We start from the raw sequence: 57,671 nt of genomic DNA on the forward strand, positions 1-57,671 counted from the left end.
GCTGAATCGATTCTTCTTCATGTTCCTTTCCTTTTATGAAAATATAATCGGAAAGCTCCATTTATTCAACGATCACTTTTAGGGGAAGCTTACAGTCGCCAAAAGCTTACGGCATAATGGCGACCTTTTCCTATTTAGCAAGCCGAAAGATGAAGGCGGCCACTCAGGACTAATTCCCTTTCCGTTTGGCTAAATACGAGCATCTTGATCCGTGGTTCCGAATTCTCCACCTAGGTGAAAGCAACAGTAATTTCTTAATCTATGACTCGGTCTACAAATTAGGATTCTTTTATACATCATCATTGTTACTGCACGTTTTACCTATCTTGCTCTTAACTACCAGTAAGATATCTAAATGCTTTCCTCTTTATAGCTCGATGAACTTTTTCCAATTCATTTATAAAATTTTTGTGTTGAGCTTCCGGATAGTTCATCGATTCTCACCTATTTTCAAGCAAATCGATCTGCGGAAAATGACTAGAAAAACAATTGCAGTTCGGGATGCTTGCTAATTTACCCTATATGAGGTAGTATCAAATTCACCCAGCCTAAAATATCCCAATACTTCTTCGTTAGAATCATTGACATTAGTACAATTTCCTTTTAACTGTACGGGAATAATTGGAAAAGGCCCACCTTCATCACTTCCGGATTGCTGAATCAATATGTTTAAATAGTCATAATATCGTTGTGAAATACCATACACATTAATTCCTACAGTTACTCCAGCAACATTGTTTTCATTATCGTTCTCAATATAATTTTCATTGCCATCGGAAAATTTATCGCTGATAACTGCAAGAGACGGCAGTGGTGGATTAGACGGAGTAAATTCTCCTAAATAATAATTTTTAACAGCGCCGGGGTCGTCAAAAAATACCTGAAGCACAATTTCCTCGTCACCATCAGAACCTTCAATGGTTTGCTCAACCCGATTAATAACAGGTGCTGCAATTAGGGCTTCGGTTGCTGTGTAGGAGTTGCCGTTGTAAAGGATTTTCAAAGTGTACGATGCGTTTAATTCCGGAACAAAATCGGTTGCTGTGTAACTGCCATTATTCTGGTCGGCAAACACAAATATTGACCCGTCGTTTTCTTTGGTTACTGTTACTGAAGCACCCGTAACAGGAACATCTGGACTCCTATCAAAAAATGCCGTTGATTTTCTTAGATTGATGGTTTGTGCTTTTCCCGTAGTACCTTTTTGCCACTTAATAGACGCATCAACCACCAATCGTGCCCTGCCATTTGGGACATTGACATCTATGACCTCCGTACAAGAGTTTAAAAGTCCTATTAATAAAAGGAGTGCACCTAATTTGCTGTATATATTTCTGTTTTTCATTGTTTTAAAAATTAAAATTGTATGTTACTGAGGGGACAATACCAAATATGGAAGTACGAGTGGCTTCAGATACACCTGTCTGGTGATTTTGACCAAAAGAAATAGAGGCTGCATTACTTCGGTTGTAAGCGTTGTATATGCCAAATACCCATTCTCCCTGCCATCTTCTATCTTTATTTTTTCGAGGTGTTAAGGTTGCAGAAAGGTCTAGTCTGTGGTAGGCCGGCAATCGGTCTGCATTCCTTTCGGAATAAGTCGCAACGGATAATCCGTTGTATATAAACTGTCCGTTGGGATAGGTAACAGGTCGTCCTGTTTGGAATACCATATTAGCCCCAAATCGCCATTTTTCGTTGAGTTTGTAACTTCCGGTAAACTCAAAGTCGTGGGTTCTGTCCCAGTTAGAGTTATACCATTTCCCGTTGTTAATACCTAATCCGCCAGCTGCTCCTCCGGGTGTGCGCTGTTGCGACTTTGACAACGTATACGCCACCCAGCCTGTAAAATCGCCTTGGTTTTTTCGCAGTAGAAACTCTAATCCATAAGCCCGTGCTTCACCAGTCAATATTTCGGTTTCAATGGTGTTTTGTGCTATAAGTTCTGCGCCGTTGATATAATCTATCCTGTTGTCGATCGTTTTGTAATAGGCTTCGGCTTCGATCGAAAACATATTTTCATTTAAATTTCTGAAATAGCCCACAGTATATTGGTCTGCCATTTGCGGCTCAATAAACTTTCCGCTAGGCGCCCAAACATCTAATGGCGTGGCTGATGAGGTATTGGAGATCAGATGCAGGTATTGAGCAACTCGGTTATAACTTGCTTTAAAAGAAGACTTCTCGTTGAGCTGATATGAAAGTGCAAACCGAGGTTCTAAATTACTGAATGTAGCTATGCTTTTTCCCCTACCGTAATTTGTCTCAGAAATGGATTCGGCACGCTCATAAATGCCTAATTCTTCGTTGTAAATCACAGGTAAATTATTGGCGTAATTGTTTAATGTTTGTTTTCCAAGTCGATTAAAGTAACTAAGACGCAACCCATATTCAGCGGTAATTTTTTCGGAAATTTTATGTTCTAAACTTGTATAAACCCCAGCTTCAAAAGCGAATTTGTCGTCTAATTTCTCCGGATTAACACCCGAAGTTGCATTTAATGGGTTGAGTGTACCTGGATTAAAGTTGTAATAAATGCCATTTATCCCAAAGTCGAATTTTAATTTATCGCTTGCATAATACCCAAAGTCATATCGCATGTTATAATTGCTTATATCTGAAGTCCAATCAATTCCCTCAATAGGAATTTCCAGATTATAATTATATCGACTGTATATTAAGGATGCATTGGAGAATAACTTGTTGTTAAAAATATGATTCCATCGCAAGTTTCCTGAGAGGTTTCCGTATGAATTAGTGAATAATCCTGCCAAGTTAAAGTTATCATTGCCTAAATAGCCAGATAGATATAGTTTGTTCTTCTCATCAATCTCATAATTTGTTTTCAGATTCAAATCGTAAAACCCGGCCCTACTGTTTTGGTTAGCTAAGGCTAAAAATATATTTACATAAGAAGCTCTGCCGGCTATTAAAAACGAACCTTTGTCTTTAAACATAGGCCCTTCCGCCGCCAAGCGACTGGAAATAGCCCCAATACCGCCAGTGAGTTCAAATTCTTTACTATTTCCGTCTTTTTGACGTATATCCAATACCGAAGAAGCCCGCCCTCCAAAACGTGCAGGAATGCCTCCTTTATAAAGTTTAACATCCTTAATAGCATCAGCATTAAATACTGAGAAGAAACCAAACAAATGGGAGGCATTGTAAATAATTGCTTCGTCCAAAAGAATTAGATTTTGATCTTCTGCACCACCACGCACATTGAAGCCCGATGCACCTTCGCCGGCGTTGGTAACACCTGGTAGCAATTGAATGGACTTGATCAAGTCTACCTCACCTAAAACAACAGGCATCTGTTTGATATCCTTAGTTGAGAGCCTTGCCACACTCATTTGTGGTGTCCGAATGTCTACTTGCTTTGATTCATCAGCTGTGATGACTACTTCATCTAATTGAGCGTCATCCCCTTTAAGCTCAATGTTGAGCTTTTGATTAGAGCTAAGGTTTATTGCCCTCTCAAAAGTTGTAAATCCTAAATAGGAAATGGTTACGGTATAATTACCCTCAGGTGCTGTGATAGAATAAAAACCATATTCATTGGTCGTGCTTCCAATAGAAGTACCTTTTAAAAGGACAGTTGCCCCCGAGAGTGTCTCACCGTTGCCAACATCCTTGACTACACCACTAATTGTATATTTGGTTTGTGCAAAAAGGAATACTGGACACAACATCATCACTACAAATAACGCCTGCCTTTTCCTTGACCTAAATGATTTTAATTGACTTGTTTTTTTCATAATATTTTCAAAGATTATTTATGTTTTGTTTAAAATTTTCCATTAATTTTTGTTTGCTAAATCTGATATACCTTTCGTCCTTTTATTTAAATTGATCTTACTTCGGGCGATCGCCCATTTCAGAGACGAGACGGTTCATGAATTTGTAGATTCCCTGAAAAAGGAAGGAGGATACGAACTAACGTAATTGGCTATACGCTTATTAAGATACCAGTCGTCGTTAATATGAAGCGCGGCTTGGATTGCATTCTGCCGATGAATACTGTTCAGAGGAAATGCCGGAATCTTGCCGATTTTGGGTATCCGGTAACACGAGTTGATCATTGTCTACTAATTAAGATGAGCATATACAGGAAGCATAAACTTTGTGCGAAGAAAGTTTTGCCAGACTGGTTCAGATCGCGAATTGAAATATTCGTTACTTATTTCAACTTCAACCGTACGGATCATCATGTGGATCACCAGATCGAAGATATCGGTGAGATAAAACGTGGCATCGCTTGGAAAGATAATTCCGGTTTGTCCGTGGACGAAACCGAGCATCCGTTTAATCTGGTTATCAGACATTTTCAGATCAGCCTTGAAATTAGTTTCGAGGTTAACACGTTCGGGAGGAATTCCTTGCTGAATAAACAGGTGATATTTAAGAATATCAAAATTGAATTTCATACAGGTTAATCGTTTAGCATAAGTACGGGCAATCGTGGTGCCTGCGTCAGCAACTGGTGTATGATCCTTTACTTTGCTGCCACCCTAGCGGGCAATTCTGTGCCATTTTCAGGGATAATGTTGTCTTGGGCAAATGTGATGTACTGCCAACTAACGACATAAGGGTGCGGCCGACATGACCTTTTTAAAAATGCAAACCATCGTAGAGAACAAAACAGGGATACACTGTTTTCAAAGGCCATTACGGGTTGTCCGAAAAAATAGTGGGGTCAATGCTAAAAAATCTTTCCTATCCCAAAAAAAATATAGAATCACACCCCACCTTTGCATGTTACCTTCCGTAAGGAGAAGAAGATGATGTCTAATCCTAATTAACATTGCTATTTAGAAGGAAAACTCTCTTTGATGAACAGGATCTGTCAAGCATTTTGGATGCCTGTAAGGATGGCAATGCTCAGGCACAACGATGTCTGATCCGACAGTTTGCGGGATATGCCAAAAGCATCTCGCTTCGATATGCAGCTACCTTTGAGGAAGCGGAAGAGATTGTAAATGATTGCTTTTTAAAAGTGTTTATGAATTTACATAGCTATGACAAAGCTCAACCTTTCAAGGCATGGTTTCGAACAATTGCTATCAATACGGCCATTGACTATTACCGGAAGAATCTTAAATGGCAGGGGCAGCTTAGTCTGGATGATCTGGAAGTAGCGGACTGGAGTAATGACATTTTAAGCGAAATATCTGCTCATGAAATATTAATAATGGTTCAACGCCTTCCACCGGCTTATAGAATGGTTTTCACACTGTTTGTAATTGATGGATATTCACATAAAGAAATAGCTAACATGCTTGGTATCCAGGAAGGAACATCAAAATCTAACCTGAGGGATGCCAGACGAAAGTTGCAGACCATGATAAAACTAAACTTTCCGCATTTGTATCAACTTTATAACTGGCCTAATAAGGGAATTAATGAAAACTGAGCAATTTGACGATGAATTCCGGAAAAAGTTATTGGGTCTGGATCCAAGCGATGAAGAAGTCGATCGGATATATAATTATGTCTCTTCGAGTGGTAATATTACGCCCCATTTTTCATGGACTAAAATCCTGATTTATGGGTTGGTCGCTTCGTTGTTGGTCGGCTCTATAACATTCAATTACGTTCAAAATCTTACCAATAAAAAACTCTTATCCTCCCTAGATTCTTTAAAAAGCAGAATCACTTCTATTGAACTAAATTCTACTCAAAAGACAAGTCTACGTGTCGACACGGTATACATTGACCGATATATTGAAAAAACCATTGCAGCTCAGGATCGTCAGGAGTTGCTTTATACAAGGCAGAGTCCTCATAACGAAATTCAGCAGCCAATTAATAATCCGATTACGGATAAATCAGTAAAGAATCCAAATTTCAGAAGAGCAGATTCACCTGACATCGCACCGGATCAAACGGCTGGTACGGTTGCGAAATCCATTGCTCAGAATAATGCTTCCGGCGCAGAATTAAATACGGGCAGATCAGATAATACCGTAGTTAAGAGAGGATCTTCCGAAATAACCGGCAACGACAATAATCCGGCAAACAAGGCAGCGTATACAAATAAAGACGATTTTCCCAAAGCTGGTAAGACAATAGAAAGTTACTCATCCAATACTGCCGACAACTCAAATAATGCGGCCCAAGCGAAGGAAAGCAAAAACTGGCTACTGTCGGAGCTAAGCCGTATTGGCAACATTCATCTTTCATTTACGCGGTTAAAACTACCGGTTTTAAAGACGCCGGAAAAATTATCTTCTGCTAGCAAAGACAAACCCAAATATTACTCCGAATCAATGAAGTCGGTTCTTAAAAGGATGGATTATTATGTGGGTGGAAGCCTTGAGGCAGGTAACAGACAGGTGGCGGGCTCACTTCTTGGAGAGCTGCGGATCACTCCCAAATGGAGTTTTCAAACCGGTGCCCGCTGGAAAGAGATCACCGGCGACAGTTACGACACTGCCGAGCAGTTTGGTCAAAATACTGGCCAGGATTTTAGGGCTCTGTATGCACCTTACGTAGCTCAAAACGTTGATTTGTTAAATATTGAACAAAATTACCAGCTCGTTCAAATTCCCTTAACAATTGCATATCATTACGAAATACGTCCGAATTGGGCCCTACGTTTCGGGATAGGAACCGATCTTACAGTTTACTCCCTAAAAGACATCCATTTCAATTATAAGAAAGACAGTCAATCCTTTGATAAAGGAGAATACAATGCAAAATTAAGCGTAAATCCTTTTAACGATATTACAATAAACCTGGGTCTGGAGCGTCGCTCGAACAAGTTCCTGTTTAGGTTAAGTCCGTACGTTAGTCCTCAATTACGTAAAACAGAATTTTCCAACAAAGATCTTTTGTGGGGGGCCAGTGTGCAGGTTTTGTATAAATTCAATAGATGACTTGAGGGCTAGTTCATAGTATTGTTGTCTTTACTTGTTAAAGTTTATACAACCCGCCCATTTGTTAGCTGCGAGCGCTCCCGCTTTTTTCAATTAACTCGGTTGGTGTAAGGCCAAATGTTTTTTTAAAGGTGAATGAGAAGTGCGACAGGTTTTCAAAACCAACTTCTAGATAAACTTCCGAAGGCCGCATCCCCCTTTTTGAGATCAGATAATGTGCTTGCTCTAAACGCTTTTGTTGTAACCACTTTTCGGGCGTTGTTTCAAAAACCTTTGTAAAATCCCGCTTGAATGTTGACAGGCTGCGTCCTGTGAGTTTGGCAAATGTGGGGAGGGGAATGTTGTAGATGAAATTGTGGTTCATGTACATTTCCAAATCGATCTTATGAGGCTGCTGAAAATCAAATAGAAGCTTTTTGTAAACATCACCGCTTTGAAGCAGTAGTTCAATGGCTTCACGGGTTTTGAGCTCCGCTATTTTTGCCGTCAGTTTTTCCGGACGCTGGGCGTAGGGCACTAATGAGTCAAAAAATCCTTTCAAAAGCATATCGCCTGTCAGCTCCATCATCGCTTTTCCTTTGTATGGACCTTGTTTGGCAACATCGTTCTCAGTTGCGTATTGATGCAGCGTTTTTTGATCCAGGAATATGCTGATCAATGCAGGCGGATCACCATTTGGACCCGCCTTTTTCAGCTTTTTGAACAATTCATTCCGGCGCATCAGACAGATCGTGCCTTCCTTCATCACAAATGTTCCTTCGTTCGAATAATAGTAGGACTCACCTGAAAGCATGATACCCAAGGCATGTTCAGGAAAGTAGTGTTCGCTACTTTGCGTTTTTTGATGACCTTGTGCATACAGGATATTATGTTGAAGGACGACGTTTTCCATTTGGCTCAATTCCATTGCGGCAATTCCATTGTGGTTATTTTATTTGGCTCATGATCAATCGATCCATCTGCTTGTCGGATAGAATCCTTCTCAAAAATAGCAAAAGCGAGGAAGCCATTTGCGAAGTTGTGTAGCGGGTTTTTGGACTTTTAGCTTCGATTCCGCTCCTGACCAGTTTGGCGATCACTTCTGGCTCTGCTATATCTTTATTTAACCGGGTAAATACATTGTGTGTTTTTGCCGCCAGGTCTTTGTAAGCTGTATGGCCAGATACTTTCATGAGAATGTCAGTGGCAACATTGCCCCATTCAGATCTGGTGGCACCTGGCTCGACAACGATCACGTCAATGCCAAACTGCTTGACTTCACTGCGCATACTATCACTCAATGCTTCCAGTGCAAATTTGCTTGCATGGTACCAACCACCCAGTGGAAAAGCGATCTTGCCGCCAACAGAAGAAATGTTGACAATCTTGCCATACTTGTTTTCCCGCATTTTGGGCAAAACCAGTTGCGCCAAACGCATAGCGCCAAATACGTTTACTTCCAATTGATAACGTGCGTCTTCCATCGAAATGTCCTCAATTGCCCCTTCTAAACCAAAACCCGCATTGTTGACTAAAATATCGATACTTCCAGCTTCCTGCAAAATTTGATTGACGCACGCCGTCACGCTATCATCTTTTGTTACATCAAGTGCGATCGGTTTGATGCCGAAGGATTTCAAGTCTTCCATTTTGTCGGTCCTGCGCGCAGCACCATACACATTATAACCATTTTGAGCGAGATAAATGGCAGTCGCTTTGCCGATTCCGGCCGAAGCCCCTGTTACTAATGCGGTCTTTTTCATTTTGTCTAAGTTTTCTTTGGTTAAAATTTATATGACAAAGGTAACTTAGGGCCATAGGTGCGGGTTTGTTGAAAGGTCCAAGTTTGTGTGCTGACAAGTTCAAATGCAGGATGCTTTGACCACGGATGCTTTCTGCAACAATCTTGCAAGCGGATAATTAAAGTGTTTAGGTCAATAGCATGAGAACTGTGATGGTCTTGAATGACGGTTAAGCTTTCTTTCTTAACCTGCCTAAATGTTGCGGGTCAGGCCCAAGTAGGATGCTATGTAGTATTGCAGGACTTGCTGGACTATTTGCGGGTAGGTAGCGACAAAATTTCGGTGTTGCTCTCCATCCTGCGCTTAGTTTAAATTCACTATGCAGTAAACTGCCTGACCTTACTTACAGATTAATTTTGTAACCGCTATGGACGTTTCGCTAATTCGGTCGTATATCTGTACGCTTCAACCTGCCTTCCCAACGATCGCTTTTGTGAAGTTCAACGTAACCTTGCCTCGAAATTGCTGAATAACATTGCATTCCTTCGGTTAACCTATTAATGGATGTATTCGCCCTTTTACCGCCGCTTCTCTCATTCATCTGGAAATCGCGTAACCTTAGTTAGGATAGGTAATCCGCCTCCGTGATAACCGGAATCAGGGTAGCTTTTAATCCATTTTGTTCCATCAGAATCCAAATAGTAGACATTAACGCTAACAGAGATTGATCTCATCGACGACTCAGTGATAGTAGACTTTCGGGCGATAATAAGTACTCAGTTTGCTGGTGGCAATGTCCCAGAAAAGTTCGAGGACTTAATGGAAATTCTTCACCTGGGAAAGTTTTCTTCGGCACCCAATGGAGGATTTATCAATTTTTACTCCGTGCACAGCCGTAATCGTGAGAACTACATTTTATTTTCGGGTGTCAATGAGGTTAGTAACTCTCACTATGTCGTGACAGTTCATAAAGTACTTCACATAAGGTAGCGTAGGCTATACTACCGGCGTATGAAGAGGGACCAGGTAAAAGCAAGAATGTCCGCTATACAACTGTTAGTTATATCTTCCGGTTTCAGATTTATTAGGTGGTAAAAACATAATTTGTCCAAAGTGCGTATTCACCTTTCATGAATAAGAAAGTTTGGGAGTAACCATAAAAATATTGATCAAATAAAAACAGACTTGTTTGTTTTTATTTGATGACTTGAGTAACTTTCCCTTTTATCTACGGCTTTGATGGAAAACAAACTTATTTTAACTGGTTTTTTCTTCAATCCCCAGGGGGATAACCGAATGTCATGGCGGTATCCTTCTGCACCTGAACGTGAGATTTTTACACTTGACTACTACCAGAAGCTTGTGCTGGCCGCCGAGCGAGCTGGCCTGGATGCTATTTTTTTGGCCGACCATGTTGGGATATGGGACAGCTACCCCAGCAACATCGTCAGTTACGCCAACGCACGGCTGGAACCGATAACCTTGTTGAGCGCGCTGGCAGCGACAACACAGCGGATTGGCTTGTTCTCGACAATTTCAGCGTCATACAGTGAGCCGTACAATGTGGCGCGCATGCTTGCTTCGCTGGATCATATCAGTAAAGGACGGGCGGGGTGGAATGTAGTTACGTCCGGGATGAATGAAGAAGCCATGAACTACGGCAGAGATGCCCGCATCGAGCATAGCTCACGCTATAAACGCGCCGAAGAGTATGTAACACTTGTCAAGGAGCTGTGGGATAGCTGGGAGGATGACGCGATCAAAATCAACAAGCAGTCGGGTGACTTTGCAGATCCCAGTAAAGTCCACAGGGTTGACCATCGTGGTGAGTATTTTAAAGTGAGGGGGCCACTAAATGTGCCCAGGCCCCTTCAAGGACATCCGGTCATTATTCAGGCGGGTTCTTCCAGTGATGGGAGGAACCTTGCCGCAAAGCACGCAGATCTTAATTTTGCGCTTCTCCGCTCGATTGAAGAAGGACAGCAATACCGGGCTGACTTCAACAACCGGCTTGCCAGTTTTGGCAGGAAGCCTGAATCATTGAAAATCCTGCCTGGGATATTACCGATCATTGCAGGCTCTGCCGCTGAACTTGAAGAAAAAAAGCGTCTGCTGGAAAGCCTGGTACCCGACCAGGTAGCCATTGATCTGGTTTCCAGTTGGGTCGGGATGGATTTGTCGGGACTAGACCTGGATGCCCCGTTGCCGAAATTACCGGATGAATCGACTTTCGACGGACAACGTACCAACCTGGTCAAGGTTAAACAATACCAGAGCGAAGGCCTGACATTTCGTCAAATCTCGACGATTGTTGCTAGCGCCGGAAGCGCGCCCATTGTAGGGGGAACACCAAAGGAGATAGCCGATGAGCTGGAAGCCTGGTTCAGGGCCGGGGCAGCTGATGGTTTCGCTCTAATGTTTCCCACTATCCCCGAAGACTGGGACCGGTTTCTTGAAGAAGTAATGCCTGAGCTCAAAAGGAGAGGGCTGGTTTCTGATGACGGTGGCGGAGGTACGATTCGTGACAGGCTTAGGTTGCCCAAGCCTGAAAATACTTTTTCGAGACGAAGCGCCAAATAACGCTTTGATGCATCATACAGACTTGTCTGTTCGATCGGTTTGTTTAACTTTGCCTTATGCGCAAGGATAGAAAAAATGCAGTCAGGCAAGCAGTCGTAGAAACGGCTTCCCGGTTGTTTTACAAGCAAGGGTACAGTAACACCGGCATAAACCAGATCATTGAGGAATCCGGGGTAGTTAAATCATCCTTGTACACAACGTTCCGTTCGAAAGAGGACATTCTGATGGCTTATCTGGAAACTTCCGGTGCTGCTACCGACCAGGCGTTGAAAGATGCAGCAGACCGCTTTGAAGATCCTGTCAAAAGAGCATTGGCAATATTTGACTATCTGATCGAGTTGGTGCAGCAGAAGGAATATTACGGCTGTAACTTTTTGAATATTATCTCAGAAATCCCCAAGGAGGACGAACGCGTCCGGGCACAGATTAAAAAGCAAAAAAATGGGGTCCGCAGGCTGTTCTATCAAATCCTGGAACCGATTGGGAAAGAAGATCTGGCGGATGAAATGTACACGCTATTCGACGGGGCGTTGATTGCCAATAAGGTCCACGATGAAGTATGGCCCGTATTGAGCGCCCGAAGAATGGCCGCCAAGCTGTTGGATAACTAACTGTTCTTACGAACTGGGACAATTCCAGCATTAAAATAGAATTAAAATTAAAACAGACTTGTCTGTTTTAAAAAAATGCTTTATCTTTGAATCGTGAGAAACATCACCGTCAGGGAATCAATCCTAAAAGCAGCGGCAAGGCTGTTTTATCAGCAAGGTTATAGCAACACAGGAATCAACCAGATCATCGAGCAAGCTGATATCGCCAAATCGTCTCTGTACCAACATTTTAAATCGAAGGAGGAGTTGCTCATGGCTTATTTGCAATTAACCGGGGCCGAGAGCTTGGCGCGTTTGGTAGCGGCATCTCAGCATGGAGCATCGCCCAAGCAGAAGGTTCTGGCGATTTTCGATTATCTGGCGGCTTCGGTGACCAACGAAAGTTTTCATGGCTGCCATTTTCTCAATATCGTATATGAAATGCCTCACGACGCTTTGCGGGTGCGGCAGCAGGTCAAATTGCAGAAGGAAAGCGTGCGGGACCTGTTTCGTGATATACTGCAACCATTGCAAAACGAAGCATTGGCCAGTGAAATCTATACACTGTTCGAGGGGGCGCTCATTGGCCATAAAGTGCACAACGATCCCTGGCCGGTTTTCGCCGCACGGGCAGTTGTGGAAAAACTGCTTTGATTTAATTTTGTTAAAACAGACTTGTCTGTTTTTGTTTTATCTTAAACCGTAAACTTTACTGCAAATGAAAAAGAACCAGGTACGCTACCAGAAATTGCAAGTCAATGACCTGAACGTATTTTATCGCGAAGCAGGACCTATGGACGGACCAGTGGTGCTTCTTTTACACGGCTACCCGACGTCCTCGCATATGTACCGAAATTTGATACCGATCCTGGCAGAGAAATACCACGTATTCGCTCCCGATTTGATCGGTTTTGGCAATTCGGATGCACCGCATTACAAATCGTTCGATTACACCTTTGATAACCTGACCAAATATGTTCAAGGGTTTATCGACCAACTCGGATTAGAACGTTTTGCGGTGCAGGTATTTGACTACGGCGCGCCGGTCGGGTTCCGGCTTGCGGTTGCCAACCCGGAAAAAATAACCGGCATTATTACCCAAAACGGGAATGCGTATGTGGAAGGGCTAAGTGATGGCTGGAACCCGATCCAGAAGTATTGGGCAGACCCCAGCGAGCAGAACCGCAATAACCTTCGGGTGCTTTCGACCGCCGAATCCACGCATTGGCAGTACTTTACCGGCGTGAGCGATAAGAGCCTGGTTGCACCGGAATCTTACCTGCTCGACCAGTTTTTCCTCGATCGGTCCGAGAATGAGGAAATCCAGCTTGACCTTTTCAAGGATTACGCGAGTAATGTAACATTGTACCCGACTTTCCACCAGTATTTCCGAGACTCTCAGGTGCCATTGCTTGCCGTTTGGGGTGACAAAGACCCATTCTTTCTGCCTGCCGGAGCAGAGGCATTCAGAAAAGACCTTCCTAATGCGATCGTCAAGCTCTACGATACCGGCCATTTCGCACTGGAAACCCATGTCGATGAGATTGGAGAAGCAATTTTGAAGTTTCTGGACACGCTGCCGCGTTAAGAGTTGCAGACGCGCAGTTTCAAATTGGTTAAATATTTCAACTGTGATCATCATGGAAACAAGGACGCAAGTTCAGGTACTCCGCGAGCGGTACGAACAGGTGCGCCGGCTCACCGTCGATATCTGCCAGGGTTTGGAGACCGAGGATTACGTAGTGCAACCCACCGCAGATGTAAGCCCACCCAAATGGCACCTGGGCCACACCACATGGTTTTTCGAAACATTTGTGTTGAAGCCCCACTGCCCAGACTATCAGCCGTTCAGCGAGGACTTTGACTACGTTTTTAACAGCTACTATGAAACGATCGGACGTAGGGTAGTCCGGACCGATAGGGGCAATTTGAGCAGACCAACGGTACAGAAATTATTTCGGTATCGCGATTATGTCGATGAAAGACTGTATCAACTACTAGAATTGGCAAGCACTGACCTGCTGACAGAGATATCGCCAAACATAGAGCTTGGAATAAACCATGAACAGCAACATCAAGAGCTGCTCTGGAGCGACATAAAGTACATTCTTGGTAATAACCCGCTGTTTCCCCGCTTTTTAAATTCGCAGCATCCTGGCATCACTGACAGGCATTCAGAAGAAGGCTTTTTATCTATCAATTTTGGGAACTACGAGATAGGGCACGTTGGGCCGGTTTTCTCATGGGACAATGAGCATAATAGGCATACGGTGTATCTGCAGCAGTTCGAAATAAGCACAACGCCGGTTACCAACAGGGAGTACCTTCAATTCATTGATTCTGGCGGATATACCGATTTCCGGCATTGGCATTCGGACGGTTGGGCCTGGGTGAACATGCAGCGAATCCAAGCCCCGCTATATTGGCATCATTGGGACGGCGAGTGGCTTAACTATACCTTCGATGGACTGCGACCCATCGATCTGCAAGAGCCCGTTTGCCACGTTAGTTACTACGAGGCCTACGCCTATGCCAATTGGATGGGACTAAGGCTTCCTACGGAATTTGAATGGGAGGTTGCAGCGCCCAAAATGCAATGGGGTCAGCGTTGGGAATGGACCGAAAGCGCCTATCTACCTTACCCTGGCTATAAGAGGCCTGCCGGCGCCCTTGGAGAGTATAATGGCAAGTTCATGGCGAACCAGCAGGTGCTCCGCGGAGCTTCCGCCTACACTTCGCCTGGCCACAGCCGGATTACCTACCGCAATTTCTTCCAGCCACAGGCTCGTTGGCAATTTTCCGGGATCAGAACAGCGTGCGCTTAGTTTCTTAACTGGAAGCGTATATAAGTAGACGTTATGACACCAAGCACTCAACAACCAGTATAACTATGTTCATTCCAGACCAATTCGTTGGTAGTCTCGAAGTTGCCCAGACTCCTGACAAGACTACGGCGCCATATAACTTGAATTTTTACGTCGGTATCCTCAGGGGACTTAGCGCCCGGCAAAAGGGTATCAGCTCAAAATATTTCTATGATGCGCAGGGCGACCGCATATTTCAGCAGATCATGGCTTGTGAAGAATATTATCCGTTCAAATGCGAGTTGGAAATATTTCAAAACCATTCCGCAGACCTGGCCCGGCAATTGATGGGCGACGGCAGCGATACGGATTTGATCGAACTGGGCGCAGGGGACGGACAAAAATCGGTTTACCTTTTGCAGGCGCTTAGCCGGTTACAGGCATGCTACACTTATGTCCCGATTGATATTTCCGGCAGTATTGTTTCATACTTGACTGGCCATTTAGGCAGCATGGTTCCCGATATCAGGGTAAGCGGTTTGGTGGGAGAGTATCTGCCGATGTTGCAGGAAGCATCTAGGCGCTCGACCAACAGGAAGACGGTAATAATGCTGGGTTCAAACCTGGGTAATATGCTCCCAGTGGATGCCCTGAAATTCTGCGAAAGCATTCGCGCATTGTTGAATGCTGGCGACCGGTTTATGGTTGGGATAGACCTTAAAAAATCCCCGCAGCAGGTGTTGGCAGCTTACAACGACAAACAGGGCATTACCCGCCGCTTCAATTTGAACCTGCTTACGCGGCTCAACCGGGAGTTGAATGCGGATTTTAACCTGGGCCAGTTCGAGCATTTTCCCACTTACGACCCTCAATCGGGGAGTTGTAAGAGCTATTTGATCAGCTTGCAGGAGCAGGTGGTGAGGTTTCGTTTACAGGATCGAACCGATTGTATCTATTTCCAGAAGTACGAGACGATATTTACAGAAATTTCACAAAAGTATAGCCTAGCCGAACTTGAAAAGATGGCCAGAATGGCCGGTTTCGAAGTGATTCAGAATTATTACGACGCGAATGGCTGGTTTGTGGATATGGTTTGGGAGGCCAAACAAGCATAAACATGCTCGAAAGATGGAACAACAATCCAAAACAAGGACAGAAGGTGCTTCTGCCGACAGGGTGTTTGCATTTTCTGACGGCGTTTTTGCAATCATTATTACCATTATGGTACTGGAATTAAAAAAGCCAGCCGGGGATGACTTCCATGCAGTGCTCTCATTATGGCCGACATGGCTGAGCTATGCCACTAGCTATCTTTTCATTTCTATCGTATGGCTTAACCATCACTATTTGTTGAGGAACCTTTCAGCGGTTAGTCTACGACTGTTGTGGGCAAATTTCGGGCACTTGTTTTCGGTTTCTCTCATTCCTTTCCTGACGGATTGGGTAGCTGAAAGCAATCTTGCACCCGTTCCTGTTTCACTGTATGCTTTCGTATTCTTAATGGTTAATGTTAGCTATTTAATCCTGGTTTGGGAAAGCCAGGACGACCTTGTTACGAAAGAGCATAAAACAATGGCGAGCTGGATGATTCGGTTACGGTCTACGGTCACAATTGCGGTTTTCCTGGTATCGACAGTGGTTTCGCTTTGGGCACCCATATTTGGTTTTGCAATGGTATGCGGATGCCTGATTCTTTACACCAGGCCGGAAATTAAAGCTTCCGATCAGCATCTGGATAGATTAGGAAAAATTCAGAAATTATTAAAACACCCAACAGATAAACGTTAGATATCAATGGTTGACAAACGCGTAGCAGTTGTAACTGGTGCCAGTAGCGGCATTGGTGCTGCCACAGCCTTGCGGCTGGCCGAAGATTTCGGGGGCATTGTACTCGTCGCCCGCAGAGCAGATGAATTGCAAAAGACCGCCGAGCAGGTTAGGGTAGCTGGTGCTGAGCCATTAATTGTCTGCGCTGACCTAATGGAAGCGGACGCGGCCCAAAGAATTATCCACGAAACATCCGTCCGTTTTGGCAGGATCGATGCGCTAATCAACGTGGCGGGCGCGGTTCCCCAAGTCGATGTATTAGAAATGAGCGACGCGCAATGGCTTGCCAGCATGGAAGTTAAATTTCACAGCGCGAGAAGGCTGACTATACAAGCGTGGCCGCACATGACCAGCAGCAGAGGCTCCGTTATTTTTATGTCTGGCACGGCAGCAGAAAATCCAAAGCCTGCGGCCGCGGCCATTGGAGCGATCAATGCTGCAATCGACGCGCTTTCGAAAGCATTCGCAGAAAAAGGCTTAGCGGATGGAGTCCGAGTTAACACAGTACTGCCAGGTCCAATCATGACGGAAAGGCGCACGGTTTTTCTCGAAAAGATGGCAAGATCGGAGAGGGTAAGTGTGGGTCAGGCCGCCAAAAGTTTCTTGCGCGAATCAAGGATCACCCGGTTTGGCCAGCCTGGGGAAGTAGCAGAGTTGATCGCATTCCTGGTTTCCCCCAATGCCAGCTTTATTACCGGCACCGCCATCAGGATAGATGGTGGAGAAATTAAAGGAATCTAAAACATCAAATTCAATCATTTTAACCTTCAATACTAACTTATGAACGCCTTTTCAGTGCCCGCCAGGCAGCAAGTATCTGCCGCCAATCAAACCCTTTTTGACAACCTGACGAAATCTGTCGGCAGAGTCCCTAATTTGTTTTCTGTACTCGCCTACTCGGACAACGCGTTGGCAAATTATTTGACACTTAACAGCGGGAAATCGTCACTTCGTGCAAAAGAACGGGAGGTTATAAACCTTGTTGTTAGCCAGGTGAACGAATGTTTATATTGTTTAAGCGCCCATACCGCAATTGGCAAAGTACAAGGCTTTACCGATGAACAGATCATTCAAATACGGAAAGCGAAAGTGGACTTCGACCCGAAGCTGGATGCACTAGCCAAGCTTGTCAAAAGTATCGCTGAAAACAAAGGCCACGCCAAGCCCCAGCTAATAGATAACTTTTACGCGGCAGGCTATAACCAAGGCAATTTGATGGATGTGGTTGTGGGGGTAGGGGACAAGATCATAACTAACTATGTCTTTGCGTTGACACAAGTTCCCATAGACTTTCCCGTCGCGCAGCAATTATAAGCTGACCTTGCCTAGCAGGAATTAGGTATGTTCCCAGGTTCGGGAAAAGCGCCCCTGACAACGGGAAGTATCGCCATTCTTTGGCAGCGGCTTTCGCCGGACCTTTGACCTATCAAAATATCGAACACGAAAAAAAGAAGGACAATGAAAAATCTTGCAATTTCCACCGAAGATCGAAACGCAGCATTGATATCCGAACCTGCATTGGCAAAACTGGCCGTCAAAATCGAACAACTGGACTTACCATTTCGGGTAATGCTTACTGCTATGACAGTGATGCTTTTGTGGGCGGGTGCGTATAAAATGACCGACCCCGGCTCGGAGGGCATCGAAGTACTGGTCAACAACAGTCCGCTGATCAGCTGGCATTTCCATATCTTCGGCGTGCATACGGGTGGCGACCTGATCGGTTTGACCGAAATCGTAGCGGCTTTGCTCATGCTGGTAGGGCTTTTTCGTCCACAGGCCGGCATTGTGGGCGGCGGCATTGCCGTAATGATGTTCTTTGTGACCAGCACGATGCTCATCACCACGCCGGACGCCATTACGCACGTGAATGGCGTAGGTTATATGAGCTTTTTAGGGCTCTTCTTGTATAAAGACCTGCTGGCACTGGGCGTTTCCCTTTACCTGATCACCCGGTTCGGCCACAGGGCCGCGACGCAAAAAGCATGAAAGCCTTTGATCGGCCTCTAATACGGCTAAGTATAACCTGTAATGACCATGCCGGCACCGGGTATTCCGGGCCGGCACGGTTTGTTCACATATTTCGTTTGCCACATTCGAGATTATATTTGTTAAACCTTCTGATACATGCTGCACCAGCTGACCCATCCGCATACCAATGCTCAATTCAGGCTCGTATATGACCAAAGCGATTTCGACCGCATCTTCTATGGCCGCGACCGGAAAGATAAGCTATTGACCATCGCCTGGAACCGCGGTGTTGCCCAGAAAGCTACCATCGATAATGTAGTTTACGATTTCCCGGCTAACTCGGTGCTATGCCTGATGGTCAATGAAAGTTTTCACTTTGAGAGGCCTTCGGATATTGTCGCCTGGCAATTTAACAGGGATTTTTACTGCATCGTCAACCACGATAAGGAGGTAAGCTGCGTAGGTTTTCTCTTTTATGGTTCAGGGCGGAGGATGTTCATGGCCATTGACGAGAAGCATCAGAGAAAGCTGGACCTGCTGTTACAGGTTTTCAAGGACGAGTTTGAAATGCCCGACCCGATCCAGGGCGAAATGATGCTGGCGCTGCTCAAACGTTTGATCATCATTGTTACCCGGCTTGCCAGGGAGCAGTACATTTCCGAGCAGGACCTGCCGTCAGACAAGCTGGATATCGTCCGGAAATACAATTTGCTAGTGGAGAACCACTACCGGCAGCAGCACCAGGTGAAATTCTATGCCGATCAGCTCAACAAATCGCCCAAAACGCTTTCCAACCTTTTTGCATTGTACAATCACAAAAGTCCATTGCAGGTGATCCAGGAGCGGGTGACACTCGAAGCGCGGCGGCTATTCTTTTATACCGACAAAACTGCCAAGGAGATTGCTGACGAGCTCGGTTTCGAGGACGCCAACCATTTCAGTAAGTTTTTCAAGAAGCAGACCGGGCAGTCACCAACTCATTTCAAGAAGCACAATCCGCTTATCTGAAAGCCCGAAGTGGGCTGGGACAGGCCGCTTCGGAATGACAAAATCTGCAATCGGGAAAAGCAGACTATTCTTCGGGCAGTTTGGCCATTCTTCCCGGGGCAAATTCGCCGGACCTTTGGAATATCAAAATTGATCACAAAATCAAACTTCCAAAGACAATGAAAACGTTCAACATCCCCACCCGCGAAACAGTATCAGCCAATAACCAGGCACTTTTTGATAACCTTACCAGAGTAGCGGGCAAAGTGCCTAACCTTTACGCTGCACTGGCTAATTCGGATCACGCATTGGCTAACTACTTGACATTGCAAAACGGCAAAACATCGCTTCGTGCAAAGGAACGTGAGGTGATCAACCTCGTGGTGAGTCAGGTCAATGAATGTCTGTACTGTCTGAGCGCCCACACGGCAATTGCAAAATTGCAGGGTTTTTCCGAAGAGCAGATTATTGAAATTCGCAAAGCCCAGATCACTTTCGATGGCAAACTGGATGCGCTGGCGAAACTGGTGAGAGCAATTACGGAAAACAAAGGCCATGCCGCTCCTGAACTGCTGGACGCATTCTATCAAGCCGGATATAATGGGGGGAGCCTGGCCGATGTGGTGATTGCCGTAGGCGATAAAATCATTACCAATTACCTGTTCGCACTTACACAGGTACCAATCGATTTTCCGATCGCCGCCCAGATTTGAGGGCAGTGGAAAGCGAACTATTTTTCGTAGGGAATGATACCATCTCAGAATCCGTGCAAGCATAATGCTGCCAGAATTGCGCTTCCCCCATATGGGGAGTTGAGGCTTCGCATTTAGAGGACGACAAAATAGTATATGAAGTTGAGCGGTACACCATGATTTGCTCTGCCGCATTTGTGTTACGTTCCAGCCCGTGGCCGAATGCGAAAGCCTGGTGCTAGTCGATTTGAACAACATTGAAATACCGCATCATGATTTGCGCTTGCATAAAGGACGTTTCAAGCCGTGACTTGACCTTTTTCCAGTAAGATATTTCTAGACTACCCAATAATACCTCATAGATAACTAGCTGGTCAACCTGGGCATTATTCTCGGAAGGCTTCCATATCCCTTCTACCGGCGCGCGGGTATATATGGTCACGCCGCCAAAACGGTCTGTGAGCTCATCCCGCAGCGCCAAAAAATGCTCTTCCGGGATTGAATCGCCCTGGTTGTCACGGGTGGGTAAGAAAATTTGCATCAGGTACATATGCCACGGTGTTGTCTTGTGTCGGCAGCCGGCCAGCAGAGCGAAGCTCCCTGCTAAACCACGCTAATGATCTGCTGTATCCTGCCGGTCGGGAATGGACGAAGAGTAAACGATGATTTGGGGACTATCGAACCTGCGGAGCTTTTGCAGCTCTTGCAAGCACTGGTCTCCATCCATTCGCGGCAATTTCAGGTCTATTAACACATAGCCAGGTTCGAGGACATTATTTTCGCTAAAATGGGCGATTGCCGATTCACAGTCCGGGAAAAACAGGCACTGCCTGGGCCTGTCCAGGTCTTCGACCGCCATTTTGAGTACTTCGTGATCGTCGGTGTCATCGTCAATCAGCACAAGAAGCCCATTGTTTCCCATAGGTGCCTTAATTTTTACATCTGATTTCCGGGCTTGCTAAAATTTCGTACCGCTGGTTTTCGTGGGCATTTGCGAGCAGGGGAGGGCCGGGCGAGTAGATGGCCCGCTTACTTCAAATTATTGGGGTGGAGGCAGAGCTTCCAGTAGCCGATGATCAATTGCAGGTGGTCCTTGCCTTCCTGAAAGCTGTTACATTTTTGGAAATAGCCCTGGATGGTACCATTATAGGCTTGGCGCACCAGGGTGGGACTATCCGAGGTCGTCAGGAATATAAAGGGGATAGATTTGTTTTTCAAGTAAGGGTCGGCATCGATCTGGTCACGAAGTTCAAGTCCATTCATGATCGGCACGTTTATGTCACACAAAATGAGCAGCGGACTTTCCAAGGTAGTTAACAGGTAGTCCAGCGCGCGCTGACCATTCCCAAAAAAGCGAACCTGATTGACAAGCGCAAGCTCTTGCAGCATAGCCTCGATCATCTCCCGGTCGTCGGGATCGTCGTCGATAACAATAATGGGCCCTTTTAGTGACATTAGCAGATTTTGAAAATCAAATATCGCATATAGCATCCATTGTTAAGCAGGGCTACTGTGGTTTTTGGCGCAATTTTTGCTAAAAATCACCTTTGACATGTGGGCACTCAAAATAGACTGCTGCTGATTTGGACATGGCCCTTTTGTCGAGAACCAATCCTTCACAACCGCTCATTCATCATCGCTCCGGCGACCCGTTCTGATCGCGGCGTGCAATACTGCTCATGGAAATACGTCAACCGGCTCAGAAACGAAAGCGTGTCCATCAGTATGGCAGAAAGCGGCGACCCGAACGAGAATGCAATGGTCGAACGCGTGTTCCGGACACTAAAAGAAGATTTTAGGCTAAGAGGTTTTCTTTCTTTTTCAGCAGCAAGCACTTCCATCGGACGAGCCATTCATGCCTACATTAACCTTCGGCCGCACGCTTCTATCGGCTATCTCACACCCAACCAGGCGCACCGACGGTTAGGTCCGCTCCCGTTAAAATGGTATCCTTATAAAAAAGTGCGGTTCGGGAATATCCAATATAGCGCTCATTTTCAACGAACTGGCTAGTTGTCAACGCCATTCCGTTGCATACGTATAGCACACATTTGGCATTATTTAACGAGACTTTATTTGTCACAGGGTTTACCTTACATGATGTACATGCAAAATTCGAAAAGCCTCGAGGTGTAAGCGAAGCGGGTCACATAATTACCGAATAATCAGTTTATGGATAAAATCTGTAAAACTAATTATACATCAAGATTCTGTTATGTAACTTTTGGATACTCGGCGGTTTTATTCTTCCGCAGTGCAATGAGCATGTTGTAGGCTTGAGTTTTCACCTTTCCCTTCCACCATATAAATCACGCATATGAGCGCAATTTACCGCCAGCGAAGCCACCAAAAGAAGCTGCTTCCTGTCCTTCTGTTTATTTTACTTGCTTTTGTAAGCAGTTGTCGAAATGAAATCGAGGAAGCTGGCAAAGCAAGCCTCGGAAACGAACTGGCAACGACCCGAACGAACGGTGATGTTTTGTTAGCGATATCGTATGAATCTGAGACAACATCCCTTCGCCTTGTTGAAGGCAATCAGCCACCAAAAAAATACGAGCTCTTATATAAGACCATGGGAGTCCCCATTGTAAGCAGGACAAAAGTAGAGGGCGTATTTTTAAAAAGCGGACAGGAAGAATGGACCTTTACGACGCTAGATCCAACAATCAAAATCCCAACCGGGAAGGAAAACATTCCAGCTGATGATTCGCCTAAGGTAAAAACAACCAGGATAAAAAATGGAATAGCCTCTTTCTTTGATGAAAATGGAAAGCTGATCCGGCAATCGGAATTTCCATCTTCCAACTTGGATAATTTAAGACAAATAATATCGCAGGCGGACACGTCCTATCTTTCAAATATTGACAAGCAGATACAGGAATTGCAACGACAGGGAAGTGTGGTGTCTAATATGGGTAATGAGGTTGTATCGATCAGAACAAAGATAAACCCTTCTGATTTTTATGTCGACAAAGGTCAGGCTGCTTCTTCGGCACAGCAATTTGAATCGTTGGCGCTTCTTGATAAGAAAAACGGGATAATGATCGGAAATTCGTTATATGGAAGCAGAGGAGAGCTTCTCCAACAGGTTTTCTACCGATACGCTGCCAGCCAATCGGGGCGAAAACCAGAATTGCAGTTTCAGCATTGTGAAGGCTTCAATACCGACAACAACGGCATCGCCATAAAGACCATTACTGACATCCAATACAAAGATTTTAAAATCGAACGTTTCTAACTCCGCCGAAATCATGATAAAGATACAAAGAGCCTTACTGCTTATAGTCTCTATACTGCTATCTGATATAGCAGGCGTTAATGCCCAAACTCCAAGGCCAGCACACTGGATACATGGGTTAAATTCGAGCACTAATTTTTGGGGTCAATACCGCACGCAATTTCAAGCGGCACGAAGGTTTGACAACAACACTTCTACAAACCCCAATTACAATACCACCAACGGTGTAAACAACTTCGCAACACAGGTAATCAATTCAACAAACCCAAACGCGAATGCTCAGGGAATGGCTATCGGGCACAGCATGGGAGGAACGGCTGCCCGCCAGGCATCTACGACATCAAGTAATTTTGGTGGAATGATCGTTTGTGGATCACCTTTGAACGGGCGCCGGTGTTGAATAGCATCGCCAATGGAACGATGGAATCCACGATTACAAATGGCGTAGATCAAATTGCAAAGGGCCCGACTGCCCTGAACGGGGTTCCAGTATTCATGATCACAGGCATACCGCCGGGGCCAATCGCTTCCATTGGGATTGCCAAAAAACTACGGCAAATCATCAGGAACCAAGTTACAGGCGATCCGGATATTCCCATCACTCCTGCCAACGCGACAACCTTCTATGGAGCCCAGACATTTGCAGATCTGCAGCAAAACAGTACGTATATGAATGGAATTAACAGCTTCTCCGGAACTCCAATGCAACGATTGGTGATTTGGGGTAATGAAAGCAGCCCCATTCACTGGCGTCTGGCTTCATCGCAGGACAAGGCAAACCAAGCAACTGCGTGGGCATCTAATGATGACCAAACATTTGTATCATATGCAAGCACTGCCGTAAATTTATATGATGCCCAGTATGCGAACCAATTAAGCATTGCAGCGACCAATAATGCATTTGGCAATTTTCCCGCGGGAATTTACCATACATGGATTGCCAACGAGTGGAAGGCTGGTCGGGATTGGCTCAATCAATCTGAATCACTTTGGGCAAATCTGATCGGGGCGAATACCGGAACCATTCTAGGGGGATTTATCAATACCTGGACCCAAACCTGTTCGGAAGGACAATGGAACCAGTGCTATCCTGCCAACAGTATGGCTACTTGTATGGACCAGTGCGGCGTTTATGGATCTGTACCTTACTATGTTTCGGTTCAGGCTGGAAGTGATGGGCTGGTACCGATCTATTCCCAACAAGGAACAGGAACCAATTGGCTCGTTACTCCAGATCGGCTTCTTGAGGCTACAAATGTGAACCATATGGAAATGAGGGGACATACCAATATGACTACACAGTTTAATAACGCATTTAATCGAACGGATTTTTTTCGAACACCGGTATGGTAAGACCTCTTGCAATCTTAATAGTGGCGTGTCTGCTTTTTTCCTCCTGCAAAGAAAAATTAGATCTGGATCACAACCCGGATGGAAGCGTTTCGGAGAGGCGGACGATGTGGAAAACCGCCGTTAATACGGATCGTTATTTTGCAACCGGCCTTAGGACAAACATCACCTATAACGGTGGTGTGCTGGTGCCCTATTCGACCGGGATTCCCTTTGTGGCCGGAGGATTTAGCGATAGGGGTGGAATAGCTTTGCTCGATGGGGAAACCGGCAAAGAACGCTGGCGCTGGCAAGGTTATATGTACGAACGGGAACTGTTTGACATCCAATATGCCTATTTGCAAGGAAACCTGATGGTCTTTCCAAGCGGCCCGCGTACCCATTGTATAAATTTGGACAATGGTCAGACAGCCTGGCAAAAGTGGAAGCAGGATACGGTCTATAGCCAATATACCATGAGTGGACTGGGAAATTCCTACTATTTCTGCGGATCGAAGATCGTGCCTGGCAGTAATCCACATTCAGCACTTTACCGAGGCAATATCCTCGCCCCCCAGCCGGAAGAGCTTGTCGCTGCGCCTCAACTGCCTGTTGAATACTTAGAGGAAACACCTATTCTCTTCGGGGCCACTTCAATGGCTCCCACAGTAATCGAAGGTGACACGGTAATTGTGGTGGACTATCAAACTCCTACCGCCGAGGCACGATACAATTACATCCGCTCCGTCTATGGATTGTATAATTTGAGCAAGAAGAAATGGGTTTACAAAGACATTCCGTTGGTAGACCCACAGCCCGGTACAGTTGTGGACTGGTTACCTGTTATTTATGAGGGAAAAATATACCATTCTGTCGGAAGGTTTATTACTTGCCATGACCTTTTAACAGGTGAAAGAAAATGGTACCAGACCTTCACGCAGGATTTCCTGATGTCTGGATTTATCGTTTCGGACGGTGTTGTTGTTGCCAACTGTGAAGACACTTATATCTACGGTTTCGATGTCAACTCGGGCGCACAACTTTGGAGAGAAAAATCTTCGGGATCAAGTACGAAGCTGTTTGCCCAGGAAGGATTTGTGTATTTTGCGGGCGGGGGAGACGGTCTGCTCCATGCTGTCGAGATCAAAACGGGACGGACCTGGTGGAAGCTTGAGTCGCCCGATCTGAAGAAGAACGGTTATGCCTATTTTCAGCAAATGGTGTCAGGGATTCCGGCAAAGGCGGGACGAAAGGGCAGGGTTTATGCTAGTACTGGCATTCATATCTACGCATTTGAGGCGATCAGGTGAGGGGTAAATGGGAAGCCCGGCCTTTGCACTAGGGCAAAAGCCGGGCTTCTTGTTCCGTGCATTTACGTGGCTGAAACAATTTTTTCTACGCGTTTTTTATTTTTCACTAGCCTAAAAATCTTCTGACTCGGCTAGACAAAATTCAACTAAATCAAATTTTAAATATTAGACAAAGGGACTTGTCGAAGCTCAAACGGTTTTTCATGACAGCCAAAATTTATTAGCAAAGTCTTGCGATCAATGCTCTGATATAAGAAATGGATTGTCTATGCATCATTTGTATGGTGCAATGATCAGACATTAATCAGTTCCATAGTGTCTGAATCCTTTATTCGACCATTAGGAAAGGATGTTCCACACCAATTAAGGAACCATTTTAAGGATATTGCAGATTTCTTTAACACCGACGATCTGGAATATATTAAGGCTATGAGTATCAAGAATATCCTTAAGATACTGGAAGGCAAACCCAATATACAGTGGTACGAAAACCTGTGTAGCATTTATTCCAAATATGACCATTTCAGCCTAATCCCGAACATTGCGCGCAAATCGCCTGTCGAAAAGCTTGAACTCGTTTTATTGGCAACCCACATGATAAAGCATTCACTGTGTGGGTGTCTATAATCAACTAAACTTCGGATATAATCTTTTTCTCATCAGAAATGAACTCTCATAATGCGTGTCGGCGGAACAGATATGCACGTGGTTACGCTCGTGTTTATCATACTCGAACTGATCATGTTCGTTTATCAGGTATTCTCTTATTTATCTCATCCAAAGGATAAGCGTCGACTGTATTATGTAGGCTTGTTGTCTTTCCTTATTCTTAAAAACATAGCAAGCGGTTTTTTTTCAGATCCAAATCTAAACTACCCGCCGCTGGTCGTACAATACGCTATTGCTTACGGGATGGGATTCTTGATGGGCGCTTATTTTCCTTATTATTTCTATAAAGCGTTTGAACTGCATCGGCTTCGCTGGCACGCGCTATATGGCGTACCGCTGTTTATCCTACTGCCATTCGTGGTAATTTTTCCTTTAAAGTTTCTTTTTGACGGGGACATCGATCACGCTATCAACTACGGCATGGTCATACCAGCTGGCTACGCCTTGGTGCTACTCTACACCATTCAAAGTTCTATTCAGGACAAGTATAAAAAGGATATTCAGGATCGACGCTTTTTCGAAGTGACGGCGGTGTATCTCGCCGTCATTCCATGGGCATCGCTTCCGTTTTTTGCATTTTTCAGGATCCATCAGGTGCCGGAAGCGCTGCTTACTAACGTCGGCTTTATTGTAATAACAATCTTGTTTATCAGGCGGTCAATCCGGGAGAGCCGGGAGGAATACGACCAGTTATTAAAACTTGCGAGCGCAAATGGTAACGGATCTTTGTCCAAGCTCGATCTCATTGAGCAAATGACCCGGCAGTTGGAAGAAAGCGGCATCTCGCCAGCTCAACGTTTTGAAATCAACCTCAGCACAGTTGGACTGACTTCAAGGGAAAAAGAAATTGTTCGCTTAGTCCGCGAGGGAAAACCCTACAAATCTATTGCAGATAAACTTTTCATTTCCGAGCGGACGGTGAGCAAGCACATCCAAAACGTTTTTGAGAAGCTCGGTGTCTCCAACAAAATCGAGTTACTCAGTCGGCTGGAAATTTGGGAAAACGGCTAAATCCAGCCAATAGTCGCAATGTACGTGTTTTTACGTAGTTAAAATACGCGATAATGCGTAGTGCCTAGACCTTTAAATACTAGTTTTCTCGTATTTACTTTCGTAAGCTAATCTCTGAGTTTTACACAACCTTCGCCGTAATGGTTTGAGGGAGACGAAAACGCGAGATTGGTATGGAACAGGGGTATGTATTAGAATGGTTGGATCGTGCGGTTAATCAATTCAACCCTGCACAAGCGCAATTTGCGAATTTTGAAGATTATCGCTTTCAGGCCTTTTCCGAAGAGGTACGGGAAGAAAAGGCCAGACAGATTTCTTATTTAAAGAAGCTCACATTTCAATATCCTAAAAAGCGAAAATTCCAGGAGGTTTTAGATTCATACTTCGGTGCGTTGAACAGCTTGATTGACAATGCAGAGTTTAACTTATCGCTGATACCTGATGAGTCAGTGATTCTAAAGAGAGCCATGGAATTGGTTGTCGCTAACTTGGCCGACATTCATGCGTTTATCTTGGAGAGATATTCAGTTTCTCTAGATCCGGATGTGCCATTAAGAAAATACCATTTAGCAGCGCCAAATCCTGATTTCGCTCAGCTAGCAAATAGCAACTTGTTTGTTAGCAGTCCATTACTCGTGTCATTGTTAAGTAATGAATTTACAAAGGCTTTCTATGCAGACAATCTGGCAAACATTAGTTCTCGTCAAGTGGAGTATTGGAAAGGTCTAAACGAGCTGATTAGCGGATCCCAAGGAAGAAATGTCGGTGACGAATATTTTTGCAACGTGGAATTACTGCTCATTGAGAGAAATTTCAACTCGACAAAATTTGTGAGGTATCTTACCGATCGCATCAAAAGTGAGATCGAGGGACTTGCGTTTGGTGACATTAGAATCAAGAAGTTAGCCTACATTCAAAAGTTATTTAATCAAATTCCGGTAATCAAGGGTTTAGCTTATGACCGCCAGTATGATGACCTATCCCTGACAATCAACAACTGGTTTATCCGCGAGATTGAATTTAGATCCCAGGGCAATACTGAGAACATAAATCAGTCGCCGGCTACGGCAACCAAGTCATATGGCTATATAAAAAAGAGTGCGAATAAGATACTTTGCAAGTTAACGATTGATCAGTTGGCTCTTTTTTTCAAAGCGGCTGATATGTCGAACATTATAACAGCACGCTCTTTATCAGCAGTTTTTCAATCGGTGGCTCCTTATCTTTCCACCCAACATCGCGCAGAAATCTCTTACAGCAGTTTAAGGGTTAAAAGCTACTCGGTTGAGGAACGAGATAAATCCTTGCTGCTTGAAATGATGATCAGGCTGACTGAGCAAATCAAGGATTTATGATGGAGGCTGTCAATGCTAATTAATGGCTGTTCGGATAATTAAGTTAATGCCATTGAACAATTACTAATCTATGGCATAGCTTTTTTTTGTCTTCAAACAAAATATCTATTTGTAACACAACGCTATGATAAACATGGGAATAAAAACAGGACCTAAGAAAATCGCCAAGTCAACGGAAGAGCCAGACAGGCGTCAACGGGACAATAAAGAATCCCCAGGCAATACGCCATCTTTGAAACCGCACAAGCACAATAAAGGCGACTAGCTTTTTTTAAGAGCTTGAAAAATATTGTGTGCAGCTATTATTAGGCTAGGGTAATTCCTAGCCTTTTTGGTTCGCAGTGGCAGTCTTAAAAGCGAGTCAGTTTGTTTCAGCCGCAATTTAGCGTGAATTGTTTCGGGACACTTCCAAATCCGTATCTTGGCATCATGCCTTAGCTATTTAAAGATGATGCAGATGCTGGCTATCTACGCGCCCTTATAAACTAACCTGGTAAAAAAGGCTGGATCGATGATGAAAGTCCCGAACTTACCATCAAACTTTGAGGTCGGCTTCGCCTTAACCACTTCTTCCATACTTTTTCCCTGAAGCTTCAATTTCTTGACGGCGTCATAGATTGTTGATAGCATGCCCCTGTAATCGATGAGCTGTGTGCGGCTGCCGATCGGCCCGTGTCCGGGAATGATGATTGTTTTGTCAGATGAATTTTTAATATTCCGATCTGTTGCATGAATCATTCCCTTGATATTACCACCCGTATTGTAGTCAATAAATGGATAATGACCATTCCACCATGTATCTGCAACGTGAAGTACATCCTCCTTGGGGAAGTAAACCGAAATATCACTATCGGTATGCGCAGGAGGATAATGAAGCATCTGAATATCTTCACCGTTAAAAGTCATTGCATCCTTGTACCGAAAAGTTTAAGTTGGCAGTGCGCCCTTAGGGGACGGGGGAAAAGTATAATTCCAGTCCTCGACCCGTATTGTTCTGGACATATTTTCGAGCGTATTCTCATGTGCGACGATGGCGGCGCCTTTCTCGTGCAGCCACAAATTGCCGTCGGCGTGGTCGAAATGCCAATGTGTATTAATCAACACTTTTAATGGTGCGTTTCCGAGTGCCGAAAGTGCAAGTGACATATTTCGCTTCGATACGCCGATTCCGGCGTCTACCATCAGTTTACCATCTTTCCCAGTCGACACTAAAATATTCCCGCCGGATCCTTCCAAAGCTGACAAACCACCCCTTAGTTTGGTACTGTTTATTTTTGCAGTCGCAGCAGCCTTTTTGATGATATTAACTGGACTTTCTTGGGCCAATGCGGACTGATTAGATAGCAGCAAACCGAGAGATGCAAGTGCAGCTGATTCAATAAATTTCCGTCGATCAATGTTGAAATTTTCCATCATCTTAGGGTATAGAATGGTTTCAATTGGTTAATAGTCGGGCAAGCGTTCTCAACTGAGCACTTGCTGTTAGAAGGGATTTTTGGTAGCAACGTAGCTTTGCAGCGCCGCTTATTTCAAAAATGCACGTAACATCCAGGCCATCTTTTCATGATCCCGGAGCAAGCCGGTCACGTAGTCACTAGAGCCCAGATCTTTATAGGTTTCAGCAAAGTCGATTACCAGGGTCCTTAGGCTCCTGATAATCATTTCGTGGTCATCCAGCAAATTTTCTAGTTGTGTTTTCGCTGCGTTGGTGTATCCTGGCTCAGTCAGGTCGGTCAACTTGAGTATGTCAGCGAGCCGGGCTTCCGAATAATGACCGATGGCTCGTATACGTTCGGCGATATCGTCCATGATCTGGTCCAACTGTTCGTATTGCCCTTCAAAAAGTTTATGTAATTCGAAGAAGTACATGCCGGAAATATTCCAGTGACAACAGCGCGTCTTGGTATAAAGGACAAATTCATTCGCCAAAAGCTTATTGAGCTCATAAGCCACCTTTTCAGTGTGGTTATCCAAAATCCCGATATTCGTTTTCATAAATTCAATTGTTTGATGACTGGCTTGTTTGAGAATGGTATCTATGCATGAAACTTTGGGAGAGGTCACCACATTTTAGAAAGGAGTGAGCCCGCGCTATCAGAGGCCACAACCAACCCTGCTGCCAGCATAATGACATCCTTGACCACAAGCCGCCCAGTACCCGACAAAAACGGGAAACCGTGGTTGGAGCCGCCCAGGTCAGGCACATACGCTTCCGGGGTAGTAATGAGAAAAGAGAGGGTAACCAGCGACATGCAGGCCGTAAGAAGCCCGCCCGCCAGTCCCAACCTCGGAGACCAGATACCGCTAAGCGTAAGTACGCCGATGGAGATGATCACCAGGCCAAGCCCATAAGCGAACACGTAGGTATTGTTGCCCTGGTGCCAGGCAAAATTTCGGGGTACGCTTTCGCCTTCTTTGTTTTTGTAGGCATTGTATTCGTTGGGGTGGCGATAAAGAAAACGCATCAGCGGACTATTGGCCACAAAAGGTACAATGCTTTCCGCCTCGTATTGAAAAGCTTTCAGCCCGCCTATCCACGCCATCACAATGAAAATGCTGACGCGTAGCAAGTGAATGAGAATCGACTGGCAATCAGCCAGCATTTGTGCGAAGGTGTTCATGCCTGTGACTTGTCTAGTGATCACTTATTGCCGGCTTAGCTGCTACCTTTCGGTCCAGAAAGTCCCTGATCTTTTCCGCAATTTGATCTCCGACCGTTTCGAGTGCAAAATGACCAGCGTCAAACAAATGATATTCCAGATTTTTAACATCCTTCTTGTAAGCTTCTGCGCCGGAAACGGGGAAAATGAAGTCGTTTTTGCCGTACACGATAAGCATTTCAGGGTTGGTGTCCCGAAGATATTTCTGCCATTCCGGATACAAGATCACATTGGTCTGGTAGTCATAAAAAAGGTCGAGCTGAATCTGTCCGTTTTCCTCGCGTTCCAGGTGGCGCAGGTCTATCTCCCAGTTATCGGGGCTGACCAGGGCAGGATCCGGAACTCCGTGGGTATATTGCCATTTCAGGCCATCGGGTGAGTGAAAACTTCTGAGTTCATCTTCCGACATTTTGTCGCTTCGGTCTTTCCAATAGGCTTTGATCGGATCCCAGAACGTTTCCAGGCCCTCTTCATAGGCGCAACCATTCTGGACAATGAGCGCTTCAATCCGATCAGGATTCCCGGATGCAATCCTCCATCCGATCGGCGCCCCATAGTCCATGAGATAAAGGCTGAATTTGTGAATGCCAAGCGCCTCCAGTAGCTGCTCCATGATGGAAGTATAATTGGCAAACGTGTATGCGAAATCTGCTATTTTGGGCTGGTCACTCCGTCCATACCCTGGATAATCGGCCGCAATCAGGTGGTATTTGTCTGATAGGTCATCCATCAGGTTCCTGAACATATGAGAGGACGACGGGTAGCCGTGAAGGAGTACCAGGACCGGTGCTCCCGCTGGCCCCGATTCGCGGTAAAAAATATTCATCCCATTGATATTGATAAACTGATGTTTGGTTTTGACTTTGAGGGGTTGAGATTTGGAAGGTGACGAGGGAGGATTCAGATTATCCTCATTCCACAATGTATCGCCGCATTCATCGCTGGCAGCCTGAGCATTGCTAAATTGTTCAATAGGGGTCATATCTGGAATGAATTAAAGGTTTCCAACCGGGCGGTCGGATCCCTGGTGAATGAATATGCGTGGTAAGCGCTAATTGTCTTGGACAAAAGTCGGCCGATCCTGCACTTTCTTCAATGTATATATCGGGACACGTGTGGTATGGGTCAGAACTTTCGAGGGGTTGATTAATGCTATTGAAATATCATTGGTTAGCTTTGTAAGCTGCTGTTTTTTAATGAAATGAGTATTTTGGTATCCTGATTTTTATTAGCCTTAGTGGTCACCCCAACAAATAATATGTGCAGTACCATACTGATTGTAGAGGACGAATTTATTATCGCAAATGCTTTGCGCGTTACGTTGCAGCAGGCGGGGCATAAAGTAACCGGCATCGCGTCATCAACGGAGGAGGCACACGAGCACCTGCTAGCTGCAAAACCAGACCTTGTACTCCTCGATATTCGATTGAATGGAGAACAAACGGGAATTGACCTGGCCAGAAAACTGAAAGCTGAAAATATTGGGTTCATCTATTTATCGGCCAATTCAAGTCAGAAGGTACTTGAATTGGCGAAAGTGACGGAGCCTTACGGTTTCCTCGTCAAGCCATTCCGAGATAAGGACTTGCTTGTGGCGCTCGATATCGCTTTGTACCGCCATAAAAATAGTCTTGAATCGAGGCTACGACAGGAGACAATCTTGCAAAAGGCACTACTGGACATTAGTAATGAAACCTCCGAGCCGGAACAAAAATTACTGAAGATAGGCCGTGCAATCAGATCTTTCGTCCCATTTGACCTGGTAGTTTTCGGAAATAAATCGCTCGAGAAAGAACGTTTCGATGATTTTGGATACCTGCGGACTGGATTTGATGAATACCAGTTTGTCGGCGAAAATGAATTGCAGCTTGATTCTGGATTCAATCCAAAAACAACATCCGAAGCTATTGGAAACAATAATGCAGAAGTAAGAGCCGGCATTTATAATAACGAAACTCACAAGACTGACACGGCAGGTACATTGCGCCGGAAAATAGGGGTTCATCGTTTCGAGATTGCATCCTATATCGTCTTCCCGATCAGTCTCAGTGACGGGTCGCAGATTAGATACTTTTTTGGTAGTCGGCAGCATGATTTTTACAATCAGGGTCACCTCGCTGTATTGAACCTTTTTACAAGTTGTCTTACAAATGTGACGGAAAAAATGCTGTTGTCCGGCCCTGCGTCGATTTTTACAACGCCCTATCCCGGCGGTAAAAAGCAAACCGGGACAGAAAATGATCACGCTTCCCGCAACCTTCCGGTTTTCAAAAACATTGTGGGGAGCCACCCGCTTATTTTAGCTGTGCTGGACCTGGTGATGCAAGTGGCACCGTACAATACATCGGTTTTGATCATGGGCGAAAGCGGTACAGGAAAAGAGCGGGTTGCACATTCCCTTCATTTGCTCTCTCCGAGGAAAGCCGGGCCATATATTAAAGTAAATTGCGCGGCCATTCCCGCCACATTGATCGAGTCTGAATTATTCGGGCATGAAAAAGGGGCTTTTACCGGCGCTGTCGAAAAAAGAAAGGGAAAATTTGAACAGGCAGACGGCGGGACTATCTTTTTGGATGAGGTGGGGGAGTTGCCACTGGATATGCAGGTAAGGCTATTAAGGGTATTGCAGGAAAAGGAAATCGATCCCGTAGGGGGCACCCGGCCCCGGAAAGTAGATATCCGCATTGTAGCGGCCACCAACCGGAACCTGGAAAGGGAAGTTGCAGATGGTAAATCAGGCTCGACCTTTATTACCGATTGAATGTTTTTCCGATCCTATTGCCTCCTTTGCGGGAGCGAAAAAGTGATATCGCACCGTTGGCATTATTCTTCGCGCAAAACTTTTGTAAAGAATTCGGCAAGGAATTAAGTGGGATCTCGGACGCAATGATGGACGAACTGCTTGCTTACCAATGGCCCGGGAATATCCGTGAGCTTGAAAACGTAATTCAAAGATCGGTGATCCTGAATGATAGCAGGTCACAGCTGAACCTGACGCAAAGCCTCGGCCGAAAAGCGGAGGACATATCGGAACGTGTGGATGTAGGAAATCTCGCCGACGTAAAACGCGTCCAAATGAATACAGAAAGAGCTTATATTATCTCTATCCTCAAAAAGGCAAAAGGTGCAATCCGCGGCATCGGGGGAGCCGCCGAATTGCTGAATCTCAAGCCCACTACGCTGGAATCGAAAATGGCCAGGCTGGGAATTACAAAAGAAGATTACAACAATCCGTCAGGTGAACAATCTGGCCTGTAACACGCTGATTGCAGGAAAGAGCTCCGTTAATTCGAGTCCAGTTTTATACAATAGTAATCCTTATTTGACCATCGCGGGAAACTAAGAAGTATGCTAGCATTGCATTTTATTGACTAAATAAATTGCTTTGATGAACGGATATCTCTACCGGCCCGGTTTCCGGCAGTCCATCATTTTTATGGTGGCCATTTTATCGCTTTCTGAGGTCGAACTTGCCGGCGCGGCAGCGGTTAAGGTGGTATTGACAGGCAATACCGCTGATTTCAAACGTCCTGACGACTTGTTCGATATTGTTAAAAACCACATTCGGCAGAATACCGATCAGGATACCTTGGTTTGGGTTTTGAATGGCGATGTTTTTCCTGAAACTTATTCCGACGAACAGATACTGAACTGGAAAACCAGAGCCAATAGCCTCCTGGAAGCAAATCCCAGGCTTTTTATCCTTCTTAACCAGGGAGACCGGGACTGGATGGATTCGGGAAAAGGCGGTTGGCAGAAAGTGCGGTCAATCGAAAAGCTGCTTTTGCAGGCAGGGCATCCCCATTTCCAGGTTTTTTTACAGCAGGGTTGCCCGGGGCCCTGGGTGGTTTCGTTTCCGAACCTCGAAGTGATCGTGATCAATTCCCAATGGTGGAACCATCCGTTTGACAAACCATCGCCGACATCCGTTGTTTGCCCGATTTCCGATACCGACCATTTTATCGAAGAACTCAGAGCGACGCTTGATGACACAAAGGCTAAAAATGTGCTGATTCTCTCGCATTTTCCCCTCGTATCACTAGGTAATTACGGCGGCAGATTCCCTGCTTCGGCCTATTTAGTCCCACCCAAGGTCGCATTCAGACAAACTGTGGGTACCAGTAAAGATATTGTCAATCAGCAATTTGAGGCATTCCGGTACCGGCTTTCGCATGTGTTGCATGAATACCCTTCCGTGATTTTCGCATCGGGCCATGAGATGAACCAGTCCATTCTTAAAGTCGGAAATAACTTCTATATCAACAGCGGTGCCCTGGCTTCCGCAAAATTTGCCGCGAAAAGCAAGAATGCTTTACTCAGCTCTTCTGAAACCGGCGTAGTAGAGGTTACGTATAATCAGGATGGGCAGGTTGGCTTTGCAGAACTTGGATTGAGTGAAGGACAGTTATCGGTTTCAAAAAAAGGGATACTAATCAACATTCCGGTCGCTAAATCACAGGTTTATAGAGGGTCGGATCAGCAGCGCAATCCAGATGGACAGACGACGGTTGCCGCAGGGCCCGAGTATGCCAGCGGATGGTTCAAGCGGGTCTGGTTTGGCCGGCACTACCGGTACTCCTGGACCACACCCGTGCAGGTGCCCTACCTGGATGCCGACACCACCTTCGGCGGGTTAACTTTCGTTGCCAAAGGTGGCGGGAGACAAACCACCTCGCTGAAATTATCCGCCGGAAACGGGAAAGAGTATGTTTTCCGGTCGGTCAATAAAGATCCGTACCGTGCGCTCGATTTCGAACTGAAAGGGACCGTCATCGCCGATGTGCTGAAAGACCAAACGTCCACACAGCAGCCATACGGTGCCATGGCAGTAGCGCCTTTGATGGATAAAATAGGCGTTTTGCATGCCACGCCGAAGCTGTACGTGCTGCCCGATGACGAGCGGCTTGGCGCATTTCGGGCCGGTTATGCCCACCTGTTTGGAATGCTGGAAGAGCGGCCGAATGACAAGATCGCGGAGGGAAAAGTGTTTGCAAGGGCCGATGACATTGAACAGAGCTACAAAATGTTCCGCAAGCTCTATCAGGACCACGATAATTACATCAACAAAGAGGAGTTTGCCAGGGCAAGGATATTTGACCTATGGATTGGTGATTGGAGCAAACACGAGGATAACTGGAAATGGGCCGGTACCGCAAGCAAGGGAGGCAAGGTCTTCCGGCCAGTCCCGCGCGATCGTGACCACGCTTTTTCCCGCTGGGACGGCATTATTCCCTGTCTAGATGCGATTTCTTTTTTATTTGTCACCACGTGGCTGATCACATTCTTTAAAACGACTCACGTTCGTGGATTGTGTGAGAAATTTGTTGAAGTACCCTCGATGGAAAAACCGCATATACTTTTCAGTACACCGGGAACTTGCTTAAAATGTTGAGAATAAATAGGCTTTCGTTATAAAGTATTTTGATTGGGCATTCTGTAAGTTTCAATATATTGGTAGGCAATACCTGATGGAAAACGTTTGGTTATTGTAATGTAATTGTCTGAAACTGTTACAAATATGTGCGATTGGTATAAAAATTAGCTGATTTGGTATAAATAGCAAATCATGTTTCTGTTACCCAATTACATTTGAATACTCAGCGATGAATAACCTGTCACTGTCTATTTTTTGGAAAACAAAAATGTTATGAACGATCAGCTACTTACACTCATCAGTGACGTTTCGGGGCTCCCACAGAGTTCGATTTCACATCAATCGCACCTTTTTCGTGACTTGGGCCTTGATAGTCTGGACTTGGTAGATCTTGTCTTGAAAATGGAAGATGCTTTCAAAATCTCCATTCCTGATGAAGACTATTCAAAACTGCAGACAGTCGATCAAATTAAAGCTTATTTAAATGTCACGCACTGATGAAACAAACCTATTTAATATTGGTCCTAATTATGAGTGGGTTTCCACTTATCGCCCAGACGAATTCTGTCATGTCTGGACAGACTGAATTTGAGGTGAAAGCAATCTATGGAACTGTTAAAGGCAGTTTTGAACCGCCTTCGGGTAAAGTTATTTTCGACCTGTCTGCACCAACAAAATCGGAAATAGACATATCAATTGCCGCCTCGTCGTTTTCTACTGGCAAAGCAAGGCGTGATCAGAAAATGCTGGAAGGTAATTTTTTTCACTCAGAGCTGTTTTCAAGGATACAATTCAAATCCTCAATAATTCAGCCTCTCGATGATTACTATTTGGCTACGGGAATGTTGACGATCAAGGAAGTCTCTAAAATGGTTGCTCTACCTTTTAAGGTTAACAAGAATCCAGACGGTAGCCTCGCTCTTAGCAGTACCTTCAAAGTAAGCCGCTTGGCATATGGGATAGGAAGGCCTTCGTTTATGCTAAAGGATATGATAACCGTTAGCATGAATGCTGTAATAAAATAACATTTAAACCATCTAATTTGCGGATATGGTAAACTACGAACTTATCGTGACAGGGAAAAAGCAGGTAAGACCAAAATTAAAAAAGTATTACCATTTAATCCGGATTGGACTCGGGGTAGTCTTGGCACTTGCCGTTACAATGTCATTGATCAAAGGACATGAAAATATTGACCCTAGCACCAGATCAGGGCAGGTGCTTAAATCATTGTGGGATACGGCTTACCTGATGCATACAGTAAAGGCAGTGGAGATTTTGTGCGCCATCTCCCTGCTGCTAGACCGGTATGTAAAGCTTACCAGCATTATGCTGATGACGATCGTTTTTAATATCATTATGTTTGATGTTTTTGCTGATAATCTCAAAGGTCTTGCATCAGCCTCTGTAATCCTGCTACTCCTTGTAAGTTTGATGCTGATCAATATCAATTCTTATAAATCAATACTCAGCGAAAGGTGAGTGTCGATATCGAAAACTCATGGTGATCGGCAATTTAATTTCGAACGTATAGAGCATAGAGTCGGTATATAGGTAACGAGGTTATTCGGTTGCCTGATTAATCATTGAAATACTCAGACCAAGAGTTTAATGATGGATTGTTAGTACAGTTAGTAGTTAGATTAATGAGATCAGTGCTGGTAAAAAAGTAGCCGGCACTGGCTCATCAATTTTGTAAATTTTCAACTATAAATTTCAATTCAACACCATTCACGCCAGCATATGAAACGGAGTATTATCTTCTTAAGCATTTGTCTTTTCCTAAATCATGCCGCCTCTGCCCAGCTTCAGAAAGCGAAAGCCCATTGGACTTACACTTTTTCCAAGCCGGAAGTCAAGAAAGGCGAAACGCTCGATTTGGTCTTCACTGCAATAATTGATAAAGACTGGTATCTGTATTCATCGGATTTCGACCCGGAACTTGGCCCAATGCTGACCAGCTTTAAATTTGATAAAAACAACACTTTTGAGGTTGTCGGAAAATTAAAATCGGAAAATCCCAAGACTAAGTTTGAAGAAGTTTGGAATGGAAATGTCCGTTATTTTGAAGGGAAAGGTGTTTTTAAACAAACCATCAAGGTACTTGCCGACAACCCGGTTATAAAAGGAACTTCCGAGTATCAGACTTGCAGCCATGTGACAGGGCTTTGTGTTCCCGGCGATGATGATTTTCAATTTAAAGGGTTGAAGGTTGTAGCCGGAACTGTAACAAATGATCCAGAGCTGGCACTTGGTGCCAATACTCCCGTTTCTTCATCAAGTGTTGCAGCAAATCCGGCAGATAAACTTATCGATTCTTCTTTTACAGAAAATGCCGCTGAATCCCTGCCAGCATCGAAGTCAAGGGCAACCATAAATCAATCGCCAAGTTTAGAAGATCCGGCGGCTGGTAAATCACTCTGGGGATTTGCATTGGCTGCATTCTTGTCAGGCCTGGTAGCATTACTTACACCCTGCGTTTTTCCGATCATCCCAATGACGGTTAGTTTTTTTACCAACCAGGAAAAGGGAAAGTTGAAAGCATTGATCTACGGAATTTCCATTGTTTTGATTTATACTTTAATAGGTACTGTCGTTTCAAGGTTGAATGGCCCGGCGTTTGCCAACTTTCTGAGTACGCATTGGATCCCCAACCTGCTTTTCTTTGCTATTTTCTTTGTTTTTGGACTGTCGTTTTTAGGTCTTTTTGAGATTGTCCTGCCTAGCGGGTTTGTTAACAAAATGGACCAAAAAGCTGATCAGGGCGGATATGCCGGTGTATTCTTTATGGCATTTACATTGGTGCTCGTTTCATTTTCCTGCACCGGGCCGATTGTCGGAAGTTTACTGGTGGCCTCTGCGGGTGGTGAGGTTGTGAAACCTATTATTGGTATGGCCTCGTTTTCGGCTGCATTTGCGATACCATTTACATTATTTGCCCTTTTCCCCCAATGGTTAAAATCATTACCAAAATCAGGTGGCTGGCTCAATACAGTAAAAGTCGTTTTGGGCTTTCTGGAGCTGGCGCTGGCAATGAAATTTTTCAGTATTGCTGATCAGGTATATCACTGGCGTTTATTAGATCGGGAAATCTATCTTGGATTCTGGATCGTCATTTTCAGCTTACTTGGTTTTTATCTTTTGGGTAAGATCAGGACGCCGCATGATTCTCCGCTCGAAAAAGTAAGTGTCCCCAGACTACTGCTAACGATTATCACGCTCACATTCGTAATATATATGATCCCCGGCATGTGGGGGGCGCCTTTAAAAGCATTGTCAGGTTATCTTCCCCCACAATCAACAATGGACTTTGATTTGAATAAACGAACTGCCGGGACAGTCTCGACTATCGTTGTCGGCGAAACCCGGAAATACGCCAAGCTTTTTCACTTACCACATGAATTGGAGGGGTTTTTTGATTATAAAGATGCATTAGCTTATGCCAAAAAGGTTAACAAGCCTGTTTTCATCGATTTTACTGGTCATGGTTGCGTAAACTGCCGCGAAATGGAAGCGCGGGTTTGGGTTGATCCATCGGTGCAGCAGCGCCTCCGGGATGATTATGTGATCTTGGCACTTTATGTGGATGACAAAACGGAATTGCCGGAAGCTAGCTGGTATACTTCCAAGTACGACAACAAGGTAAAGAAAACCATCGGCGCGCAGAATGCTGATTTGCAGATCGTAAAATACAATAATAATGCGCAGCCGCATTATTGCCTGATTGATCATGAGGGAAATTTACTGGTTAAGCCAAAGAGCTATGATTTGAATCCCGCCCATTTTGCGTCGTTTTTGGATAGCGGGAAGGCCGCGTTTGAGAAAATCGTAGAGTTTTAATCTACTGTTAGAGGAGATGCTGCTGTCAATCTTGTAAGAAACTTGATAATACACATCTCCAATAACTTCAAGTAGATAAGTTCGTTGTCCAGTTTAACAACATTTCTCTCATTTCAAGGGTAAATAGTTGTTTCCATACGAACAAATTTAGCTTAAACGGTCGGTCATTCTTCCTGATTTTTTTAAATATCTCACATACCCATAAATTATGCCTAGCAGGATAAATATACCGCTGAACAACCAGTTGCGATGTACTGCTGACGGAATTAGTTCTGGATATTTATAGATGATCAGCGCGTTTATCCCCGTCATCCAGACCATTATCGTATTGTATTCTTTTAAAATCCACCGTTTGTAATTAAAACGCATCTTGTCAAAAGTTGGTGAAACTCCTGTGAGATTTATAAGCCAACGGTTAACCCTGGAACAGTATGCATCAAACTGAGATCCGAATTTATTTCTCAGGAAATTTTCTTCTGCAAAAACAATTGCCTGGTAGATAAATAGAAACAAAGGAATTACAATCGTTACATAGAGCATGGAATTGGAAATAATGCCTGCTCCAAGCAACATTAAGATGTTGCCAACGTATAGAGGATTTCGACAATGGTTGAAAAGACCTTCGGTAACGAGCGTTTCTGCATATACTTTTTTGTTGCTTCCGCTGCGGATGATATAGGCCAGTCCAATAGTAAGTCCCCGGATCAATTCTCCGGAAACTGTAATGATCAAACCAAGAATGATGGGCAGCAAGTAATAGTTTTCGCCAAAGGTATCGGGAGCGAAAAGCAAGGGTGAAGGCAGAAAAAGCAGCAGGTATAAAAACACAAACAAAATATTTCTATACTTAAAAAAGAAATTACCTATTGTGATCATTGTTTTGTAGCAATTAGTCCTGAAAAATTATACCATTTAAAAAACGTTTCGCAATGGGCAAATCCAGCTTCATTTAATAGCGTTACGTTTTCCGACAATTTGTAGGGTATCAAAACATTTTCCAGCGCTTCCCTTTTCTGTGAAATTTCCATTTCGCTATAATCCAGTCTGCGTTTGTAGTCGTAGTAATATTTTATAAAATCCCGATTGAAAAGGCTGTTTTCTGCCAGTACTTTTTCTACCAGGATTAAAACGCCCCCCTGGTTGAGCCCGTTGTAAATGTTTTTTAATAGTCGGTTCCGGTATAGCGGTCGGACAAATTGTAAGGTCAGACAGAGAATAACCACCGAAGCATTATTGATCTCGACATCCTGATGCAGATCGCCTACCTGCAGATCATATGCTCTGGTCACACCTGCTTCTCTTAACTTAGTATTACACTTGTTGAGCATTTCTTCTGACTCATCTATTCCTATAAAATGTATTTTTTGAGATACCAACTCATTGAGGCCAATTAAGGTAGTTCCGGTAGAACACCCCAGATCGTACACATTGGTGGTTTCCTGAGCATGGTCGGCAGCCAGTTCTGCGGTCATGCGCTGCATTTCCCCATAAAAAGGCACTGACCGGTTTACCATATCATCGAAGACGTTAACCACCTTGTTGCCAAACTTAAAATCCGAAACTTTTGTGATCTGATCTTTAAAAATATTGTCCTTCTCGGACTCTTCGTTTATGTTCATCTGATTAGCGTTGGATTTAGATAATACCTTGATTGGAAAATAATTATGCAAACAACCGGAAAGGAGTCAAACCTGGTATTGCTCCAAATGTCTTCAACAAAACCATGCACAATATTCTGTTTGACTCCTCCATGATCGTTTGATTTGAAAAAGCTGAAAAATTCACTCCTGCTGCAAGTCAAACCTGGCGCCAAGCCCGGAAACAACTGCAACGTTGAAGAACCCAACGGCTTGTGAACCAGACGGGTTCGCATTAATAATGTTGGTCGAAACATTGGCCTGTGGCGGTGAGTTGAAGATTTCTCCCAAGCCGCCTTGCCGGTCTATCTGGGCAATGAGCTGCCGCATATAATTAAAGGAAGTAACAGTCAAGGAATGTATCTCTACATAGATCGAATCCCCCGGAATTAGGGCAGGCAATTCGTTACCATTTTCATCCCGCTCATCGGCGTTGATCCTGCCGCGGACAGGGATGATGAACACTTCGCCGTCGAAGCTGGCACCCGGATTTTCACCTCCGTCGTAAGCGACGTTGATGTCGTCGGGCTCATTGAGCAGCCGCCCATTTTTATAAGTTTTAACCCAGTAGGTGTCATTTAAGCCAGCCGGGTCCCTGGCCCAAAACTCTGCCCGGTAACCGGCTTGGTTGAACCCTGCTTCCTGATAACGAAACGTGATACTATCAATGGCGGGAACCCTGCCTGCATTGCAGCTGGATGTAAATGTTTCGCCCTGGTAATTGACGCTGAGCGTGTAACTCTGCCCGGTAGCGCCTAATTTCTGATTGCCTTTCGGTGTCCATTGGTAGGTGCCTGCTTCTCCTTCCTCAAAATTATAAGTATTGCCCGAGCCGTCTGTCACTGTCACGGTAGCGCCAGAGGCGGCAGGAGGGAAGTTGTCATTGTCGAAATAAGGTTGTGTGAATGACAAGCGAACGGTCTGCGTAGTGGGCTTGCTATCAAGCCACGCATCAATGTTCAGCACCGGCTCAGCGGCAGGCGTGTCCACTTCAACGATGTCTTCGCAGGAAAAGAGCAGTGGTAAGCTTAGTAGTGCCAAAGCAGATAGAATGTATCTTAAATTAATTTGAGTAAGCTTTTTCATAATACATACGTTAGAATTTGAAGTTGTAGGAAACAGACGGGATGACGGTCCCGATAATGGAAAGCCGGTTGGCCTCCGCTTGCAAGGGCCGCTGAATGTCGCCAACTGGCCCATTTGATTGTGAGAAAAATACCGAAAATGCATTTTGGCGAGCATATACATTGTAGGCAGAGAAAACCCAGTAATCTGTCATTTTTCTGGGCTTACCGTTTCTTTTGAGCGATTTGCCTTCCATTCTCAGCGACAGATCGAGCCTGTGGTAAGGCGTAATGCGCGTGCTGTTGCGGGAATTGGTGGAGTTGAACGGGATTAGCTGGCCTTGGGAAACGTATCGCTGGTTGGGGTAGGTGGTCGGTGTCCCGGTGGTGTAGGTAAAGTCGGTCGTGGCGCTCCATTTTTTGTTAAAAGCATAGGAGCCGACGATTTTCAGGTTATGGGTTTGGTCAAAACGGGCAGCGTACCAGTCGCCATTGTTAATGCCATTTACCTGTAATTCTGAGCGGCTTAATGTGTAGCTGACCCAGCCTGTAAAGTCTCCTTTCTTTTTTTGAAAATAGAGTTCCAGTCCGTATGCACGGCCTTTTCCGCTCAGCAGGTCGCCTTCGAGAAATTCATTGGCCAATACTTCGGCCCCGCTGATGTAATCTACTTCATTGGCAGAAGTACGGTAAAACGCCTCGGCAGAAACTTCGTAGGTGCCCGTTTCGCCAATGTCTTTAAAATAACCCAATGTAAGCTGGTCGCCCACCACCGGTTTCAGATTATTTGAACTTGGTGTCCAGATATTGAGCGGATTGGAGCCGATTGTATTGGAAATAAAATGTACATACTGCGCGGTGCGGCTGTAGCTGGTCTTGACAGAGCTGCTTTCGTTAATCTGATACTTGGCTGAAATCCTCGGTTCAAGATTTTGATAAGTTTGGATCGATTCGCCGCTTTCATAACGCTGCTGTGCGACCACACTGCGTCTTCTGCCGGGAATGGTATCATTGTAAGTATAGGCCGTGCCAGCACCCATGTAATTAAAGTAAGAAAAACGCAGCCCGTATTGAACTTCCAGTTTCGGACCAATTTTCAGCCGATGATTCAGGTAAGCAGCCATTTCCAGCCCATTCTTTTGCTCCTGACTGTTGTCTGTAGTCTCGCCGTTGCTTACTGACTTTGTCGTGGATGGGTCAAACTGATAGTACGAGCCTTCCAGTCCAAATTTCAGCTCCGAGTTTTCATTGATAAAATAGCTGAAATCGGGTTTGATCACATAATTCGTAATCTGCGATTTCCAGCTGTAATTGTTTTGAGCATCCTGCTCCGTTTCCAGGTTGAAATCGTAATTGCTAAAAATCCCGGAAAGATTAAAGAAGAGCTTGCTGTTGATCACGCTATTCCAGCGCAAAGTGCCCGACCGGTTTCCCCAGTTGATGCCGGCAGCATCGCTCAACCCCATATTATCCCGTCCCAAAAAGCCAGAGAGGTAAATGTGGTTTTTAGCGTTGAGCTTATAATTGGTTTTTAATGTAAAGTCATAAAAATTTAGTCCAAAACCCGAGTCCAAAAACGGGCCCGCGAGCACATCCGCATACGATCTTCTGGCTGCAAAAATGAACGAACCCTGATCTTTTTTGAGCGGCCCCTGAACTGCGACACGGCTGAATATCAGACCTAAGCCGCCTTCAACCTCATACTTCTTCATATTGCCTTCTTTCAGACGGACGTCCAGCACCGAGCTGAGCCGCCCGCCATATTGAGAAGGTATCGCTCCTTTATAAAGCTTAACATCTTTCACCGCATCCGGGTTAAAAACCGAGAAAAAACCAAGCATATGCGAGGAATTGAACATCGGCGCCTCATCGAGCAACACCAGATTTTGGCCCACACTGCCGCCACGCACATTAAAGCCCGACGAACCTTCACCAACCTGACTGACGCCAGGCAGAAATTGCAGACTTTTGACAATATCCACTTCGCCCAGCAGCGCGGGAAGCTTCTTAATAGTTCGGATATCCAGCTTATTGACGCTCATTTCAACGCTTTTGGTGCCTAGCGCATCACGGTCATCCACAATCCTGACTTCTTCCAAATTGTTAGAAACGGTCGGCAGATCAATGTTCGCTTGCACGTCTTTATCGAGGACAATCTGCTTTTCAACCTTTTCAAAACCCATGTAAGTGTATTCGACTTGGTAAGTCCCGGCGGCAAGAGTTAATGAGTAAAACCCGTAAGCATTGGTAGAAGCCCCGCTTTTGGTCTCCCGTACAAAAACGGTTGCGCCAATAAGCGTCTCACCGCTGGACTGGTCTTTCAATGTCCCGCTCAATGTGAACTTCCCCTGCGCCAACGCCGGTAAGAACCCGCTTGCCAGGATCGTAATCAGCGCATAACAGAGGCGCGATCTCTTTGTTAAAAGACGAATTAGATGCATTGTGTATATGGATTAGTTGAAAATAGAAAATGCCGTGTCAGCCTATACGTTCGAAGGAGTACACTGCAAATCTATCCGCCGGGAGAAATGGCGTTTTGTGAATTATAGCAAAGCCGCTAACTTTTATAGGAAGCAGGGGTTTTGGTATAGAAAGGGGATTTGGAGGTGGTGGGATCGTAATGGGAAATGCCGGTTTGGGCCATTTGCTTTATCGCGGATCATAATACGTATACCTGTCTTTGAACCATTCCCTTTGTTTGCAACAAACATCGTTAAATAGATGAACTGCCAGAAAACCTTTGCATATTTGATAGATAGCGGTCAGGTATGACGACCACCAAACTATCTTGACATATGACAATTAATGCGGAGCATATTTTAAAACTGGATTATAGTAATCTTAGTAAATACAAATTACATCTTGCCTGCTATAACGGACATGAACAACCTTTAAATGTTTATTTACAAGGTTGGGAAAAGTGGGTAAGCTGGAACAAATGGCGTGGAAATAAAAACGACTTCAACAGAGAGTACATTTTTAGCCTAATTCAATTTTATCATGAACCGAATAAATGGTTATTCGGAGGAATTTTCCGTGTGGTTGATACGCTAGCTGACTACGGAAATACGGAGGTTGGGTATGAATTAGAATTAGTCGACTTGCACAAAGAACTTGTGGGGAGGCTTGTTATTGACTTTTATCGCTATCAAGGTATGAGGGGTAGAGCATTTTTACTTGAAAATTATTACCAGAAATTTATTATTTCTGAAATTCTTAAAAGACCGTTTGATGGAATAAATTTCCCTGGATATGAAAACATAAACATTGACTTTCCAGAATTAGAAATTGTTTTTAGATATCAAAAAAATGATTGGAAAGGTGCGTTGGAAAATGTAAAGGGAGTCTACGTAGTAGTGGACAAATCAAACGGAAGAAAATACATAGGTTCAGCATATGGTGACTTTGGGATATGGTCAAGATGGGCTGTTTATATTGGTACAGGACATGGCTTCAATGATGAACTAACAAGAATTATTTCGGAGAACGGAATTGATTACGCATGGCGAAATTTCAGATTCAGTTTATTAGAATATCGTTCTATGCGTATTGACGACAATGTAATAATCAACCGGGAATCTTATTGGAAAGAGGTATTATTGACAAGAGGAGATTTTGGATATAATAAAAACTAATAGATCTTATCAAAAGGCTACACTGACTGACGGGAAACCTGAACTGCTAATATGGTTTTACCGAAATGAGAGCTAGCGAACAAAGGGTCAAGTTAGGTTCTATAGTGCAGAGGTTAGGCCGAAGTGCCTCGGTTTCTCAACTTTTGTAAGTCAAAAAAGCTAGCAACCCATGGCGACAGTGCAATCATCAAACCGATTCAGGATATGATACTTTACAAATACAGAGGTAAGTCAGGCAATACGGACAAAATATTTACTGAAAGGAAGGTTTGGCTTTCAAATGCCGCCGGGCTAAACGACCCATTTGAGTGTTCAATTCAAGAAATTGCAAAAGAATGGATTGATGAACATGTTAGGGAGTTGAAACAGGGACATCTTTCAGGTTTAATTTTTGCATTTATGCAAGCAAAAAAATCCAACAGTCATTTCTTTGGATTAAGCGTCTCTGATGCAGAAAAACTTATCAGCTCTTTCAAAACTATACCAAGTTTTGACGACAAATATAAATTCTATCGGGAGTTCATGAAAAGTAGAAATGGGAAGTACCCTTCTGACCCTGAGGCAACCTTTGCAGGTTTTGACCAACAGTTGAATGACGCAGGTATTTTCAGCCTTTCGGAGAACGCCGAAAACCAATTAATGTGGTCTCATTATGCGGACGATACCAGGGGTATAGCAATTGGCTTTAAAGTTGAGCCAAACTCGAAACTATCTGACGACAATTGTTGTGTAAAGGTTAACTACTCTGACATGTTACCTTCATTCGCTGGAAAAGGATTCCTTAATGAGATATCTTTCTACATGGATGAATATGGAAGACCGTATTCAAAACAAAAAGTATCTTTTAGTGACCCAACTTTCAGGTTAGCTATTTCAACTAAGCCCACTGTTTGGAGTTACGAAAGGGAATGGAGATACATTGAAGAGCAATCGGGAGCTTATCCTTTACCAGTAAAATTAGCGAAATAGTTTTTGGTTTGCGCTGTTCAACAGAAAACAAAGACCGATACAAGGCACTTGCAAAATCGTATATAAAAAACCCTATTTCTTTTTTTGAAATACAGCGTATCCCAAATACAAATAGTATTGTTAAAGTAAAACTTACAGACTGATGGATATGAATTGCAGCTATAACCTTCTAGGTAAACTCCTCGCTGACCGTCTTCGGACGGACAGCCATTAATCATTTGAGGCATGCGCTCTCAACCTAACCGCTAAAACGGGTTGCATTTCCATTATCATCTCAGCCTTCCGTAAATTGCGCAATCCTCTCCCGACAAATACGCTCCGTCAAATCTCTCAACAACGTCACCCGACTGCCCAAATATTCTAATTCCGCTTTTTCAATCTTATAATTTCTATTATACCTCGCATCAATGTAAGCTTTTTTAAGAAGTACAAAAAGTCGCTTTTCCTCTTCCGTAGCCATTGGGAAAATTGTAGCAAGCTCTGCAAGCTGTTTAACAACTTGATTTCCAAGAATTTAAATGTCGTGGATTCTCGGCTTGTAATCGGTGAATACCAGAAGTATGGCAGCATAAAACCTTTCTGCGGTTTGATGCAAGAGAAAGGCAGCTTCTTTAAAATTTGAACGGTTAAAAGTATCCTGGTAACTGAGGAAAAAATTTGAGGCACTTTCGAACCAATGCTCAAATTCCTCGGTAGACTTTTCCACCCGTTGTGCCGGATTTAGATCTTTCGGTTCAGATAAGGTGAATTTTCCGGAATCGAAAAGCGTGATTCCTTCTTTCAGGATATCTACAAAGAAGTAGTAATTCCGCTCGATCTTGTCATTTACGAAGCCAATGCTGTGGTAGATGATGCTTGTTCTCGTGATATCCTAATTAGCCATCAATTCCTCTTCCAGCTCACGCGATTTCTTGACTTGTTTTGCCGAATTTTTGTCCTTGGTGACGATCAGAATATCAAAGTCGCTTACATACTCGTACTTTTCCTGGAAATCCTCCACCCAGTCACCCCGCGCATAGCTGCCGAAGAGAATGATCATTTCAGCCGGGACTTTGGCCTGAATTATTTCGGTCAGGGTTTTTAATTCTTCTTGTTTGTGTTGTGGGAGGTGGGTTAAGGAGGTTTTCATAGGTGTGTAGTTTTTGAAGAAAAAGATGGTGCATTTCTAGAATCAATAAACAAACCAAAAAACTCTGACATAACCAGCGATTCCTTAAAAAAACGAGGGCGAAATTTGCCCTTGATAGTTGAACGAGGGCGAATTTTCATTCTTTTCGCCCTCGTTGTTAAAATGAAGGTAAATTTATGCATTTCTTGTATACTGATAAAACAACCTGGGCCGAAGGTATGGCAATACCCATTTCGTATAAAAGCCAACCGTGTTGGTATAAAAACATCCGCAAAGCCTTCTTTAAATCATACATTTGATGCTATATTATTACAAATAAATCAGTATGAATTCGCAGGCCGGGTTATTGGATGTTACTTTTTTTCGCGTCTTGTGGGGTAGTCCGGGATACCGGTTTTTGAGGCACCTCGCGGCTCTTGTCATGGTAGCCTTGATGCTTTTTACCATGGACCCGCCGTGGATGAAGCCGTTTCGGCTGGATGCGCAGCTGACGATTTTTGCATTGGTGACGTTTTTATTTTATTCCAATATGTACTGGCTGGTCCCCCGTTTTTTGCTACATGGCAAGTATTTGTACTATGGATTGGGTATAGCAGCTTATATCGCCATCGCTTTACTTTTAATCCGAATATTTCAGATTCGCTCCGAGGACTACTTTGTGGGGATTAATGCTGATGAAGGCTATAAGCCCGAAATGGTCATTCGGTTTTTGTTTATTCTGCTGGTCCTAGTTGGCGCAACGACGGCGATCAAGCTATTTCAAAGGTGGATTGCAGATGCGCGGCGGATTACTGATTTGGAAAGGATTACCATGCAGGCCGAGCTTGAACAGCTCAAAAACCAGATTAACCCGCATTTTCTGTTCAACATGCTCAATAATGCCAATGTGCTTACCCAGCGGGACCCGCAGAAGGCTTCGCAGGTGCTGATGAAGCTAAGTGATTTTCTGCGTTACCAGATCTACGACTGTGCAAGGCCGCAGGTTTTATTAACCGCCGACATTCATTTTCTGACAGATTTCCTGAACCTTGAAAAAATCCGCAGAGATAACTTTGAATTTATTATTTCAAAAGAAGGGCAGCTGACGGGCGTGCAGGTCGCGCCTCTTTTGTTCATCACGTTTGTAGAGAACGCCGTCAAACATAACATGGATGCCAGTAGCGGCTCTTATGTACACTTATTTTTTGAAGTCCAAAGAAACGAGTTGCTGTTTAAATGTATTAACTCAAAACCACTTGTAGCAGCCAAGAAAGGGGTAGGAGGGTTGGGCCTCGAAAATGTAAGTCGCAGGTTGCAGCTGCTTTATCCGTTGACACATCAATTGGAAATCAATGACCAGACTGACACTTTTACCGTAACCTTAAAAATCACTCTATGAACTGCATTATTGTAGATGACGAGCCGCTGGCCAGGGAAGCTATTCAATTGTTGATCGGCACTTGTAAGGAACTCACTTTGCTGGGTGGTTTTGGTAGTGCCAATCAGGCTTCCAGGTTTATGGACGAGCACGCGGTGGATTTGGTTTTTCTGGACATTCAAATGCCCGGCACCAACGGGATCGAATTTGCAAAATCGATTGCAAAGCAGACGCTGGTGATTTTTACGACTGCATTCAGTCAATACGCTTTGGATAGCTATGAGGTGGAAGCGGTCGATTATTTGGTTAAACCGGTCCAGATAGAACGTTTTAACAAGGCGGTCAGCAAAGCATTGTCCTATGCGCAGCTTTTGAAACCGGACCATTCAGCGGGCAGCGTCGAGCGGTTTTCGGAAGACTATATTTTCATTAAAGCCGACCGGAAAATTTACAAGATCCATTTGAAAGACATTCTGTTTATCGAGGGGCTGAAAGATTATGTGGTGATCCATACCGAGGACCAGAAAATCATTACGGCTATGAATATCAAAACCATCCATGAAAAGTTGCCGCAAAATCTTTTTGTGCGTGTCGCTAAATCCTACATTATCAACATCCGGCACATTGACTCTTTCGATAATAACAGTATTTACATTGGTAAGAATGAGATTTCTATAGGGAATGCGTATCGAAGCTATTTTTTCGACGAGTTTGTAACCAAGAAGTTGTTGACGAGGTAGGGGCTTTTAGCCTTTAGCTGTTAGCCTTTAGATATTAGCTTTTTTGACTGTAATCATTAACCTTGAATTTGCAGGCCAGCCGTTTCGGCCGGACAGGATTTCTATGCTTTTTTCAGTAAACAACCCAGGTCATGGAGGTATTTGACAGACATAAAGACAAGATCATGGTTTGCATGCTTGCGCTGCTGGTTGTGGGTTTGGGGTTTTGGCTGGTTCGTTTGACGAAAGAGCCGGAAGCTGATTTGCAGGTACCGAAATTAATGGAAACCAGATATCTGACCGGTTTTGTGAGCATTCACAAATCACTCGCGGAGCTGCGGACTTTGTGCCTGAATGGGCAATTTGAAACCGCGCACGACACATTTCTGGAATTGCAGTACCAATGGCAGAGGCAGGATGTAGTGGCAGCAGCTATTGAAGATCATTCACCAAGCCACTATCCTTCCGATAGCCTGGCGAAGCTGGAAAAGTTGCTGCACCACCTCAGTAAAAACGGAGAAAGCCGGGTGGCAAAATGGTTGCTGATTAAAGAGGTTAAACATTTACACGAGCGCATTGATGACATTCATTGAGGCGTACATAGCGCACCGTTACTAACTGATACATGACGAAAAAACCAAAGATTGCAGTCATACTGTGCCTGATCATCATGTCCGCAACCTTCGTGCTGGGGCAAACGATTCTGGTCAAAGGTGTCGTGAAAGATGCCGGAAACGGGCAGACACTTCCTTATGTGAACATTCAGGTCAAAGGGGCTTCATCGGGCACAACAACCGACCAGGAAGGGAAATATACATTGAAGCTCGCCGCTGGTGACAGCGTGATACGATTTACCTACATCGGCTACATGGCTTTTGAGAAAGCCGTAGGTAAAGAGGCTAGTCAAATGATCCATGTTAAAATGCATGTAGATACGGCCATGTTGAAGGAAGTGACCGTAAAAGGAAAAGCCGGGTACCGCAACCGGGACAATCCGGCTGTGGAGCTGATCAGGCAGGTGATTGCCCACAAAGACCAAAACAGAGTCGACAACCAGGATTTTGCACAGTACGAACAGTACGAGAAAATGTCATTTGCAATGAGCAACCTTTCTGACCGTTTCAAAAACAGGCCGGTTTTGAAAAATTATGGGTTTCTTTTTGAGCAGCAGGACTCGGCTGTCCTGGCTGGTAAAAATATGCTGCCCGCCTACATGCAGGAAAAGCTCTTACAGGTTTACATCCGTAAAGACCCGGCTGCGAAAAAACAATGGATCAAAGCAGACCGCCGGGCTCAATTTGATCCCAAGTTCGTAGATAACGATGGTCTGGCCTTGTATTTCAACCGCATGTATGCAGACATTAACATATATGATAATGATATTTTTGTAGCTACCAATATGTTGCTGAGCCCGGTTGCGGCTACTGCGCCTGCGTTTTATAAATTTTTCATACGTGACACGCTCAAAACCCACGATCCGTGGCTGATTGAACTTGGGTTTGTGCCCAGAAACAGCACGGACATGCTTTTTGAGGGCAGACTGTTCGTAACGCTTGACGGTAACTATGCGGTGCAAAATGCATTTTTGACGGTTAGCAAAAATATCAATCTCAACTTTATCCGGCAGCTTGAAGCCAGGATTGGTTTTGAAAAAGGAGAAGATAACAAATATTATCCTGCCAAAACCACGCTTTCGATGGAGTTTGCTTTTGGCGAGAAAGGGGCCGGCTTGCTTGGCCAAAGGACAATCACTTTGAAAAATTACCAGACCGGCCGTCCAATGGCTGACAGCGTCTACCGCGGTCCACCCGAGCAGGCGATCGAGGATACACTCCCAAATCAGGGGGAGGAATACTGGGGGCAGGTCAGGCACATTCCACTCGAACGGACCGAACAAAACATTTACCGCAATATCGACACGCTCCAAACGATCCGGTCTTTTCGCACAACAATGGACATTGCTACTGTTTTTCTGGCAGGGTTCAAGAATTTGGGAAAAGTTGAAATCGGGCCAGTTAATACATTTTACAGTTTTAACCCGGTTGAAGGCCTCAGGCTCCGTTTCGGCGGGAGGACGACACCAGAATTTAACAAACGCATTTACTTTGAAACCTATGCAGCTTATGGATTCAATGACCAAAGATGGAAGTATTTTGTGAGCGGGACTTATTCCCTCAACAACAAGTCGGTTTATCATTTCCCTTTCAACTACATGCGGCTCAGCCATCAGCACGACACCAAGATTCCGGGCCAGCAGCTCGAATTTGTGCAGGAAGACAATTTTTTGCTTTCCTTCAAATGGGGCGACAACAACACCTGGCTTTATAATGATATTTCGAAATTTGAATATGTCCGCGAATATCAGAACAGGCTTTCGTTTAAATTAGGATTCACTCATTGGGTCCAAAGTCCGGCGGGAAATCTGCGCTATACCCAAACCGATCTAACCAACGACCGGCAGTTAAATATCAGCACATTACGAAATTCGGAAGTGAACTTTGAACTGCGGTATGCCCCGCATGAGAAGTTCTACCAGGGAAAAATTTACCGGACGCCGCTCGTTAACAAATACCCGGTATTCACATTTCGCTACAATGCAGGCATTAGAAATGTGCTCGATTCCGAAAATGCTTACCATAGCTTTACGGGTAACATTATCAAGCGGTTTTATCTTTCCCAATTTGGCTATGCCGACTTCACCACCGAGGGCGGATTCATTTTAGGAAATAACATTCCATTTCCGCTGCTGACGATCCACCGGGCAAACCAGACCTATGCCTATCAGCTAAATTCATACAACATGATGAATTTCCTGGAATTTGTCAGTGATCATTATGCTAGCTTGGATGTCCAGTATTATATGAATGGTTTTTTGTTTAATAAAATACCACTCTTGAAAAAGCTCAAACTCCGGGAAGTTTTCAGTTTCAAAGCATTGTACGGTGGCCTGCGAGATGAGAATAATCCCGCTTATACCCCGGGACTCTACGACTTTCCCATCGATTCACACGGTGGTGCCAGCACATTTGCGCTGGGTAGCACGCCCTACATGGAAGCAAGCGTAGGTGTAGCCAATATTTTCAAACTGCTCAGAGTTGATCTGGTCAGAAGGTTTAATTATCTGGATAATCCAGGTGCACCGCAGTGGGGGGTTAGGGTAAAATTCAGGCTTGATTTCTGATCAGCGTTATGTGGGAAACTGACAAGATAATTATGTCGCATAAACATTTCACACGGGCATTAGCATTATTGCTTTCCTTAGTTATCCTGTCCAATTATTCTTGTAATCAGCAAGATGAGATTGCCGTAAATGAAATGCTTCCCAGACTTTCCGACTATGCTATATTTAATGGCAATGCGTCTGATCTGGTGCCAAATGCTGATTACAAATTGTATGAATTAGCATCGACCCTTTTTACAGATTATGCAGAAAAGCAGCGGCTCATTAAAGTGCCGGCAGGTAAAACGATCAAAGCGGTAAATGATGGCCTGCCCGATTTTCCGGATGGAACTGTTATAGTGAAAACCTTTTACTATTTCCATGATAAAAGGGATATATCAAAAGGTAAAAATATTATCGAAACCCGGTTATTAATCAAGAAAGATAACCATTGGAAAGTGGGTGTTTTCAAGTGGAATAGGGAGCAAACCGATGCCATTCTTTTTACATCTGGTGATTATCAGTCCGTTAACTGGATTGGTCTGGATGGGAAAGCGAATGTGATATCTTACCGGTTTCCAAGCAATGCAGATTGCAGGACCTGCCATCAATCGGACGACGATGTGGTTCCCATCGGGCCAAAGATCCGGAATTTGAATATCAATGTCGCCCGAAATGGTGTATCTGTGAACCAACTCACACATCTGGCTGATGAAGGGGTTTTAAATAGGGTTAAACCTACGTGGTTTTCGGTATTACCCGATTATCATAATACTTCACTAAGTGTGGAGCACAGGGCACGGGCTTATTTAGAGGTAAACTGCGCTCATTGTCATTCCGATGGCGGATTTGCGGGTAACAGAAGGCCACGGTTTGGATACGAATACAGTTTGCAGTCTTCCAATATTTTGGCAGAAAAAGCGACCATGGTACAACGAATGGGAAATGGACAAATGCCAAAACTGGGCAATACCGTTTTAGATAAAGAGGGTACAGACCTTGTTATAAAATATTTAAATAGCTTGTAGGATGATGAAAAATTTGAGGATATATCTTGTCATTATCCTTGTTATTTCTCCTGACATTCTAATTGCTCAAACTCAGAATTCTTTGGGAAAATTTTCTATCGGAATTACTTTTGAGCCGAATTACGGTTACCGGACATTAAACTTTTCAAGTGGCAATAAACTCATTGCCGAAAAGAGAAATGCCAATGAAGTGTTCAGATTCGGATACGCACTAGGTATGGAGCTGAAAAGTAAAATATCCAAAAATATCCTGTTGTCTTATGGTTTGCAGTATCTGGAATTTGGCTACAATAGCCGCTTCCAAACGCTAAAATTTGCTAACGCAAACCCAGAATTTCCAGTTGGAAGTAAAACTGACTTTTTTCATCAGGTCGTTGGTATACCGTTATCAGTTCAATATCATTTTACAAAAAGCAGGTTCAACCCATACATTATAATAGGAGTCCAGCTAGATTGTATACTTCAAAAAACCGCCGTGACTGTTTTAGAATATGAGGACGGCAGGACGAACAGCTCCGAACATCGATCCACCCTGGATTTTCAAAGATTTCCTGTGTCAGCCTTACTTGGTGCAGGAATGGAATACAGGATTAGCGATAGGATTTCTATGGTGGCAGAACCACTATTGAAAAGAAGTATCACCTCATTAATTGCTGATAGAACAGCCAAAGAGAAGCCTTACTCGGTTGGATTAGCCGTCAAAATTGTCTACAAGTTCAAAAGGTAACATGGATTTTTTAACGGGCCCGATCTTCTTACCATGGCACATTTCCTCCGAAAGTAGTAGTTCGTATAAAAGATAGCCACGTTGGTATAAATAAGAAATGACGCTTAACTTCCGAGATTACATTTGAATATTCAATAAGCAATTACAGGTGTAGATGTGCAGCTGATGGAATCCGATTATTACTCACTATTTGACTACTCAAACATGAACTTACTGACCACCTTAATGTTGGCTTTTCTGTCCTCACCACTCGGCGACTGGAAGCTTAATTTCGCAGAGGCTAAAACGCAGGCGAACGCAGACCATAAAATGATCTTGCTGAATTTCTCAGGCTCCGATTGGTGTGGGCCTTGTATCAAACTAAAAAAAGAGGTTTTTGAGTCCGAAGTGTTTGTGAGCTATGCTTCTGAAAAGCTGGTTCTGGTACGCGCTGATTTTCCAAGGCAGAAGAAAAATCAGCTGAGCAAAGAGCAGGTGGCCCATAACGAGGATCTCGCGGACCGATACAATCCCAAAGGTCTGTTTCCTTTGACCGTGCTGATTGATAGTAAAGGGAAAGTCATCAGAGAATGGGAGGGTTTTCCAACCTCGTCGGAGACATTCCTTTCAGATCTTCGTTCGCATTCTGGTTCCCGGTAAAATGGAGGCGAAAATCTTTAAGAAGGTGACCAAACTGATGGGCAACCGATTTGAGATCAGCGCAGTTGGAACGGAGGAGGCCTGGGCAAACCACATCATCGACCAGGGTATTTTTGAAATACAACGCATTGAAAAGCTGCTGACCACGTTCAATGAAGGCAGCCAGACACAAGAAATCAACAGGCTGGCGGGGATCCGGGCCTCATCAGTGGATCAGGAGGTTTTTGATCTGATTAGCAGGGCTATACGGATTTCAGAATTAACGCAGGGGGCTTTTGATTTGTCCTACGGCTCGGTCGATAAGTCCCTTTGGAACTTTGATACGCACATGAAATCGCTTCCGACACCAGAGACAGCGAAAGCCATGGTCAGACTGATCAATTATAAAAACATCATTCTGGACGCAGAAAAGCGAACCGTTTTTTTGAAAGAAAAAGGAATGCGGATAGGTTTTGGCGGGATCGGAAAAGGTTATGCGGCGGAAATGGCAAAGGCAGTAATGATCAGGAGCGGGGCACTGAGCGGCGTTGTGAATGCATCGGGCGATCTGGCAACCTGGGGCAAACAACCGGGCGGAGGCGACTGGACGATTGGAATTGCTGATCCTGAATCAAAGGAGCAGCCATTTTCTTATATCAAGATCAGCGACTTAGCTGTGGCCACTTCTGGCAATTATGAAAAGTTCGTGGTGATTGGCGGGCAGAAGTATTCGCATACGATCAATCCAAAAACAGGGCTTCCGGTAACAGGGATCAAAAGTGTCACCATCAT

General features: G+C 44.4%; 57 protein-coding genes (1 of these 57 running past the window's edge). 37 read left to right on the plus strand and 20 right to left on the minus strand.

Annotation, left to right across the window (positions count from 1 at the left end; all coding sequences use genetic code 11):
* Nucleotides 1–508: 508 nt before the first annotated feature.
* The 3 genes from LZD49_RS32550 to LZD49_RS32560 form a co-directional block, all read right to left on the minus strand.
* Nucleotides 509–1,345: a DUF4249 family protein gene (locus tag LZD49_RS32550; RefSeq protein WP_234672466.1), complete on the minus strand. Its 837-nt coding sequence runs from the start codon at nucleotides 1,343–1,345 to the stop codon at nucleotides 509–511.
* Nucleotides 1,346–1,349: 4 nt separating this feature from the next.
* Nucleotides 1,350–3,758 (minus strand): TonB-dependent receptor, encoded by a 2,409-nt coding sequence (locus LZD49_RS32555; RefSeq protein ID WP_234672467.1) that lies wholly within the window; start codon nucleotides 3,756–3,758, stop codon nucleotides 1,350–1,352.
* A gap of 330 nt (nucleotides 3,759–4,088) precedes the next feature.
* A complete protein-coding gene (locus LZD49_RS32560; RefSeq protein WP_234672468.1) occupies nucleotides 4,089–4,427 on the minus strand; it encodes a hypothetical protein in 339 nt (112 codons plus the stop codon).
* Nucleotides 4,428–4,804: 377 nt separating this feature from the next.
* Between LZD49_RS32560 and LZD49_RS32565 the strand changes: the two genes are divergently transcribed.
* Together LZD49_RS32565 and LZD49_RS32570 are read left to right on the plus strand one after the other, a co-directional pair.
* Nucleotides 4,805–5,413, plus strand: coding sequence for an RNA polymerase sigma factor (locus LZD49_RS32565; protein WP_234672470.1), 609 nt, complete (start codon nucleotides 4,805–4,807; stop codon nucleotides 5,411–5,413).
* A complete protein-coding gene (locus LZD49_RS32570; RefSeq protein WP_234672472.1) occupies nucleotides 5,403–6,878 on the plus strand; it encodes a hypothetical protein in 1,476 nt (491 codons plus the stop codon). Before LZD49_RS32565 ends, LZD49_RS32570 begins: the two co-directional genes overlap by 11 nt.
* Nucleotides 6,879–6,942: 64 nt before the next feature.
* Here the strand turns inward: LZD49_RS32570 and LZD49_RS32575 are convergent, their stop codons facing one another.
* From LZD49_RS32575 to LZD49_RS36205, 3 genes are all read right to left on the minus strand, one after another.
* A complete protein-coding gene (locus LZD49_RS32575; RefSeq protein ID WP_234672473.1) occupies nucleotides 6,943–7,785 on the minus strand; it encodes an AraC family transcriptional regulator in 843 nt (280 codons plus the stop codon).
* A gap of 19 nt (nucleotides 7,786–7,804) precedes the next feature.
* The gene (locus tag LZD49_RS32580) at nucleotides 7,805–8,620 is read right to left on the minus strand and encodes an oxidoreductase (protein WP_234672474.1); all 816 of its coding nucleotides are present in this window, start codon (nucleotides 8,618–8,620) and stop codon (nucleotides 7,805–7,807) included.
* Nucleotides 8,621–9,192: 572 nt separating this feature from the next.
* Nucleotides 9,193–9,333: an Imm27 family immunity protein gene (locus LZD49_RS36205; RefSeq protein ID WP_409021369.1), complete on the minus strand. Its 141-nt coding sequence runs from the start codon at nucleotides 9,331–9,333 to the stop codon at nucleotides 9,193–9,195.
* Nucleotides 9,334–9,838: 505 nt separating this feature from the next.
* On the opposite strand from LZD49_RS36205, the gene LZD49_RS32585 reads away from it, so the two are divergent.
* The 12 genes from LZD49_RS32585 to LZD49_RS32640 all read left to right on the plus strand — a co-directional run bounded on the left by LZD49_RS32585 (nucleotide 9,839) and on the right by LZD49_RS32640 (nucleotide 20,071).
* Nucleotides 9,839–11,179: an LLM class flavin-dependent oxidoreductase gene (locus LZD49_RS32585; protein WP_234672475.1), complete on the plus strand. Its 1,341-nt coding sequence runs from the start codon at nucleotides 9,839–9,841 to the stop codon at nucleotides 11,177–11,179.
* A gap of 56 nt (nucleotides 11,180–11,235) precedes the next feature.
* Nucleotides 11,236–11,790: a TetR/AcrR family transcriptional regulator gene (locus tag LZD49_RS32590; RefSeq protein ID WP_234672476.1), complete on the plus strand. Its 555-nt coding sequence runs from the start codon at nucleotides 11,236–11,238 to the stop codon at nucleotides 11,788–11,790.
* 93 nt (nucleotides 11,791–11,883) lie between these two features.
* A complete protein-coding gene (locus LZD49_RS35660; protein WP_310590521.1) occupies nucleotides 11,884–12,423 on the plus strand; it encodes a TetR/AcrR family transcriptional regulator in 540 nt (179 codons plus the stop codon).
* A gap of 64 nt (nucleotides 12,424–12,487) precedes the next feature.
* On the plus strand, nucleotides 12,488–13,357 hold the full coding sequence (locus LZD49_RS32600) for an alpha/beta fold hydrolase (RefSeq protein WP_234672477.1): 870 nt from the start codon (nucleotides 12,488–12,490) through the stop codon (nucleotides 13,355–13,357).
* Between the two features lie 52 nt (nucleotides 13,358–13,409).
* The gene (gene egtB / locus LZD49_RS32605) at nucleotides 13,410–14,594 is read left to right on the plus strand and encodes an ergothioneine biosynthesis protein EgtB (protein ID WP_234672478.1); all 1,185 of its coding nucleotides are present in this window, start codon (nucleotides 13,410–13,412) and stop codon (nucleotides 14,592–14,594) included.
* Between the two features lie 65 nt (nucleotides 14,595–14,659).
* Entirely contained in the window at nucleotides 14,660–15,688 is a 1,029-nt protein-coding gene (locus tag LZD49_RS32610; RefSeq protein ID WP_234672479.1) for an L-histidine N(alpha)-methyltransferase, read from the plus strand.
* A gap of 13 nt (nucleotides 15,689–15,701) precedes the next feature.
* Nucleotides 15,702–16,361, plus strand: coding sequence for a TMEM175 family protein (locus LZD49_RS32615; RefSeq protein WP_234672480.1), 660 nt, complete (start codon nucleotides 15,702–15,704; stop codon nucleotides 16,359–16,361).
* Nucleotides 16,362–16,367: 6 nt separating this feature from the next.
* Nucleotides 16,368–17,141, plus strand: coding sequence for an SDR family oxidoreductase (locus LZD49_RS32620; RefSeq protein WP_234672481.1), 774 nt, complete (start codon nucleotides 16,368–16,370; stop codon nucleotides 17,139–17,141).
* A gap of 39 nt (nucleotides 17,142–17,180) precedes the next feature.
* Nucleotides 17,181–17,714: a carboxymuconolactone decarboxylase family protein gene (locus LZD49_RS32625; RefSeq protein ID WP_234672484.1), complete on the plus strand. Its 534-nt coding sequence runs from the start codon at nucleotides 17,181–17,183 to the stop codon at nucleotides 17,712–17,714.
* A 144-nt stretch (nucleotides 17,715–17,858) separates the two neighbouring features.
* The gene (locus LZD49_RS32630; RefSeq protein WP_234672486.1) at nucleotides 17,859–18,389 is read left to right on the plus strand and encodes a DUF417 family protein; all 531 of its coding nucleotides are present in this window, start codon (nucleotides 17,859–17,861) and stop codon (nucleotides 18,387–18,389) included.
* A 138-nt stretch (nucleotides 18,390–18,527) separates the two neighbouring features.
* Entirely contained in the window at nucleotides 18,528–19,379 is an 852-nt protein-coding gene (locus tag LZD49_RS32635) for an AraC family transcriptional regulator (RefSeq protein WP_234672487.1), read from the plus strand.
* A 158-nt stretch (nucleotides 19,380–19,537) separates the two neighbouring features.
* Entirely contained in the window at nucleotides 19,538–20,071 is a 534-nt protein-coding gene (locus tag LZD49_RS32640) for a carboxymuconolactone decarboxylase family protein (protein ID WP_234672489.1), read from the plus strand.
* A gap of 217 nt (nucleotides 20,072–20,288) precedes the next feature.
* Here LZD49_RS32640 and LZD49_RS32645 read toward each other — a convergent pair whose 3' ends face one another.
* The 4 genes from LZD49_RS32645 to LZD49_RS32660 form a co-directional block, all read right to left on the minus strand.
* On the minus strand, nucleotides 20,289–20,600 hold the full coding sequence (locus LZD49_RS32645) for a hypothetical protein (RefSeq protein ID WP_234672491.1): 312 nt from the start codon (nucleotides 20,598–20,600) through the stop codon (nucleotides 20,289–20,291).
* Nucleotides 20,601–20,663: 63 nt separating this feature from the next.
* Nucleotides 20,664–20,972: a response regulator gene (locus LZD49_RS32650; RefSeq protein WP_234672493.1), complete on the minus strand. Its 309-nt coding sequence runs from the start codon at nucleotides 20,970–20,972 to the stop codon at nucleotides 20,664–20,666.
* 107 nt (nucleotides 20,973–21,079) lie between these two features.
* Entirely contained in the window at nucleotides 21,080–21,505 is a 426-nt protein-coding gene (locus LZD49_RS32655; protein WP_234672495.1) for a response regulator, read from the minus strand.
* Nucleotides 21,506–21,666: 161 nt separating this feature from the next.
* Nucleotides 21,667–21,903, minus strand: coding sequence for a hypothetical protein (locus LZD49_RS32660; RefSeq protein ID WP_234672497.1), 237 nt, complete (start codon nucleotides 21,901–21,903; stop codon nucleotides 21,667–21,669).
* Here LZD49_RS32660 and LZD49_RS36210 point away from each other — a divergent pair.
* The 6 genes from LZD49_RS36210 to LZD49_RS32685 all read left to right on the plus strand — a co-directional run bounded on the left by LZD49_RS36210 (nucleotide 21,809) and on the right by LZD49_RS32685 (nucleotide 28,962).
* Complete coding sequence (locus tag LZD49_RS36210) at nucleotides 21,809–22,063, plus strand: integrase core domain-containing protein (RefSeq protein WP_409021371.1); 255 nt, start codon at nucleotides 21,809–21,811, stop codon at nucleotides 22,061–22,063. The two genes, LZD49_RS32660 and LZD49_RS36210, sit on opposite strands and share 95 nt — an antisense overlap.
* 304 nt (nucleotides 22,064–22,367) lie before the next feature.
* The gene (locus LZD49_RS32665; protein WP_234672499.1) at nucleotides 22,368–23,288 is read left to right on the plus strand and encodes a hypothetical protein; all 921 of its coding nucleotides are present in this window, start codon (nucleotides 22,368–22,370) and stop codon (nucleotides 23,286–23,288) included.
* Nucleotides 23,289–23,681: 393 nt separating this feature from the next.
* The gene (locus tag LZD49_RS32670) at nucleotides 23,682–24,641 is read left to right on the plus strand and encodes a hypothetical protein (protein ID WP_234672501.1); all 960 of its coding nucleotides are present in this window, start codon (nucleotides 23,682–23,684) and stop codon (nucleotides 24,639–24,641) included.
* Nucleotides 24,635–25,927, plus strand: coding sequence for a PQQ-binding-like beta-propeller repeat protein (locus LZD49_RS32675; protein WP_234672502.1), 1,293 nt, complete (start codon nucleotides 24,635–24,637; stop codon nucleotides 25,925–25,927). Before LZD49_RS32670 ends, LZD49_RS32675 begins: the two co-directional genes overlap by 7 nt.
* Before the next feature lie 678 nt (nucleotides 25,928–26,605).
* Nucleotides 26,606–27,607, plus strand: coding sequence for a LuxR family transcriptional regulator (locus tag LZD49_RS35735; protein WP_304488716.1), 1,002 nt, complete (start codon nucleotides 26,606–26,608; stop codon nucleotides 27,605–27,607).
* A 173-nt stretch (nucleotides 27,608–27,780) separates the two neighbouring features.
* Entirely contained in the window at nucleotides 27,781–28,962 is a 1,182-nt protein-coding gene (locus LZD49_RS32685) for a hypothetical protein (RefSeq protein ID WP_234672503.1), read from the plus strand.
* 468 nt (nucleotides 28,963–29,430) lie between these two features.
* Here the strand turns inward: LZD49_RS32685 and LZD49_RS32690 are convergent, their stop codons facing one another.
* The 5 genes from LZD49_RS32690 to LZD49_RS32710 all read right to left on the minus strand — a co-directional run bounded on the left by LZD49_RS32690 (nucleotide 29,431) and on the right by LZD49_RS32710 (nucleotide 32,604).
* A complete protein-coding gene (locus LZD49_RS32690; RefSeq protein WP_234672504.1) occupies nucleotides 29,431–29,868 on the minus strand; it encodes a hypothetical protein in 438 nt (145 codons plus the stop codon).
* Between the two features lie 21 nt (nucleotides 29,869–29,889).
* A complete protein-coding gene (locus LZD49_RS32695) occupies nucleotides 29,890–30,378 on the minus strand; it encodes an MBL fold metallo-hydrolase (RefSeq protein ID WP_234672505.1) in 489 nt (162 codons plus the stop codon).
* A gap of 108 nt (nucleotides 30,379–30,486) precedes the next feature.
* Nucleotides 30,487–30,957, minus strand: a complete 471-nt coding sequence (locus LZD49_RS32700; RefSeq protein WP_234672506.1) for a Dps family protein — start codon at nucleotides 30,955–30,957, stop codon at nucleotides 30,487–30,489.
* Nucleotides 30,958–31,022: 65 nt separating this feature from the next.
* Nucleotides 31,023–31,607, minus strand: coding sequence for a reactive chlorine resistance membrane protein RclC (rclC, locus tag LZD49_RS32705; RefSeq protein ID WP_234672507.1), 585 nt, complete (start codon nucleotides 31,605–31,607; stop codon nucleotides 31,023–31,025).
* Nucleotides 31,597–32,604, minus strand: coding sequence for an alpha/beta fold hydrolase (locus LZD49_RS32710; RefSeq protein ID WP_234672508.1), 1,008 nt, complete (start codon nucleotides 32,602–32,604; stop codon nucleotides 31,597–31,599). Before LZD49_RS32710 ends, rclC begins: the two co-directional genes overlap by 11 nt.
* A gap of 276 nt (nucleotides 32,605–32,880) precedes the next feature.
* Between LZD49_RS32710 and LZD49_RS35740 the strand changes: the two genes are divergently transcribed.
* From LZD49_RS35740 to LZD49_RS32745, 7 genes are all read left to right on the plus strand, one after another.
* Nucleotides 32,881–34,383: a sigma 54-interacting transcriptional regulator gene (locus tag LZD49_RS35740; RefSeq protein ID WP_304488717.1), complete on the plus strand. Its 1,503-nt coding sequence runs from the start codon at nucleotides 32,881–32,883 to the stop codon at nucleotides 34,381–34,383.
* Nucleotides 34,380–34,880 carry a hypothetical protein gene (locus LZD49_RS35745; protein ID WP_304488718.1) on the plus strand — a complete coding sequence of 167 codons (501 nt, stop codon included), beginning with the start codon at nucleotides 34,380–34,382 and terminating at the stop codon, nucleotides 34,878–34,880. Before LZD49_RS35740 ends, LZD49_RS35745 begins: the two co-directional genes overlap by 4 nt.
* A 130-nt stretch (nucleotides 34,881–35,010) precedes the next feature.
* Complete coding sequence (locus tag LZD49_RS32725; RefSeq protein ID WP_234672510.1) at nucleotides 35,011–37,014, plus strand: hypothetical protein; 2,004 nt, start codon at nucleotides 35,011–35,013, stop codon at nucleotides 37,012–37,014.
* A gap of 255 nt (nucleotides 37,015–37,269) precedes the next feature.
* Nucleotides 37,270–37,494 carry an acyl carrier protein gene (locus LZD49_RS32730; RefSeq protein ID WP_234672512.1) on the plus strand — a complete coding sequence of 75 codons (225 nt, stop codon included), beginning with the start codon at nucleotides 37,270–37,272 and terminating at the stop codon, nucleotides 37,492–37,494.
* Entirely contained in the window at nucleotides 37,494–38,021 is a 528-nt protein-coding gene (locus LZD49_RS32735) for a YceI family protein (RefSeq protein ID WP_234672514.1), read from the plus strand. The genes LZD49_RS32730 and LZD49_RS32735 overlap by 1 nt, the downstream gene beginning before the upstream one ends.
* A gap of 25 nt (nucleotides 38,022–38,046) precedes the next feature.
* On the plus strand, nucleotides 38,047–38,478 hold the full coding sequence (locus tag LZD49_RS32740) for a hypothetical protein (RefSeq protein ID WP_234672516.1): 432 nt from the start codon (nucleotides 38,047–38,049) through the stop codon (nucleotides 38,476–38,478).
* 261 nt (nucleotides 38,479–38,739) lie between these two features.
* Nucleotides 38,740–40,836: a protein-disulfide reductase DsbD gene (locus LZD49_RS32745; RefSeq protein WP_234672518.1), complete on the plus strand. Its 2,097-nt coding sequence runs from the start codon at nucleotides 38,740–38,742 to the stop codon at nucleotides 40,834–40,836.
* A gap of 147 nt (nucleotides 40,837–40,983) precedes the next feature.
* Here LZD49_RS32745 and LZD49_RS32750 read toward each other — a convergent pair whose 3' ends face one another.
* The 4 genes from LZD49_RS32750 to LZD49_RS32765 form a co-directional block, all read right to left on the minus strand.
* A complete protein-coding gene (locus LZD49_RS32750) occupies nucleotides 40,984–41,712 on the minus strand; it encodes an isoprenylcysteine carboxylmethyltransferase family protein (protein WP_234672519.1) in 729 nt (242 codons plus the stop codon).
* Nucleotides 41,709–42,455 (minus strand): carboxy-S-adenosyl-L-methionine synthase CmoA, encoded by a 747-nt coding sequence (gene cmoA / locus LZD49_RS32755; RefSeq protein ID WP_234672522.1) that lies wholly within the window; start codon nucleotides 42,453–42,455, stop codon nucleotides 41,709–41,711. The genes LZD49_RS32750 and cmoA overlap by 4 nt, the downstream gene beginning before the upstream one ends.
* Before the next feature lie 162 nt (nucleotides 42,456–42,617).
* Nucleotides 42,618–43,559: a DUF4249 domain-containing protein gene (locus LZD49_RS32760; RefSeq protein ID WP_234672524.1), complete on the minus strand. Its 942-nt coding sequence runs from the start codon at nucleotides 43,557–43,559 to the stop codon at nucleotides 42,618–42,620.
* A gap of 10 nt (nucleotides 43,560–43,569) precedes the next feature.
* Complete coding sequence (locus tag LZD49_RS32765) at nucleotides 43,570–45,978, minus strand: TonB-dependent receptor (RefSeq protein WP_234672526.1); 2,409 nt, start codon at nucleotides 45,976–45,978, stop codon at nucleotides 43,570–43,572.
* Between the two features lie 354 nt (nucleotides 45,979–46,332).
* Here LZD49_RS32765 and LZD49_RS32770 point away from each other — a divergent pair, with 354 nt between their 5' ends.
* Nucleotides 46,333–47,172: a GIY-YIG nuclease family protein gene (locus LZD49_RS32770; RefSeq protein ID WP_234672528.1), complete on the plus strand. Its 840-nt coding sequence runs from the start codon at nucleotides 46,333–46,335 to the stop codon at nucleotides 47,170–47,172.
* A 204-nt stretch (nucleotides 47,173–47,376) separates the two neighbouring features.
* On the plus strand, nucleotides 47,377–48,141 hold the full coding sequence (locus tag LZD49_RS32775; protein WP_234672530.1) for a DUF2971 domain-containing protein: 765 nt from the start codon (nucleotides 47,377–47,379) through the stop codon (nucleotides 48,139–48,141).
* Nucleotides 48,142–49,012: 871 nt separating this feature from the next.
* On the opposite strand, the gene LZD49_RS32780 is transcribed toward LZD49_RS32775, so the two are convergent.
* Complete coding sequence (locus LZD49_RS32780; protein WP_234672532.1) at nucleotides 49,013–49,270, minus strand: nucleotidyltransferase domain-containing protein; 258 nt, start codon at nucleotides 49,268–49,270, stop codon at nucleotides 49,013–49,015.
* A 325-nt stretch (nucleotides 49,271–49,595) separates the two neighbouring features.
* Here LZD49_RS32780 and LZD49_RS32785 point away from each other — a divergent pair, with 325 nt between their 5' ends.
* From LZD49_RS32785 to LZD49_RS32820, 8 genes are all read left to right on the plus strand, one after another.
* On the plus strand, nucleotides 49,596–50,648 hold the full coding sequence (locus LZD49_RS32785; protein WP_234672533.1) for a sensor histidine kinase: 1,053 nt from the start codon (nucleotides 49,596–49,598) through the stop codon (nucleotides 50,646–50,648).
* The gene (locus LZD49_RS32790; RefSeq protein WP_234672534.1) at nucleotides 50,645–51,367 is read left to right on the plus strand and encodes a LytTR family DNA-binding domain-containing protein; all 723 of its coding nucleotides are present in this window, start codon (nucleotides 50,645–50,647) and stop codon (nucleotides 51,365–51,367) included. The genes LZD49_RS32785 and LZD49_RS32790 overlap by 4 nt, the downstream gene beginning before the upstream one ends.
* A 131-nt stretch (nucleotides 51,368–51,498) precedes the next feature.
* Nucleotides 51,499–51,939, plus strand: a complete 441-nt coding sequence (locus LZD49_RS32795) for a hypothetical protein (RefSeq protein ID WP_234672535.1) — start codon at nucleotides 51,499–51,501, stop codon at nucleotides 51,937–51,939.
* A 77-nt stretch (nucleotides 51,940–52,016) separates the two neighbouring features.
* Nucleotides 52,017–54,527, plus strand: coding sequence for a DUF5686 and carboxypeptidase-like regulatory domain-containing protein (locus LZD49_RS32800; protein ID WP_234672536.1), 2,511 nt, complete (start codon nucleotides 52,017–52,019; stop codon nucleotides 54,525–54,527).
* Between the two features lie 32 nt (nucleotides 54,528–54,559).
* Nucleotides 54,560–55,534 (plus strand): c-type cytochrome, encoded by a 975-nt coding sequence (locus tag LZD49_RS32805; protein ID WP_234672537.1) that lies wholly within the window; start codon nucleotides 54,560–54,562, stop codon nucleotides 55,532–55,534.
* A gap of 1 nt (nucleotide 55,535) precedes the next feature.
* Nucleotides 55,536–56,261 carry an outer membrane beta-barrel protein gene (locus LZD49_RS32810; protein WP_234672538.1) on the plus strand — a complete coding sequence of 242 codons (726 nt, stop codon included), beginning with the start codon at nucleotides 55,536–55,538 and terminating at the stop codon, nucleotides 56,259–56,261.
* Between the two features lie 204 nt (nucleotides 56,262–56,465).
* Nucleotides 56,466–56,900 carry a thioredoxin family protein gene (locus LZD49_RS32815; protein ID WP_234672539.1) on the plus strand — a complete coding sequence of 145 codons (435 nt, stop codon included), beginning with the start codon at nucleotides 56,466–56,468 and terminating at the stop codon, nucleotides 56,898–56,900.
* A gap of 1 nt (nucleotide 56,901) precedes the next feature.
* A protein-coding gene (locus LZD49_RS32820; protein WP_234672540.1) for an FAD:protein FMN transferase crosses the window boundary here: on the plus strand, nucleotides 56,902–57,671 show its 5' portion. 160 nt of this gene lie beyond the right edge of the window; the window shows 770 of its 930 coding nt (coding positions 1–770); the start codon lies at nucleotides 56,902–56,904; its stop codon lies beyond the right edge, outside the window.

Origin of the sequence: Dyadobacter sp. CY261, from assembly GCF_021440085.1 — a bacterium.
GTDB lineage: Bacteria > Bacteroidota > Bacteroidia > Cytophagales > Spirosomataceae > Dyadobacter.

Bases quoted from the DNA above. Each gene is read 5' to 3' on its own strand.
- LZD49_RS32550 (WP_234672466.1), bottom strand. From the start codon at position 1,345: ATGAAAAACAGAAATATATACAGCAAATTAGGTGCACTCCTTTTATTA.
- LZD49_RS32555 (WP_234672467.1), bottom strand. From the start codon at position 3,758: ATGAAAAAAACAAGTCAATTAAAATCATTTAGGTCAAGGAAAAGGCAG.
- LZD49_RS32560 (WP_234672468.1), bottom strand. From the start codon at position 4,427: ATGAAATTCAATTTTGATATTCTTAAATATCACCTGTTTATTCAGCAA.
- LZD49_RS32570 (WP_234672472.1), top strand. From the start codon at position 5,403: ATGAAAACTGAGCAATTTGACGATGAATTCCGGAAAAAGTTATTGGGT.
- LZD49_RS32575 (WP_234672473.1), bottom strand. From the start codon at position 7,785: ATGGAATTGAGCCAAATGGAAAACGTCGTCCTTCAACATAATATCCTG.
- LZD49_RS32580 (WP_234672474.1), bottom strand. From the start codon at position 8,620: ATGAAAAAGACCGCATTAGTAACAGGGGCTTCGGCCGGAATCGGCAAA.
- LZD49_RS36205 (WP_409021369.1), bottom strand. From the start codon at position 9,333: ATGAGATCAATCTCTGTTAGCGTTAATGTCTACTATTTGGATTCTGAT.
- LZD49_RS32585 (WP_234672475.1), top strand. From the start codon at position 9,839: ATGGAAAACAAACTTATTTTAACTGGTTTTTTCTTCAATCCCCAGGGG.
- LZD49_RS32590 (WP_234672476.1), top strand. From the start codon at position 11,236: ATGCGCAAGGATAGAAAAAATGCAGTCAGGCAAGCAGTCGTAGAAACG.
- LZD49_RS32600 (WP_234672477.1), top strand. From the start codon at position 12,488: ATGAAAAAGAACCAGGTACGCTACCAGAAATTGCAAGTCAATGACCTG.
- egtB (WP_234672478.1), top strand. From the start codon at position 13,410: ATGGAAACAAGGACGCAAGTTCAGGTACTCCGCGAGCGGTACGAACAG.
- LZD49_RS32610 (WP_234672479.1), top strand. From the start codon at position 14,660: ATGTTCATTCCAGACCAATTCGTTGGTAGTCTCGAAGTTGCCCAGACT.
- LZD49_RS32615 (WP_234672480.1), top strand. From the start codon at position 15,702: ATGGAACAACAATCCAAAACAAGGACAGAAGGTGCTTCTGCCGACAGG.
- LZD49_RS32620 (WP_234672481.1), top strand. From the start codon at position 16,368: ATGGTTGACAAACGCGTAGCAGTTGTAACTGGTGCCAGTAGCGGCATT.
- LZD49_RS32625 (WP_234672484.1), top strand. From the start codon at position 17,181: ATGAACGCCTTTTCAGTGCCCGCCAGGCAGCAAGTATCTGCCGCCAAT.
- LZD49_RS32630 (WP_234672486.1), top strand. From the start codon at position 17,859: ATGAAAAATCTTGCAATTTCCACCGAAGATCGAAACGCAGCATTGATA.
- LZD49_RS32635 (WP_234672487.1), top strand. From the start codon at position 18,528: ATGCTGCACCAGCTGACCCATCCGCATACCAATGCTCAATTCAGGCTC.
- LZD49_RS32640 (WP_234672489.1), top strand. From the start codon at position 19,538: ATGAAAACGTTCAACATCCCCACCCGCGAAACAGTATCAGCCAATAAC.
- LZD49_RS32645 (WP_234672491.1), bottom strand. From the start codon at position 20,600: ATGTACCTGATGCAAATTTTCTTACCCACCCGTGACAACCAGGGCGAT.
- LZD49_RS32650 (WP_234672493.1), bottom strand. From the start codon at position 20,972: ATGGGAAACAATGGGCTTCTTGTGCTGATTGACGATGACACCGACGAT.
- LZD49_RS32655 (WP_234672495.1), bottom strand. From the start codon at position 21,505: ATGTCACTAAAAGGGCCCATTATTGTTATCGACGACGATCCCGACGAC.
- LZD49_RS36210 (WP_409021371.1), top strand. From the start codon at position 21,809: ATGGTCGAACGCGTGTTCCGGACACTAAAAGAAGATTTTAGGCTAAGA.
- LZD49_RS32660 (WP_234672497.1), bottom strand. From the start codon at position 21,903: ATGGCTCGTCCGATGGAAGTGCTTGCTGCTGAAAAAGAAAGAAAACCT.
- LZD49_RS32665 (WP_234672499.1), top strand. From the start codon at position 22,368: ATGAGCGCAATTTACCGCCAGCGAAGCCACCAAAAGAAGCTGCTTCCT.
- LZD49_RS32675 (WP_234672502.1), top strand. From the start codon at position 24,635: ATGGTAAGACCTCTTGCAATCTTAATAGTGGCGTGTCTGCTTTTTTCC.
- LZD49_RS35735 (WP_304488716.1), top strand. From the start codon at position 26,606: ATGCGTGTCGGCGGAACAGATATGCACGTGGTTACGCTCGTGTTTATC.
- LZD49_RS32685 (WP_234672503.1), top strand. From the start codon at position 27,781: ATGGAACAGGGGTATGTATTAGAATGGTTGGATCGTGCGGTTAATCAA.
- LZD49_RS32690 (WP_234672504.1), bottom strand. From the start codon at position 29,868: ATGACTTTTAACGGTGAAGATATTCAGATGCTTCATTATCCTCCTGCG.
- LZD49_RS32695 (WP_234672505.1), bottom strand. From the start codon at position 30,378: ATGATGGAAAATTTCAACATTGATCGACGGAAATTTATTGAATCAGCT.
- LZD49_RS32700 (WP_234672506.1), bottom strand. From the start codon at position 30,957: ATGAAAACGAATATCGGGATTTTGGATAACCACACTGAAAAGGTGGCT.
- LZD49_RS32710 (WP_234672508.1), bottom strand. From the start codon at position 32,604: ATGACCCCTATTGAACAATTTAGCAATGCTCAGGCTGCCAGCGATGAA.
- LZD49_RS35740 (WP_304488717.1), top strand. From the start codon at position 32,881: ATGTGCAGTACCATACTGATTGTAGAGGACGAATTTATTATCGCAAAT.
- LZD49_RS32725 (WP_234672510.1), top strand. From the start codon at position 35,011: ATGAACGGATATCTCTACCGGCCCGGTTTCCGGCAGTCCATCATTTTT.
- LZD49_RS32730 (WP_234672512.1), top strand. From the start codon at position 37,270: ATGAACGATCAGCTACTTACACTCATCAGTGACGTTTCGGGGCTCCCA.
- LZD49_RS32735 (WP_234672514.1), top strand. From the start codon at position 37,494: ATGAAACAAACCTATTTAATATTGGTCCTAATTATGAGTGGGTTTCCA.
- LZD49_RS32740 (WP_234672516.1), top strand. From the start codon at position 38,047: ATGGTAAACTACGAACTTATCGTGACAGGGAAAAAGCAGGTAAGACCA.
- LZD49_RS32745 (WP_234672518.1), top strand. From the start codon at position 38,740: ATGAAACGGAGTATTATCTTCTTAAGCATTTGTCTTTTCCTAAATCAT.
- LZD49_RS32750 (WP_234672519.1), bottom strand. From the start codon at position 41,712: ATGATCACAATAGGTAATTTCTTTTTTAAGTATAGAAATATTTTGTTT.
- cmoA (WP_234672522.1), bottom strand. From the start codon at position 42,455: ATGAACATAAACGAAGAGTCCGAGAAGGACAATATTTTTAAAGATCAG.
- LZD49_RS32760 (WP_234672524.1), bottom strand. From the start codon at position 43,559: ATGAAAAAGCTTACTCAAATTAATTTAAGATACATTCTATCTGCTTTG.
- LZD49_RS32765 (WP_234672526.1), bottom strand. From the start codon at position 45,978: ATGCATCTAATTCGTCTTTTAACAAAGAGATCGCGCCTCTGTTATGCG.
- LZD49_RS32770 (WP_234672528.1), top strand. From the start codon at position 46,333: ATGACAATTAATGCGGAGCATATTTTAAAACTGGATTATAGTAATCTT.
- LZD49_RS32775 (WP_234672530.1), top strand. From the start codon at position 47,377: ATGATACTTTACAAATACAGAGGTAAGTCAGGCAATACGGACAAAATA.
- LZD49_RS32780 (WP_234672532.1), bottom strand. From the start codon at position 49,270: ATGAAAACCTCCTTAACCCACCTCCCACAACACAAACAAGAAGAATTA.
- LZD49_RS32785 (WP_234672533.1), top strand. From the start codon at position 49,596: ATGAATTCGCAGGCCGGGTTATTGGATGTTACTTTTTTTCGCGTCTTG.
- LZD49_RS32790 (WP_234672534.1), top strand. From the start codon at position 50,645: ATGAACTGCATTATTGTAGATGACGAGCCGCTGGCCAGGGAAGCTATT.
- LZD49_RS32795 (WP_234672535.1), top strand. From the start codon at position 51,499: ATGGAGGTATTTGACAGACATAAAGACAAGATCATGGTTTGCATGCTT.
- LZD49_RS32800 (WP_234672536.1), top strand. From the start codon at position 52,017: ATGTCCGCAACCTTCGTGCTGGGGCAAACGATTCTGGTCAAAGGTGTC.
- LZD49_RS32805 (WP_234672537.1), top strand. From the start codon at position 54,560: ATGTCGCATAAACATTTCACACGGGCATTAGCATTATTGCTTTCCTTA.
- LZD49_RS32810 (WP_234672538.1), top strand. From the start codon at position 55,536: ATGATGAAAAATTTGAGGATATATCTTGTCATTATCCTTGTTATTTCT.
- LZD49_RS32815 (WP_234672539.1), top strand. From the start codon at position 56,466: ATGAACTTACTGACCACCTTAATGTTGGCTTTTCTGTCCTCACCACTC.